The organism is Olivibacter sitiensis DSM 17696 (assembly GCF_000427965.1).
Classification (GTDB): domain Bacteria; phylum Bacteroidota; class Bacteroidia; order Sphingobacteriales; family Sphingobacteriaceae; genus Olivibacter; species Olivibacter sitiensis.
Genome location: NZ_ATZA01000011.1, coordinates 57,672 through 115,342 on the forward strand (window position 1 = coordinate 57,672; position 57,671 = coordinate 115,342).

The window sequence follows — 57,671 nt, forward strand, 5'->3', positions numbered from 1 at the left end:
GCATTATAGATTGTACGTCTATATCGTGATATAGTTCGTTATCTTTTTGATTCAAATAGGAATCAATCCAACTTTCGAGCAAGGCAATTTCATCCTTAGTACATTCTCCTTTTTTATACTTGTCAAGTAATTCTTGTGCTTTTTTGTAATGCATCGCCCTTTTTGCCTAATATCTCATCAACGTTCTTAAAATTAAGACAGTTAAATCATTCCTTTGTGTAATACGAATAAAAAAAATAAATAATATGAATATAACGAGCGGGAATCTGCAGCTTTTCTCTACAGTGCCTCTAGAAATTTCAAACACATAACTAACTTCAGTGATGGAAGGAAGCATGCCCTGTTTACCTAAAAAATCTTTCCTCATCTAATCAACAATTGCATTGACCAATTGAAGATACCTAGGGATGGAGAAAGTTCATCTATCAAAATTTGATCAAAAAAATGAGGCTTTATCATAAGCGAAGTAATTTTTTGGCCTTCAGACAAATGTATATTTTTATTGCTATTTTCTAGATGAGATTAATTCACATAATACCTGAGCGGTATCAATCGAGATGAAACATCAGACGAAGCGGGATCGTAACAGGAGAGCCATCTACATTCGTTTCCATAATATCAGCCATATAGGCCCACCATTTCTTTACAATTGGACTCTCTCCTAAATCCTGGGATGATTTGCCTAAATTTTGTTCCTGTACAGCGAATAAAGTACCGCTTTCTTCATCCAAGAAAATAGAATAGTCACTTATTCCGCTATCTTTAAGAAGCCTACATAGTTCTGGCCAGATTTCATTGTGCCTTTTTTTGTATTCCGCCTCAAATCCTGAAACTAATTTCATTTTAAATGCGATTCTTGCCATAATTGCTTACAGTATAATTTTAATTCCCTCAGGTGCACGAAATTCAGTTTTTACTTTTCCATTCTGCTTGCTGTGTTTTACCCACAGTACACCAAGTGGCGTAGGAAAAGTACCTTCTACATATTGAAGATCCCCTAAATGTGGTTGCAATCGAATTTCTTTACAGCCAGCCGCTGTAACCTGTATTCCCAAGACATGCTCCGTCAACCAGGCAGTTGGTCCAGAAGCCCATCCGTGACAGAGGCTATGTCTATACCCTTCATAACAATAGGCACCATAATCCCTATGAATATCTTTTTTTCCTACAGGAACCAATTCGTCTATCCTCGAAGCATTAGCTACCCAATCGAGATTAAAATCTTCCCAAAACGTAGTCGCCCCTAGGTCAAGCATGGCTCCCCAATAGCTACGAATATTATCCAAGGCCTGCTGGTAATCACCAGACTTTGCCATAGCCTGTAACATATAATATCCGTAAAATGTCGAAAAACCATTTACACCACCAATATCTAACACCTGGTTCGTTGCCATTTTTGCAGGAATCAAGTCGGCCAATGCCATTAATGCCGCAGCTTGCTTTGAACCATTGGGATCTGGAACATATTGCTTGAGTCGATTTACAGCTTCTTCACATAACTTCGCCGTTTCCGAATCTTCTAATATTTTGGATAATTCAATCCCAGTGTTTAAGGATAGAATCATCATAGCATGTAAACCAGCGTGTACTCCCTGTTCATTTTCACTTGATGGCCAATCCAGAAATCTTGTGCCGTCGAGATGCTCCTTGTTTCCATCCACTTTAGAAACGATTAACCTAAGTAGATGTGATAGATAATGATGTTGTTCTTTGAGATAACCAAAATCTCCATGATGCATATACCAATCTCTTTGAGAGATAATCCACCACATAGAATAGGTGCTTATACCGTTCATCCAATTCGGCAAAGGCGTATTTTTTCGAGAGAAGTCCAAACTTTTAGGAACTACTTCATTGAAACCAAACACACTGTTTATAGTAGCAATCTCGGGATGCATGTCACCCACCCATACTAGTCTATCTCGCTTTATACCATCCCAGAGATACTCCTGCATATTCAAATGCACTGTATACGCCCCTGTCTCCCAAATTCTGTTAAGCCTGTCGTCGTTACTTTTAAAGGAGCCTAAGTACGGAAGATCTCTATATGTAAAGATAGCACTGATTTCCTTTAAATGAAGTTCGGCACCTTCCTCTAAATCAATTCTAACAAACCGAAAACCTGTCTCTCCGATTTGGATCTTCCCCAACCAAGGCAACAATACGTTGAAATCTCTAATGGCATGGTCATTGGTCGCCCCTTTCTGTCCTATTTCACTCATAGCTTCATTTGCAGACTCTCCGAAGCGTATTCTTACTTGTATGGGCTTATTTCCAGGAAACATACCTGTCACAATTTCAATTCCACCATGCAGTTCTTTACCGAAATCAAGTAATATTGCGGCCTTTTCTCCAGCACTTTCATTTTTCAGAACACAAACCTCCGTCTGATGTAATACTGCTTGGCCGTTGCCAGGTAGAAGCAATGCATCTTCATTTTTCACTTGTCCGACCTTAAATAATATTCGGGATGGGGTGACGAACTTTCGAGTTAAGACATCGGAGCGATTGCTGGCTTCGATTCTGAGGCCATTTCGATCCCCTTGTGCAAAAACAACGAAGATGCTTAATAACAATAGTACGCAGTTGGCAAGAATTGGTTTCATACATTTATAGCAATTGGTTATTATACTACTTGAATATTGAGATGTAATACACTCAGCACCAACCAAACATATTATAATTTCATTTCAAAACCGTCATGTTCTTTCATGGACAGCATTAGATAAGGGATATGATTGCATATCATAACAGTCAAAAAGACCAACAAACAATCCATAATTGGAACCAAATTCAAAACACCAAGGCAGGCAGAGGCTAAATTAAAGCTTAGTTAGTCTTCAACATTCAGTAACAAGAAATGGGTTAACGTTGTAGTGTACTTATCGCTTTCATCATTGAACACTGCAACTCGAAATACTTATTTCAAATTCTCAACTTCAATCTAGCATCCAATAAATTATAATGTGGCTAATCTTGAAATATCTCGGGATATTTTCTTATAAAATAGACTGGAGTACAGCTCCAGGCATGGCAATAACTGTTTATTGGATAAAAGTTGTATGGGGACCTATATTCATCCGCTGGGTCATAAACCTCCCAAAAAGTGTCAGCACCTTTTTCCACCATAGCTCCCCAGTAATTTAGCATTGTTTCCTTAGCTTCATCTTTCATACCGCAATCGATCATTGCCTGCAAAAGGTAATGATATAGATAAGGTCCCCCTGGCTTTAGCGCTTCTTTATGGGCTATAAGTGTATTTACTATTTTTGCTCCCTCTTGTTTACTAACCACACCGCCCAAAATCATCCAAATTTGCGAGGCGTAAGAAATCTGCTTGTCCACACCGCTTAGAAATAGCTTGGTCTTCTTATCAAACAAGTGTTGTTTTGCTGCGGCTGACATCTTTCTTATCATCTCGGGCACTTCTGCAAGTTCATGTTCTTTTCCCAATGACTTTGCCAATTCGTAAGTTTGCTTTAATGCATAGATAGCGAGTCCTTGTATGGCTACATCTTTATGTAAACCGTCTTTCCAATCAATAAATATCCAAATTTCTTTTGCTGCTCGATCATAATCTATCAGACCTGAATGCATCAAGTATGATTTCACCAGTTCCAATTGCCTCTTGGCAACGGGCCATAGATCCAAAGCTGTTTCACGATCATTCGTATTTTTATAATAATTTCTTAAAGCCACGTTATACAGTAAGGCGTAATCAAACAGCAGCTGCCCTTCCTGGGGGTGCGGTTCTGGTCTTTCAAAGACGGTACCATGCAGGTAGCCTTCCTTATTGCTTAATGCAGCAAGTAGGTACAAACAGCGTTTTGTCAGGTTATGGTTCTTAAAAGAAAGGTCATTGGCCAAGGCTTCCAGGTATAGATCACCTATCCACAATCGCCTGTCTCGTTTGGGCCCGTCTTCATAAACTGTTTGCATGCATTCCCTCAGGGTACGCAGACCTACACGGTCTATCTCCTTGACCAAAGGAGATGTGTTTGGGAGTAAAGAGGCCACATTTTCCGTCGCCGATGTCGTGGCCTTTATTTGCAAATCCGTTAACTTAAAGTCATAGCCAATGGATGGACTCAAAAGTTCTACTTTTACATAGCGAAAGGCTAAGCGGCGCGGGATAGTCAACGTAGAGGGAACCTCGCTGACCGTTACAATTTCGTCCTGTAGCCAGGCCCTACTTAGGCTGCCTGAATAAGGTTCAAAAGGAACTGCTAACTCCGAGGGCACTTCTCCGAAAGTAAATTTTAGCCGCAAGGGGGCATCCGGAGTGCGGCCCCATGCGGCTAAAGAAAAAGACACATACCCTGTAAAATGCTCGCCAAAATCTACAATTACGCCCGACTGACTCTTAAATCCTCGTTGATATAGGCTGTCTACGGCTACTGATGTTTCTACCTTCCACCCTTGAAAAGCATTTGTATCTTTTTTTAATATACCCAGTCTCACAGGCTTTATAAGGCGCTCATGGAGAACTGGCTTATTGACCCTTGCCTGATCCAACCACTTTTTTCTGGCAACAGCACCATAATCTTGTGCCAGATTAAATAACGGCAGGAAAGACAGTATTAACGAAATTGTCGTGACAACCGATATAGAAGATCCATGGTTCATGAGGTCACTCCTTTACTTTGAACGTAAACTGATATTTGCCGGAGCCAACCCAAAGAGCCTTATCTGTTATGGACTGCCCTCCTTCGTTTTTTACCGTGCCGGTTAGCAAATCCGGAAAGACAATCTGTGCGCGGGTATTGGGGGGCACTTCCACATCCATTTGCATATTATCTCCTGTTATTTCCCATGAAGAGACTATTTTGCCATAGACAGTCTCCAAACTGGCACTTGCCTTTGTCAATCCCCCTCCAGGTTTAGGAGCGATGATAAAGTTTTTATAGGCAGGAGCACTTTCTATACCGCGAATACCGGCAATATTCTTGTACATCCAATCACCTATGGCACCATAGGCATAATGGTTAAAGGAGTTCATTTCCTTGCTCTGAAAAGAACCGTCAGGTTTGAGGCCGTCCCAACGTTCCCAGATTGTGGTTGCCCCCATTTTTACGGGATAAAGCCAAGATGGATACGTTTCCTGCAACAGTAAGGTATAAGCGACGTCATCATACCCAAATCTGCTGAGTACATGACAAAGATAGGGTGTGCCAAGAAAACCCGTAGTAAGGTGATTGTCATAGCTTTTGATGTTTTCGACCAAGCGTTCCGCCGCCTGTGCCCGCTTATTTTCCGGCAGCATGTCAAAATGTAGTGCCAATACATACGCCGTTTGAGAACTTGACACCAGTCGTCCAGAATTTGTGACAAATTCATTCACGAATGCCGCTTTTACGTTTTTAAGTAAGGTTTCGTATTTTGCTACGTCCTCCTGTTTATCCAGCACCTTTGCCGCATTGATCATAAGCTGCACAGAATGGGCATAGAAAGCTTGGGCTATCAAATACTTATCGGTAATAGCAGCCCTTCCATCTCGATCATCGTTAGGAATATAAAAAAGCCAATCGCCAAAATGCCAACCTTTGCTCCAGAGATAATCGGTGCTGTTGTCTGTCATAAATTGCACCCACTTCACCATTGATCCGTATTGATCTTCAAGAATTTTTCTATCGCCAAAAGCTTGATAAAAGTCCCAGGGGATAATGGTTGCCGCATCCGCCCATCCCGCGGAACCTCCTTGTTCTCTTTCCCAGAAATAGGGAATTACGTGAGGTACGGAACCGCTCGCAAATTGATCGGCTTTCAAGTCCTTTAACCATTTTATAAAAAACCCGGCGACATCCATATTGTAGGCTGCCGTATTGAAGAAGGCCTGTGCATCGCCTGTCCATCCAAGACGTTCGTCACGCTGCGGGCAATCTGTCGGTACATCCAGAAAATTGCCTTTCTGTCCCCATTGTATATTGTGCTGAAGCTGGTTTATCAGTGCATTAGATGTTTCAAAAGTACCTGTTGGTCTCATGTTCGAATGTAGAACAACGGCTTCTATATTGTCTTCGGTGATTTTTTCTTTTGCACCTTCAATCTTTACGTAACGGAAACCCTGAAAAGAGAAGTGGGGGTGATAAGTTTCTTCCCCAGTTCCTTTTAGCGTATAGGAGATTTTCTGTTTGGCCGCACGCAGGTTTTCGGTGTAAAAGTTTCCTTCTTTATCCAAGACCTCGGCATGGCTTATTTGAATGTTTTCGCCTCCCTTACCATTAACGGTGAATTGCACCCATCCCACCAGGTTTTGTCCAAAATCGATCACCTTTTCGCCTTTGGGGGTGGTGATCATACGGATGGGCTGAATTCGCTCATGACTGGTAACCGGTGGTGCGGCAGAGATGACCAGATTACTATAAGGAATCTGGTTGTTCACCTCCACTTTCACCCATTGTGCATCATTATAGTTGGGGCTTGTCCAGCCACTCAATTCCTTCCTTGCGTCATAGCTTTCACCGTTGTAAATATCCGACATGCTGATCGGCCCATCCATCGTCGTTTTCCAATTCCCGTCACTGACGATTACGTCCTTTTCACCATTACTATATTCCACCTCCAACTGCGCCAACAGAGCAGGCTCATTTCCATATAAATTTCGGGCACCGGATATATTCCCTTTATACCAGCCATCACCCAACATCACACCAATGGAATTATACCCCCTTTTCAATTCCGAAAAAATATCGTACACCTGATACTGCAACTGCTTATGAAAGCTTGTCCAGCCTGGGGTAAAATAAGCTTCCCCTATTCGTTCCCCATTAATATAGGCTTCGTATAGCCCCAAAGAAGTAATGTATAATCTTGCCTTTTTTATGTCTCCCTTGAGTTGAAAATCCTTTCTGAACATGGGGACGGGCCCTGGCTCATTCTGGGCACTGGCCTTGTTCTGAATCCATTTGGCCTTCCAATCTTCCGCCTTCAAAAAACCTGTTTCCCAGAAATTAGGCTCGCTCCAAGCGGAGACATTGCCTTTATTGTCCCATATCCTTACTTGCCAGTAATACCTGCTCGCAGACGCCAAAGGGCCTCCATCGTAAATCACATGAATAGATTGATCAGTTGCCACTTTGCCCGAATTCCAGATCAGTTTCTTAGCATCGGTCAGTTCTTTACTAGTGTTTGCTACTCTAATTTCATAAGCTGTCTGAACGACATCTTTTAATGCAGTTCGGATCTTCCAACTTAGACGGGGATGCTGATTATCTATTCCCAGTGGATTCTGTTTATACTCACTGGTAAGGTCATACAGTGTCAGTTTTTGAGCTTTGGAGACGGATACTTCGGCTACCATAAAAAAGCATAATAGGCAAATACCTGCTTTTACGCGGTTAAAGGACATCATATTTTAAGTTTTTGATGGACTGATACCAATCCATGGGGTTCACAATCTTTAGTAAAGATAGAAAATTCCAGTTTTTGCATCAGGAATTTTCTATCAAATAAGGTTTTCTTCCTGTCTATAAAGGATTTTGTTCTAACTTATCCAGGTTTACTTCTCTCTGAGGAATGGGCAAAAGCAATCTGTTTTCCGTCACATTATAGGCATTTCCTGGTATAATGGTAGATCCTTGTTTTTCGCGGATACCATGTGCGTTCATCACTTCGACGGCCTTTCCAGAGCGCACCAAGTCATACCATCGATGGTTTTCAAATGCCAACTCCACACGACGTTCATGGAAAAGTGCTTCTCGAAATTCTTCCTGACTGTTTATACTGAGCGCAGGCACTGCATTTCCTACCGTCTTGGCAGCAAGCCCCGCCCTAACCCGTACTCTATTCAACAGGTCAAAAGCTTCTCCTCCACCAACAAAGCCTTGCTCATTCAAACATTCTGCGAGCATTAGCAAGACATCTGAATACCTAAGATAAGGGAAATTATCATCCGTCTGACCACGCTCTACAAAACCATTATTGTACTTGGTGATATAAGGAATTGCCACATAGGCTCCCGATGCATTAATGAAGCCTTCTGAGAGAGAAGCATCTTTCCTTAAATCCCCATCTTCATAAGCTTCGATCATGTCCTTGGTGGGAATATTCCAGCCAGACGCACCACCCAATGGTGTTTGCGGATCTCCTGTAACGGCACTTCCAGATGTATATGGAGCAAACTGATACATAAAGTTGCTGGAAAGTGCCTGTTGACTACCCAAATATTGTATCTCAAAAATTGATTCGACACCGTTCTTCAGTTCGGGAACAAAATTGTCCCTATAGTTTGGCAACAGGCTATATCCCAGGGAAACGACCCTTCGCAATTCGGGAATTGCGTTTTCGTATTGGCCCAACGTTATATATACTTTGGCCAGTAGGGCCCTTGCCGCTCCCTCCGAAGCCCGACCTTTGTCACTCTGGCCATACGTGATGTTTGCCAGGCTCCCTGCCGCTTCGGAAAGATCCAGAATTATTTGCTGGTACACTTCCGCAACGGGAGTTCTTCCTTGTGACGTTGCTCCCTCTGGAGAATTTGTAGCGTCCAATCTCAATGGCACAGCCCCGTATTGCCTTACCAGGTTAAAATAATGTAGGCCGCGGAGAAACTTCACCTCTCCTAGATATTGCGATCGACTTTGATCTGTCATCTCAATTGCATCGATCCTATCAATGACCTCGTTACTTCGCAAAATACCTTGATAACTTTGTTGCCAAAACTGCCAAATAGGTTCAAAGGTAGCATTAACTAAAAACTGATCGATAAACTCCCTTGACTCAAGCCCTCTGTCTGCTGTATTATATTGAAAGGTGGTGTTATCAGAGCGCATTTCTCCATATAACCAAAAATGAAGGCGCCCCAAACCCTGCAAGATATTATATGCCCCATTTACCGCTTGTCTGAGCTCCTCCTCGTTTTTGTAAAAATTATCCGAATTGGCCGTAGCTTCAGGATTCAGATCGAGAAAATCTGAACTACAGGATACCTGAAAGATAAGTAACAAAGATGCTAATCTGTAAATTATTATATTGCTGATACGTTTCATTTTTTGACACTTAAAAGTTCACATTTAATCCAAAAATTATTGTTCTGGCTAGAGGATAGCTTGTCCAATCTAGGCCCGGAACCAGAGAAACACTTTGCCCCCCCTCATTTGCCCTAGGCACCACGTCGGGATTACCACCTGAATAGCTGGTAAACGTCGCCAGATTTTGTGCGCTGGCATAGATTCGGGCATTTTGCAATACCTTGAGCTTACTTATTGCGTTTTTTGGCAAAGAATAACCCAATGTCAGGTTCTGTATCCTTAAGAAAGAACCGTCCTCTACCCAATTGGAATTGACATCTCGGTAGATTACCCGCGCCCCGTTAGTAGTAGGCGTCATTCCATCACCTGGATTTTCTGGTGAACGCCATCGATTTAGTACCTTGCGGTCAACATTGAAAATCCCATCGATATTATTCAAGTATTGATTTGCCTGTCTCAAGATTTGCCCTCCTTGAGAGCCAGTCAGCACCAGGTTTAGATCAAAGTTCTTATAGTTAAAGTTATTGGTCACTCCAAAAATGAAGTTTGGTTGCGGGTTGCCGATAATAGCAAAATCATTTACAGGTTCGATAACGCCATTTCCGTCCACATCCCGGTATTTAATCGACCCTAAAACGGAAGTGACGTGTTTTGGTGAATTGTCAAAATCTGCTTGGGTCATGTAAACCCCTTCGGTGACATATCCAAAAAACTGTCCAATAGGCAAGCCGACTTGGGTAATATGGGTGTAATTACCTTCCCCACTTCTCCCCGTATAAATGGGATCATTATTCTCGTTGAGCGCAAGTACTATATTTCGGTTAAAAGCTATATTCAAATTGGTCGTCCACCGAAAATCACCAGTCAGATTTTCGGTATTTACAGCAAATTCGATCCCGCGATTCCTGATTTTTCCAGAATTGATAATCACATTGCTAAATCCAGAAGACAAGGGAATTTCAGAATCGTAGAGCATCCCCTGTGTAATGCGATTATAAGCATCTACCGTTAGATTTACACGGTTGTTGAACAATCCCAGATCGATTCCGATATCCAATTGTGCCGATTCTTCCCAAGTAAGGTTTGGATTTCTCAGCGATGTAGGTACTCTACCCCCAACAAGCTGGCCTCCAAATGCATAGTTTGCCGTCGAAATGTTTGAGAGATATGTATAATTACCAATATTAAAATTACCCGACAGACCATAGCTTGTTCTCAACTTCAAATCGCTCAACCAGCTCTTGTCTTTCAGAAATTCCTCCTCGCCTAAACGGTAGGCTATGGCCGCAGATGGAAAGGTACCATATTTGTTTTCGGAACCAAACCTGGAAGAGCCATCTCGCCGGATAGTACCTGTAAAAACCCATTTGTCTTTCAATGAATAATTGACTCTAGCAAAATAAGACAATAGGGCCCATTCTTGTATATCTTGACCCCATGAAGGCAGTAGAGCTGCGGCATTAATGGTTTCAATAAGATCATCGGGGTAATTTGTCGCATTGACCTGAATATTCTCGCTGCGTTCTTTCTGTGCTGCATACCCCACAATGGCATCTATACGGTGACCTGGAGCTATCTCCTTTTCATATGTAACCAAAACTTCGGATAACCAGTTGAAGTTGGAAGATCTATTGGTACCTGAATTGGCAACGTAACTTTGCGGAGGAGCATTGATACCCCCTACAAAACTTGGGTTAAACACAAATCCTGAACCAGAGCTATAATCTACATTAAAATTGTAACGTGCTTTTAGCCCATCTATAATTTCTACTTCTGTAAAAGCCCCACCCAAGCCCCGAAACAGCTTTTGTGTTGTACCGCCAAACTCCAGTTTATTTAATGGATTAGGTCCGCTATACATGCCTGTAGACGTGATGTAAGGAGTCCTATTCCCAGATTCGTCGTATACCGGTACAATTGGACTCAACCATAAACTACTCGTTAGCACATCTGTAAAACTGGATTCAAAATTATTTACAAGCTGTGTAGAATAGGTTGGGGCTAGATTTAAACCCACTTTAACGCGTTTACTTATATCACTATCTATATTTGCCCTGACTGAAATGCGATCGAAACCCGTATAGCGCAAGGTACCTTCCTGATTCATGTAGCCCAATGAAAATGCGTAACGTGAGTTCTCTGAGCCTCCATTCACGCTAGCATTGATATTACTTTGAGGAGCTGTGCGGAGAATCACATCGTACCAATTAGTACCTTCGCCGTACTGACTTGGGTTTCTGTATTCTGACGGTATGTCCTCTTCGCCTGCCACCAGCCCTCTTGAAGCAAAATCATCCTCGATAATTTCTCTCCTGAAACGAGCAAATTCTTCCCCATTCAACATGGTTGGCCTTCCCTTTTGGGGCACCTGTTGAAAACCAGAATAAGCCGTGACATCTACACGTGGTTTGCCTGAGCTGCCCCGTTTGGTTGTAATAACAACGACACCGTTGGAGCCTCGTGAGCCATATATTGCGGTAGAGGAAGCATCTTTCAATACGGTAATAGATGCTATGTCATCAGGATTTAACAGATTGAGCGGGTTTGTCACCCGGCCACCAGATGATGTTAAGGGAAATCCATCTACTACAAAAAGGGGATCGTCTCCTGCTCCAATAGATCCGGATCCTCTTATTTTTATCTGAGATCCACCTCCTGGAGTACCTGTGGCAGTTCTGATCTGTACCCCAGCAACCTGCCCTGTAAGTTTTTGATCCACACCTACAACCGGCATGTCTTTTATAACTTGCTGGGACACCGTGCCTATCGACCCTGTAAGATCTTTCCGCTGCTGGTTGCCATAACCTATGACCACCACTTCATCCAGCCCCTCGGCAGCGACATCTAAGATTACATCAATCTTTTGGACATTGCCAACCGTAATTTCCTTCTCTTGATAACCGATTGTTTTAAAAACGAGTATTTTCCCCTTTTCGGCAGTGATTGAATAAATTCCATTTGCATCTGTACTCGTTCCTTGCTTAGTGCCCTTAACGAATACGGAGACTCCTGGGATCGGGCCTTGACTATCCGAGACGGAACCCGTGATTGTGGTCAATTCTTGACCATTCGCATTTAAGGCTACTATAAGAAAAAACAAAAACAGCCCTAAACTTCTACATTTTCTGCTGATATAACGCATCATAATTTGGTTTAATTTTAAGTTTTACAGTTAACTCTTGGTTTAGATAAAGGTAACTCCATCTATATCATTATAGCATCCTGCGCTATCCTGAAATCCATCCTGCGCTGTCCTGTAACCGCGAAGGTTTTATGTTCACAAAAACAACCCTTCCATTTCACATTCCAGAAAAAAAGGAGGGAGCGGCAATATTACTTGGGGGTAGGTAATGTTGCCACCACAATATGGAATTTAATAGTTCACCCAAAGGTCAACTGATAAAAACGAAATTGTTTAATTTTCTTAGCTCCGAAGTTGGCTGAAGATATTGCGTAAAACCATTGGCCAAAGCCGTGCGCATCTCTAAATTTCGCGCTAGTTATAAATTCAAAATCCAAGCGTTCTCTCCGCTTGGATTTCTATAGACAGATTTTGTTCTGAAGTTTTTTAGCATTTCTGAACAAAGAGATCACCTCCATTCAAACTCGTACGTACCAGCAACAAGCTGCTGGTTATCTACTCCAAGCGACCTTTTACCTTCGTAAAGCTTTCGCCCGTCGTTCTCCGGCAACTTCAAGGTTGCCCGGCTATTGGCAGGTACCTTAATTTGTAGCAAGACCTTCTTGCCCTTTCTCGCCCAAGCGGTTTTTATCTCCCCTTGTGGTCCTACGTGGGATGCCTCAAAAGTGTCCAATCCTGTCACGAAATTGGGTTCCAGCAATATATGTTCAAACCCGGGATGGTCGGGGTCTGGCTTGATTCCACCTATGCCCTTATATAGCCAAGCACCTATCTCGCCAAACATGATATGGTTCATGGAAATATCACTTGCCGAACCGATATCCCAATTCTCATAGAGCGTTGTAGCCCCGTTTCTGATCCACCAACCCCATGAAGGATAGTCGTCCCTTGAAGCCAATTTATAGGCAATATCGGCATAGCCATTTTCGCTTAAGGCATTTAGTACCGACTTGGTGCCCAATAAGCCAACATCTAAACGGAAATCATCTGCAGCAACGCGGTCGGCCAAGTTCTTTGCCACTTTAGCTTTGAGTTCTTCCGGTACCACGCCCCAATACAGGGGCATACTCAATTCCGTCTGCAAGCCCTGTCCATATATACCTGTTTCGGTATTCAGATATTTTCGATTGATCGCTTCTTTTATCTTGTTGGCCAGTTGGCTATAGGTATCATAGTCTCCCTCCTTTCCAAATAGCTTAGCAGCCTTGGCTAAGATGAGGGCATCCACATAGTAGTAAATGGATGATGACAGCTCAACGGGAGACTTTGATTTTACCGGCACCCAGTCGCCCAGTCCCCAAGTAGTCAGCCCATCTGGATATAGGCGGTCAATATAATCTACATATTGCTTGAGCGGTAAATACGAATGACGCAATAGCGTGCTGTCACCATAAAACAAATAAATATTCCATGGTATAAGGGCAATGGTACTAGTCCAATCGGGGCCATTTCCCCACTCATATCCCCAACCGCTAGTGGGAATAATAGAAGGCAATACACCATTCGGTTGTTGCTCGTCCCGATGATCAGCCAACCACTTTTCGTAGATGGTAATGCCATCAAAGTTGTACAGTCCTGTTTCGATGGCTATATGGGCGTCGCCCGTCCAACCGTTCTTCTCCCGTTGCGGACAGTCTGTGGGATAGCCGAATAGGTTGGACAGGTAAGCGCTGTTGGTCGCTTCCCAAATTTTGTTGATCAATGGATTGGAAGAATGGATATTGCCCTTTACCGGCACATCGCTATGCATAAAGTAGCCCGACAAACTTTCCTTGTTTAAAGATATGGGCGCACTACTGGTCACCTCCACGTACTGAAAACCTTTATAATTAAATTTGGGCATAAAATGGTCTTCTCCCTTGCCACTGAGGATAACGATATCTGTCTGAAAAGGATCCTTATCGTCCTTAGGCCTATAGTGTTGATCGATGTTGGAAATATCGACATGCCCATTTTCATAGAGGCGTTCTCCATGCTTCAATCGCAATACCGTACCCTCCTTTCCCTTAACTTTTATTTCACTCACACCGGATATGTTTCTTCCCAAGTCGAACACGTAGGTGGTATCATTGATCTTATGGATGCTCTTGGCTATAATCTGTTCTACATTGCGTATAGGATGCATCATTTGGGATACGATATGTTGTGACGGTGCAGCCCTGTGCACGATATCTTTCCATTTACTGGCATCAAAATCGGGCCTATTCCATCCCGGCTGCTCCAAACGGGCATCGTAGTGCTCGGCCGTGTAAATGCTGTTAAAGACGATTGGACTCAGGTTTGTCTTCCAACTTTTATCGGTAACGATGGTCTCTATGGTACCATCTTCATAGGTAATCCTTAGATCCAGACAGAATGTTGGCCTTGCTCGCCAAGGAGCTTTATCAAAAAACCACACAGCCGTAGATTGATGGTTATACCACCCATTGCCCAATAATACGCCGATGGCATTTTCACCTTGCTTCAGCTGCTTGGTTACATCATAAGAAACATATAAGTTTCTTCGATCAAAACGGGTATAGGCTGGATCAAGGCGATGATTTCCCACTTTCTCGCCATTGAGATATAACTCGTATAAACCTCCCACGGCAATATAGGCACGGGCAGATTTGATCTTTTTATTCGATGTAAATTGCTTTCGAAAATAGGCAGCGGGTTTCACTTCAATACCTTGATTGTCGGAGATCCATGCCCCTTTCCAGTTGCGTTCGTTCATCATCCCCGTTTCGAAAGAGGAAATGATAGTTGAAGAGGTCTTTTCCCCATCCCTGTCCCAGACATCCAGTCGCCAATAATATTTAGTAAAAGGTTTTAGCAATTTTCCTGCATACGATGCCCTATTTTGTGATGACAGCCATTTACCTGTATCCCAGAGTTCCCCAATTCCTTTGGCCAGACCCAACGAATCCGTGCTCACTTTGATCTGATAGGCCGACTGCATGGCATCACTCCTATCATCAGAAAGTACCCAACTAAACCGTGGGTGTTCTACGTCTATTCCTATGGGATTTTGCAAATGCTCCACCTTGAATGCCGTAATAGCTATTCGTGTTTGCGCAACAGACAGATGGTCTAAAGGCACAAGCAAAAAGAGGAAAATAACTCTAATAAGTGACTTTAACATAAAACAAAAATATGATAAGGTGACATCTTCAAAGATAACGTTTTTATTGCAGCCTATTTTGCTTGTAAAAGCACATCTGCCTATGCTCTTCTCAGGAGGGCACTGTATTGGCCGTGTAGTACTTCAGTTCAATAATATCCTGGGGCAGGTCATGGCTATTCCAAGCCTCATGTATGGCCAGTGCCGCTCCCATGGCTGTACCTTGAGCCATGGATGCCGCATAGACCTCCATCGCGGGGAAGGCATCTGCCAATAAGGCCATATAAATGGCATTTTTCCCAAACCCTCCGTCTACGAACAAACGGGTAGCTTTTCCCGCGTCGTTGATCACGAGTTTCGTCGCCTCGTACTGCGCTGCCACCAAATCCATCATCAATTGGTGATAGGCTTCCTCGCTGGACGTAAAATCGTTCAAGTCCCTTTTGGAAAATCGCTCTAGCCCTACCTTGTCCACGACCATTTCCCCATCGTACCTTTTCAGGAGTTGTTGGTGCAGCACCCTGTTGTAGGGCATGGAACGAAAGCGCGCCGTAGACACGCCAAAATGGGCCGCTATACGTTTGGACTGCAGTTCGTGCTCGTGCCCCGCAAACAAACGCGACGCCTTCACTGGACTGCCCATATATTGCAAGTAGCACAAGCAATCTTGCTTGAGTTCTTCCACGGTAAGTGGAGCATCATTGAAAGGATTAAGGCTAATGCACCAGGTGCCCGTAGACAAAAGAACAAATGGCTGGTGAAAACTCATGAGGTAGGGTATCAAGGCTGCCGAACTGTCGTGAAAACCTGCTCCCACCACGTAACCACTACCCGGGAATGAGGGAGTATAGATCTGATTGTATGCGACTATTGGGGCCAGTTTTTCGTTCAATCGCTCCTTACAGACCCAGCTGTGGTAGTCTTTCTTGACAAAATCCCACAACTGCGTATGGCAGCCTATGCTCGTCATATCAGAATACAACTGTCCAGAAATGAGGAAACTCATATATTGTGGCAAGTGCAGCGCGCAGTGCATGCGTTCGAATATTTCGGGCTGCTGATATTTCAACCGATAGAGTTGCATGCCCGAATTGAGACTGCCCAATGTAGGTGAGGCCGTCTGCAAGGCAATTATTTCTTCTTCACCATATTCCGCATAGAATTTATCATGTATTTCTTCCGGCAAGGGCTTCAAGTAATTATATAGGGGGGTTAAAGGATTTCCTCGTTCGTCTATATATACCAAGCTAGCGCCATAAGTAGAAAAATTAATCGCCTTGACCTCGTACTTGGGCTGGCGAAAAACCTCCCGTAGCGAGTCGAACACCGATAAGCGCAAGCTATCCAAATTATCGCAAGGAAAACCATCTTCGTCTACGGTTTCAATAAATCGGGCGGTGCGTTCAAATACCAACTCATACTGTTCGTTGAACAGGAAGAGTTTCTTATTGGTCTTTCCAACGTCAAAAATGGCTATTACCGGAATGGACATTTTTTCTTAAATTTTTAGATTGACGACTGACGATTGAAAGGAAATCTGTAATCGTCAATCGTACACCATAAATCCTACAATCCCGTAGCAACCGTTTTCAAGCCTCTTTCCTTGATCAGCTCATCCCTCACGCCCAATGCCCGATATAGTCCCAAAGGAGACAATGCCCCTCCGCTGCGCAAGCGAGCCTCGGCAACCAAAGGACGTACGTCCGTTCTGAACGCCTGTTGCAAGATTTCCTGCGCGCCAGCCACGTCGTTTTTCTCCTGTGCTGCTGCCAACGCCGCTCTATCTACCAAGAGTGCTTGAGCATAGGCAATCATGATAGCCTCTACCGACTGCAATAAATCTTCCAACGGATCTTTCACGTTATGCGAGGCATCTATCATCCACCCCAAGTCAGAAGCATGATTCATTCTCCTATCATCCATCCCGTCCACTAGCTCACTGAAAATCAAGAACAACTGATAGGGCTTGAGGCTCCCTGCCGTCAGGTCATCGTCGCCGTACTTGGAATCGTTGAAATGAAAGCCACCCAATTTACCTTCCATCAACAGCAAGGAAACGATCTGCTCGATATTGGCATTGGGCAAATGATGTCCCAAATCGACCAATGTATAGGCCTGTGGCCCCAACTTACTGGCATATAAGTAAGACTGCCCCCAATCACCTACCGTTGTAGAATAGAAGTTGGGTTCAAAAGCCTTATATTCCACAAACATTTTCCAATCGGACGGAAGGGCAGCATATACCTCTTCCAAGCTTTCTAAAGTACGCTGAAAGGCATTCCTGAAATTCAACTGCCCTGGAAAGCAGGAACCATCAGATAGCCATACTGTCAAAGATTTGGAGCCTAGCTCCACCCCATGTCTGATGACGTCAATGTTGTGGTCTACAGCCTGCTTGCGTACGGCTTTGTCCACATGCTGCATCGATCCAAATTTGTAGCTCAAAGCCTGATCAGGCTGATCCTGGAAAGTATTGGAATTCATAGCATCAAAGGTCAATCCATATTGTGCGGCCAACTGGCGAATGGCGGCATAGTCTTCCGGAATGTCCCATGGAATATGCAGTGAAATGGCTCCCGAAGATTGATTGAGTTTGTGAAGCAGGCCTATATCGGCCATCTTTTCTTCCAGATTTCTTGGCTCTCCCCCACCGGAAAAACGGGCGAACCGTGTGCCCCCTGTGCCCAGTGCCCAGCTCGGTATGGCAATCTGAAAAGCAATCAGCTTCTGTACCAACTCATCAAAATTCGCTATCTCCGAACGCAAAAACTCGGCTTTGCGTTGATGCTCTTTGTTGTTTATATGGTTATATTCATCTATCCTATACTGCTCGATGATCATAATTTTGTTGTTTTTGGTTACCGTAAAATTAGTTATTTTTCATCAATTTCATTCGTTATCTCACAAAGGCCATGGCCACGCCGCCATCCACATTGAGCACATTGCCGGTCGACTTGTTGAGCAAGCCCCCGATGAATACAAAGCAAGCATTGGCAATATCCTCTGGCAAGATGATCTCGTTCAACAAGGTACGCTTGGCGTAATAGGCAGGCAACTCGGCCACGGTGATGCCGTAGGCTTTTGCGCGCCCCTCGGCCCATGCCCCTTCCCAGATCTTGCTGTCCGATATGACCGCATCGGGATTGACCACGTTCACACGGATATGATCCTTGCCCAGCTCGGCCGCATTGAGGCGACTTAGGTGCAGCTGTGCCGCCTTTGCCGACCCGTATCCCGCATTGTTTGGTCCAGACACCAAGGCATTCTTGCTGACGATGTTCAATACGTCACCGCCCAAGTCTTGCTTGCGCATGATGGCTACGCCATGCTGGGTTACTTTAAATTGCCCTTTCACCAATACATCATATAGTAAATCCCAATCCTTGTCAGTATGTTCTTCCAAAGGCTTGGAAATGGAAAGTCCCGCACAGTTGACCACCACATCCACACCGCCAAAGGCCAAACTACCGATCGCATAAGCAGCAACGATATCTATATCACTGGTTACGTCCAGCTTTGCCGCCACGGCAGCGTCCTTGCCATAAACAGATAGAAATTCCTCCTTGGCTTTTTCCAAACGATCTGCATCGTTGTCATTGAGCACCACGACCGCACCTTCCTCCACAAATTTTTTGGCGATGGCCTTGCCTATACCTCCTGCACTGCCCGTTACCAGCGCTATTTTACCAGAGAGCGCCTTGGGTTTGGGCATACGCTGCAACTTCGCTTCTTCCAACAGCCAGTATTCAATATCAAACGCCTCCTGCCTGGGCAGGGACGTATATTCCGAAATAGCCTCTGCCCCCTTCATCACATTGATGGCATTGGTATAAAATTCGGCTGCTACCCTTGCCGTCTGCTTGTCCTTGGAAAAAGAGAAAAGCCCGACACCCGGATACAGGATGATAACCGGATTCTTATCGCGAATGGCAGGGCTATTGGGATGTTTACAGGTCTCGTAGTACTGCGCGTACATGGCACGGTAGGCCTCAAAGGCCGGCACCAGCTGCTGCTTCAGCTGCTCGGCATCGGATAGATCTGCATCGGGCGCCAGTTCGAGTACCAAAGGACTGATCTTGGTACGTAAAAAATGATCCGGACAACTCGTGCCCATAGGAGCAAGTCTATCCAAATCATTGGAATTGATATATTCCAGCACCCGCTCGTCATCAGTAAAGTGGCCTATCATATGGCGTTCTGACGAGCACAAGCCCCGCAGAACAGGCGCTAGTGCTGCTGCTTGTTCCTGCCGTTTTTCCGCAGGCAAGCTCTCTATCCGTTGTCCACCAAAGACAGGTCCTTTCTTTCCGTAATTTTCTTCCAAAAATGCAGCACATTGCTCTATGACGTCCAAAGTATTGACATAACTTTCATAAGCGGTATCGCCCCATGTAAAGAGTCCATGGGATCCCAACATGATACCGCGTATCCCGGGGTTTTCATCCAGGCATTGCTTCAGTTGAAGCCCCAGATCGAAACCGGGCCTCTGCCAATCTACCCAACCGATAGTTCCCTTAAAAAGTTCTTTCGTGATTTGTTTGCCGTCCTTGGCAGCGGCAATGGCAATGGCCGCATCGGGATGCAGATGGTCTATGTGCTTGAAAGGCAAAAAGCCATGTAAGGGTGTGTCGATAGACGGTGCCTTGGATGAAAGGTCAAAGATACAATGGTCAAACAAAGCGACCATTTCGTCTTCTCCGTCCTTCCCTGGATATATCTTCTCCAAATTGCGCAATTTATCCACATAAAGCGCCGCCAGCCCACTCTTTTTTAGCGTACCGAGGTCGCCGCCCGATCCTTTGATCCACATCACTTCCACCTCTTCGCCCGTCAATGGGTCAATGGACCGTACCTTGCAACTCGTATTGCCTCCCCCATAGTTGGTAAGCCTAAGATCGGCCCCCAATAAATTGGAACGGTAAATTAATAGTGCTACTTCATCGCCAGCCAGGCTAGTGGCATACTGTTCGTCCCACAGATAGCTTACGTGCTTATAGCCTTCCTTATTTTTAATATTCAACATAGTATTTACGATATATCCATTTACTTTTTATCCCTATTATAAAGATTTAGCTTCGCTCAAGCTTTATATTATATTTCCTTGGCAAAACCCACCAAAAGCACGGAAACAATGATAACTGCTATTCCAGCGACAATGGTGGCATAGGTTTTTCTGGAAACCCCTTTCCATTCCTTCAATATTACCCCCCAGGCATTGGCCAGCAGTATGATAAAGGCCATGTGCAATATCCAGGAACTGGCGCCATTGCCCAGCTTGCTTTCGCCCATACCGTAAAAGAAGAACTGCAGATACCACATGGTGCCTCCCAAGGCACATAGCAAAAAGTTACGCCCCCTTGGCGTCTGTCTGTCAAAGTAATCTTTATAGCTTTTATTTCGCCAGAGTAATGCAGCGCAATAGATGAGATTGGTAGTGATACCTCCCCACAAGACTACGATATAAGTCACATTGTTCTGGAACAAAAATTCGCCCTGATTAGGATGAACCGCCTTCCAAAGCTCATTGGCTACATTGGCCATAGGCTTGCCGGCTTCCAGGCCAAAATTGAAGCAGGCACTCAGTGCCCCCGAAATCACGGCGACCAAAAGTCCCAATCCCAAATTGAATTCCTTATTGCCACTGGCATCGCTATGGCCGCCCAGCTCCTTCTCTTTACGCACACCAGCTCTACCGCAGAGGTACACGCCCAAAATGCACAGGGCCAAGCCTAGCAAGGTGATGACTCCCCAATTGGTAGTAAAGTACAACGCGATTCCCTCTTTTCCCATAGTAGGATAGAATTCGTAATAAATAGAAGGGAGCAAGGCCCCAATGACCATACTGAGTCCCAGAATGATGCTGCTACCCAACGAAACGCCCAAATAGCGCACGCCTAGCCCATAGGTGAGGCCACCTATGCCCCACAGCACACCATATAGATAGGTATATCCTAGGGTACTACTGTCGGTATTCCTGATGATTTCCCCAAATTGTGGTATGGTGAGCCATGCGGCCACAAAGGGCGCTATAAGCCAGGAGAAAAAACCACCCAATATCCAAAAGCTTTCCCACGACCAGCCCTTGACCTTTTTGTACGGCACATAGAAGCTGCTGGAAGCGCCCCCCCCGATGAAATGAAATATAACCCCCAATAATGCTTGCATAATCTACGTTTACGGTTTCTGTAAGCCAATATCAGGGGTTTGACCTATTAAACTGTCATGGACTATCATGCGGCTCCGCCTATTCATGAAGGTTTATTACTAACGGGAAGGGTTATCACTTTGCTTTATTAACAGCCGTAATGGATCAACGTGATCAATAGCAAAAATTGATAAAAAGATTATTCCATGCTTCTCTTACAAAGGGAAAATAAAGATCGGGAGTTGCTCGCTGCAGGCCACTTAGTGAGAAATATGGCGAAGCGACAGAAAGGGTTCAGCGATAGTAGGAAAAGCAGCAGATATTCTTATCTTCGATAAACAAACCAATGTGTATAATGGGGAGTACCATCACTAGTTATTTCCGTCATTATTCCAAAATGATATCAAATTGACACAGGACTTCCTTAAACAAGATTTGGGCCTATACAACATTGATTGTATTTAGAACCAAAATAAAAAATGGACAATGACAGTAACGAAAAAGAATAAACCAATTCGGGTGCTTGTAGTCGGCTGCGGCAATATGGGGACTTCACATGCACAAGTTTACCATGAATCGATAGATTTCGAGATCTGCGGACTGGTATCAAGGGGTACAAGCAAGGAAAAACTCAACCTGTTGCTGGGTGGGGAATACCCGCTGTTCTCGGACTATGCCGAAGCATTGAAATCTACGGCCCCCGATGCCGTGTGTATTTCCACCTATCCGGACACACATGAGGTCTATGCCATCATGGCGATGGAAAACGGCAGCCATGTGTTTATAGAAAAACCCCTAGCTGATACCATAGAAGGTGCTGAACGCGTAGCAGCTGCGTCCAAAAGGACCGGAAAAAAACTAGTGATAGGCTATATCCTACGTTACCATCCCTCCTGGCAGCAATTCATTGCGCTAAGCGGACAGCTGGGCAAGCCATTGGTGATGCGCATGAACCTCAACCAACAGAGCCATGGCTATATGTGGAACGTGCACCGCAATCTCATGAAAAGCATGAGCCCCATAGTTGATTGTGGTGTTCACTACATCGACGTCATGTGCCAAATGGTAAATAGCAATCCAGTACAGGTGCACGCCATAGGGGCTAGACTCACCGATGATATCCCTGCCGATAACTATAACTATGGCCAATTGCAGATCCGTTTTGCAGATGGTTCCGTAGGCTGGTACGAGGCGGGATGGGGACCAATGATCAGCGAAACCGCATTCTTTATCAAGGACGTTATCGGCCCTAAAGGCTCTGTATCTATCGTGGCTAAGGAAGCCACCAAAAGTGGTAAGTCTGATTCGGTAGCCTCGCACACCAAAACCGAGTCGCTACGCTTCCATCATGCCCAGACGGATGAAGACAATGAATTTGTAAAAGAAGACACTTGGATAGACCTGACAGATGAACCTGACCATCAAGAACTTTGCAAACGCGAGCAGCTTTTTTTTCTGAAAGCGATACTGGAGGATATCGACTTAACCAGCCTTACGGAAGATGCCTTGAATAGCCTCCGCATTGCCTTTGCCTGCGACGAATCGGTAAAAACCGGAAAAATTGTTACTTTAGTGAAGTAAAATCTCATGGAAGAATTTACAAAACTAATTCCAATTAGACCCAAATTTAGCGCTATATATATTGCAAGTAGATCTCAATAATAAATTAGACAACAGCAAACATGAAAGAAAAACCCACCTCAAGACGTGATTTCATAAAAAAATCCGCCTTGGCCGCAGCAGCCTTCACCATCGTTCCCCGGTTCGTACTTGGCGGAACGGGCTACTTGGCTCCTAGCGATCATTTGACAAAGGGCATTATCGGGGTAGGTTCAATGGGACGGGGGCATTTCAACTATGCCGGCACCAGGACCGTAGCCATCTGCGATGTGGACAAACGCCACTTGGCCATCGCCATGCAACAACTGAACGACAGTGGTGTGAAGCAATTGGCAGATTTTCGAGACCTCATTCAGCTACCAGAGGTAGACATCGTACATATTGCCACGCCACCCCATTGGCACGGCATCATGGCAGCAGAGGCTGCCCGCGCGGGAAAGGACATCTGGTGCGAAAAACCCATGACTCGCACCATCGGCGAAGGAAAGCGCGTCAAAGAGGCGATACAACAACATGGACGTATCTTCAGGCTCAATACCTGGTTCAGGTTCAAGGACAATTTTTACGGCATGGGCGTGCCGGTAAAGAAGATCAAAAAATTGGTAGACTCGGACCTGCTGGGCTGGCCACTGAAGGTGACGGTAAGTCGGCATACGGGTTTTGATTGGAAATTTTACTGGGTAGGGAAGGAAAATCTCGCGCCCGAACAAGTGCCTGCCGAGTTGGATTATGACATGTGGCTGGGTCCGGCACAATACAAACCCTATAATACGCACCGCGTACACCAGACTTTCCGTGGCTATTGGGATTACGATGGCGGCGGACTGGGAGACATGGGCCAGCATTACATAGATCCTCTACAATATTTCCTGGGGAAGGATAACGAAAGCCCCATCTCGGTGGAGATAGATGCACCTCAACAACATAGCGACGCAGTAGGTACTTGGAGACGTATTGAGTACACCTATGCCGACGGCTGCAAGATCATACTAGATGGAGAGGGCAAGGACGAGAACATTCCTTATATCGATGGCCCAAATGGCAAATTGTATCCCGGTTTTCTGTCTAATATTCCAGATCTGGAGAACAAGCTTGCTGCTTTTCCCGAGCCAGAGGAACAAGTGGTAGACTTTGTAGAAGCGGTAAAGACAAGGCAGAAATTTGCCCTTAATGAAGATAATGGACACCGCTCCTGCACCTTGGTCAATATGGGCCTAGTAGCACTCCGGTTGGGAAGGCCCTTAAAGTTCGACCCAGAAAAGCAGCTGTTCGTTGATGATGAAGCGGCCAACCGCCTCGTTAACCCACCATTGCGCGGTCCATGGACCATTTAAACCGAGACATAAACTAAATCAGTGCACTTAATGAAAAATCACCTATATACTTCTTTGCTGTTTTTTATGCTCGCCCCTAGTTGGACGATGGCACAGCAAGACGACAAGCGTACCTCTACCACCAAAATTGCAGATCTATTGGCTACCCAACCATCGGAGAACGCCAGTAAATTGAATGCGGCATTCGGTCAGCTCGATGGTTTCACGAGCTCAGATATTAGTGCTTTGCTCTTGCAACTAAAACCGCAAGGTGGCGACAATGCCAAGATAGAATATGCTACCAACAGCTATTCCTACTATGTGATGCAGCCCGGAAACGAAGCCCTTCGTGCCAAGTTTGTACAAGGAGCATTGGATGCTCTGAACAAATTGTCAGACAAGGACAACAAAGGTTTTGTTCTTAACCTATTAGCAAATGCGGCGAAAGATGACGCGATTTCTGTCATTTCGGTTTACCTGCAAGATAGGTACCTAGCCGACCGAGCTGCACGTGCCTTAGCCAATATAGGCACCTCGGAAGCAGATGTGGCATTGACTACTGCATTGCCAAAAGCAGAGGGAAGGAACATTTGCTATCTATTGCAAGCAATTGGCGATGCAGGTTATACCCAAGCAGCGGGCACGGTAGCTTCTTATGCTCAGGCAGATGACCGGGACGTGAGAAAAACTGCTCTTTACACCTTGGCAAAATTGGCCGATCCGGCGTCAGAAGCCATCTTACGCACCAAAGCTAGTGAAGCCAATCTTGGTTACGATGAATCTAATGCCACTGCCTCTTACATTAATTATGCCTATAACGCATTTGCAAAAGGCAATCTCGAATTGGCAGAAAAAGTGGCCAAGACCTTATCATCGGCAGACAAGGAGCAAATATCAACACGTATTGCGGCAATGGACCTTTATACCCAAATACAAGGCAAACAGTACCTGCCCAGCTTGTTGAACGCGGCCAGGGACAAGAACATTGCCTATAGCATTGCTGCCGTAGAGTTGGCACGGCCATATATCAAGGAACGTGAAGTGGTAGCTTGGGGCAAAACATTGAAAAAGACAAGCCTAGAAACGCAGTCCGCAATCCTTAAAACCTTGGCAAATACAAAAGAACCAGCAGCCCTTCCTTATATCGAGAAAGCTTTAAAAAGCAAGGACAGCTTGGTAAAGGTCACAGCCATCAAAGCATACGGCAAATTGCAGGGAGAAGAAGCAGTACCTGTCCTGCTCCAATTACTTTCACGGGCCAACGGCGGTGAAAGGCGAGCCATTGAAGAAACCTTACTGGCGCTAAAAGGAGATGGCGTATCAAATAGGCTAACGGCCGCACTCGGCAACTCCGCCCCTTCAGATCAAGTTGTACTATTATCTGTATTGACGAACAGAAGGGCCAACGAAAGCTTCCCCCATGTGCTCGATTTACTAAAAAGCGGGGACATAGCGGTAAAGCAAGCTGCCTTTTCCGCCTTACCTGCTGTTGCAAGAGCCGAAAACCTACCCACTTTGCTCTCTCTTCTTTCTACTGCCGAGGCAGGTGAAAAGATCGGTCTGGTACAAAAGGCTATAGTGACTGTCGTGGCAGGCAGCCAACAGAAGGAACAGCACATTCAAGCACTGCTTACGGCCTATGAGCAGGCAAATCCCACACAAAAAGCACCTTACCTAAACGTATTTTCAGGCATCGGTGGTGAAGAAAGCCTAACCTCAGTGGTACATGCACTTGAAGACAATGACAGAACATTGAAATCGATTGCCGTAGAGGCCCTTTCCAATTGGAATGACAGAGCGGCTCTGCCCGAACTGATCAAGCTTAGCCGAACCACAACGGACACAACACAATTGGAGCTTGTGGTCGATGGCATCATAAGACTTATCGCAAAAAGCGAATTTCCTGCTGAGCAGAACGTCCTCCTATTGCGCGATGTGATGGAAAGGGCGCAAAATATAAGGCAGAAAAAACAGATACTAAGTACCTTGAGTCAAAACAAAACTTACAATTCACTGATTTTTGCTGGTAAATTTCTGGACGACCCGGAATTGAGTTCAGCAGCGGCAATGGCTGTGCTCAATATAGCGCTTGACAACCCTTCCCTATACGGCACTGAGGTAAAGCAACTATTGGATAAAACAGTAGATGTGCTGAGTGGTCAAGACAGCGATTACCTAAAACAGGCGCTATTGAAACATATTGCCGAACTACCGCGCGATCAAGGCTTTGTTACCCTATTTAACGGGGAAGACCTTAAGGGATGGAAAGGGCTAGTGGAAAATCCCATTAAAAGAGCTGAGATGAGTTCCGCAGAACTGGAGACCGCGCAGGCTAAGGCCGATGAAGCAATGCGCAGCGGTTGGTATGCGAAAGATGGCGTACTTTACTTTAACGGTAAGGGAGACAATATCGCCACCGTAAAACAATATGGCGATTTTGAAATGCTGGTCGACTGGAAGTTGAGCACCGTAGGCAAAGAAGGTGATGCGGGCATCTACCTAAGAGGTACACCACAGGTACAAATATGGGACACTTCACGTGTAAACGTGGGAGCGCAAGTGGGATCGGGAGGACTGTACAACAATCAGAAAAACGAAAGCAAACCATTGAAAGTGGCAGATAATGCGTTGGGCGAGTGGAATACCTTCCGTATCATCATGAAAGACGACAAAGTCACCGTTTATCTGAATGGAGAACTCGTAACCGACAACGTAACCTTAGAAAATTATTGGGACAGAAGCCAAGCCATATTCCCGATAGAACAGATCGAGTTGCAGGCGCACGGCACGGAAGTGGCCTATCGAGATATCTACATTAAAGAAATATCGAGAAAAGAAGTTTTCAAGCTAAGCGACAAGGAAAAAGCGGAAGGCTACCAAGTCTTGTTCGATGGTACAAACCTGGATGCTTGGATGGGTAATACAGATGCTTACGTCATCAGTAACGAAGGTACGCTGGCCTGTTATCCGCAAAAAGGATCGGGCGGAAATCTTTATTCCAAAGAAGAGTACGGCGATTTCGTCTACCGTTTCAGTTTTCGGCTCACTCCTGGAGCAAACAACGGCATCGGTATAAGAGCTCCCTTGGAAGGTGATGCCGCCTATGTGGGTATGGAGATACAGGTACTCGATAACGAGGCCGAGATATACAAAAATTTAAAGGAATACCAATATCACGGTTCCGTCTATGGCGTGATTCCCGCAAAAAGGGGCTATCTCAACCCTATAGGTGAATGGAACGAACAGGAAATCTATGTAAAAGGCAACAAGATAAAGGTGACATTGAATGGCACGGTAATACTCGATGGAGATATTGCCAGTTCATCCAAGAACGGTACGTTGGACGGTCGTGACCATCCAGGACTCCACCGAAAAAATGGTCACTTGGGTTTCCTGGGGCATGGATCCGAAGTACATTTTAAGGATATCAGGATAAAAAGATTATAGACTTCTTTACAAAATGGCGAACAGTATAAGTCGTCCAAAGAAAGAGTCGACTCTACAACACCAAAAATAAATTAAGCATTATGAACAATAGGATGAAAATTTACTCCCTGGCCCTAGTAGCAGCTAGCCTGGCTTCTTGTCAATCAAACTCAACCCGTCAGGAAAACAACGCAGACAGCACGGAAAACCTTGTGCAGTCAGATACGATCCAAGGCCAATGGATCGACCTCTTTGATGGGCAATCCCTTGCTGGATGGCACGGCTTCAATAAGACAGAGCCTGTCAAGAACTGGGAAGTGCAAGACGGCGTGCTGGCCTGTACAGGAAAAGGAAACAAAGAGGATTTTGGGGGCGATATCGTGAGCGATCAGGAGTTCGGCAATTTCGAGCTGGAATGGGAATGGAAAATAGCCAAAGGCGGCAACTCGGGCGTGATGTACCATGTCATTGAAGATCCCAAATATAAAGCACCTTATGAGACTGGCCCTGAATACCAGATGATTGACGATATTGGATTCCCACAAAAGCTGGAAGAATGGCAGATGACGGGAGCAAATTATGCGATGAACCTAGCTGATAGCAGTCAAAAAGTGCTGAAACCCGTGGGCGAGTGGAATTCGAGCAAGATCATCTACAACAATGGGCACGTGGAACATTGGCTGAATGGGAAAAAGATCGTCGATTTTCAGGAAGGAACCGAAGAGTGGAAGAAGGAAAAATCCGAAGGAAAATGGAAAGATTATCCCGATTATAAGATCACAAATCGTGGCAAGATTGCATTGCAGGATCATGGCGATAGCGCTTGGTTTAGAAACATTCGGATACGTAATTTGTAAACGAACAAGAAACAAGACTGATGCAGGCTTTGTCTAAACCTGCATCATGTCTATTCAATAGAATTCACTTAGATTTAGTTCCCTTTTTCGCCTAGGCGCGCTATTCGGGCATTTTTCAGATTCTGCAATCAAATTATAGCAAGGAAAAATCTTTTTCCTTAACATCCTGCGAGCTCGACCCTACAAAGAGCTTAAAGGCTCCTGGCTCTGCCACATATTGCAACTCGTTGTTATAAAACTTGAGATGCTCGGCGGTGATGTTAAAAGTTATCGTTTTGCTTTCACCAGGCTTCAGGCTTATCTTCTCGAAATGCTTCAGTTCCTTAACCGGCCTTGTAACGCTGCCTACCAGATCACGGGTATAGAACTGAACGATCTCCTTTCCTTCCTTGCTCCCTGTATTGGTGACGGTGATACTTGCAGTGATGGAATCTCCTGCTGCAAAACTATCTTTACTAAGCTGGATATCGCCATAGGAAAAGTTCGTATAACTCAGGCCATAGCCAAATGGATAAAGCGGTTCATTGGAAACATCGAGGTAATTGGAACGGAATTTCTGAAACCACTGCCCTTCACCAAGAGGTCTTCCCGTATTTTTATGACTATAGTAGATAGGCACTTGTCCTACATTTTGCGGAAATGTAGCCGTCAGCTTGCCAGAAGGATTCACATCTCCAAAAAGCACATCGGTAATGGCCTTGGCAGCCTCCGTCCCCCCAAACCAAACATTGAGTATAGCAGGAACGTGCTCCTGTTCCCAAGTCAGCACCAGTGGCCTTCCCGTGAATAGCACCAGCACAACCGGTTTGCCGGTCTTCAATAAGGCTTCAAGCAAATTACGTTGGTTTTCGGGTATGCTAATGTCGGTACGGCTGGAACTTTCGCCACTCATTTCAGAGGCCTCGCCCAAAGCGGCGACTATCACGTCGGCATTGCTAGCGATATTTACTGCCTCTCCAATGATCTCCTCCTCTGGCCTGTTGTCGCGAGGTATCTCCCTGCCAAACATGGTGGCCCGCTCCTGGTACTTGGCATCCGACAGGAGATTGGTACCTAGGCTATGCACAACGTTTACGCTGGTTCCCAGTACCTCTTTCATGCCGGCCAACAGCGATTGCGTGTTTTCCAGATCGGCGTTGACACTCCACGTCCCCGGCATATTGCTTCCCGTATTAGCTAATGGCCCTATAAGAGCTACCGTGCCCGCTTTTTTCAGGGGAAGTGTGTTATTTTCATTTTTTAAAAGGACGAAAGATTCTGCCGCAGCCTGCCTGGCCAAAGCCAAATGTTCCTTAGATAGTATTTCTTTCTTTGCTCTTCCTTCGTCACAGTATTTGTAGGGATCTTGGAATAAGCCCAACTTGTACTTGGCCTCCAAGACCTTTCGACAGGCCCTATCAATATCGGCCTGTGTCACCTTGCCTTCATCCAGTGATTTTTTCAGCGTGGTAAGAAAACCTTCGCCCACCATATCCATATCTATTCCGGCTTCCAGCGCACGAGCCGACACCTCCTGCAAATTTCCCAAACCGTGATCTACCAATTCATTGATTCCCGTATAGTCGGTCACGATAAGGCCATCAAAACCCCATTGCCCGCGCAATACATCTTGCATAAGCCACTTATTGGCAGTAGCCGGCGTACCATTGATATCGTTGAACGACATCATCACACTTCCAGCACCAGCATCTACCGCAGCCTTATAGGGAGGCAGGTATTCGTTGTACATCCTGTGCAAGCTCATATCCGTGGTGTTGTAGTCCCTGCCGGATTCTGCAGCACCATAGAGCGCAAAATGCTTGAAACAGGCCATCAGGGTATTGTTTGCCGCCAGATCATGGCCTTGCAGTCCCCTCACCATGGCAGCAGAAATCAAGCTCCCCAAATAGGTATCTTCACCACTACCTTCAGATATGCGTCCCCAGCGCGGATCCCTAGATATGTCCACCATAGGCGAAAAGGCCCAATTGAGGCCATCCGCACTGGCTTCTGTGGCAGCAATTCGGGCAGTCTTTTCTATCAACTCCATATCCCAGGTTGCCGACAGCCCAAGAGGAATGGGAAAAAGCGTCTTATATCCATGAATAACATCTTGCCCAAATATAAGTGGAATCTTGAGCCGACTGTGGTTTACCGCAAGTTCCTGAGTCTTGCGTACCCTCTCTGGTGTGGTGAGACTAAACACACCGCCCACTTGCCCTGCCTTAATCTTGGCTTCCAGATCGCTGTTAACGGCAGAGCCAGTCGTAGCTTCGCCCCCAGTAGGTAAGTTGAGTTGTCCAATTTTTTCCTCTACGGTCATCTTACCCATCAAATCATCGATAAAAGCATTCATATCAACCGCCTTTTCAGTCTTTTGAAGAGCAAGGTTCTTGTTTTTATTGCGTTGCGCAAGCGCCATAGGAGCAGCCTGTACAATAGCCGCTATGGTCAGTATAAGTAGTTTATTCATGTTCATTATCTTATATTATAAAGTATCAAGATGCAATAGCCATGTAAAGCTTAAAGCGGAAAGTCCAAAGCTATTTTAACTACTTTAGTCTTTGAGCTTTGGCCTTTAGTCTCACTTCGCTTGTCTCACATTTACCATCCTATTTGCTCTTCTTCACCTCAGATCTTTCCGATATACCGTTTTCGTTAAAGGCCTCTATTGCAAAATAATAGTCTTGTCCTTTACTGAGGCTTTTGAGTTCCAAAGAATCATTATCATATATCATCCACGAGTTATAAAGCTTATCTGGCGCAATGCCCCATAGGATATTATAACCCTGTGCGTTCTTTTGTTTCTGCCAGGAAATTTTTGCATCCCTACTGTCCGTCTGGCGCTCCACCAGAAATTGGCTAACCTTTGCCGGGGCCTTACCTGTGCCTTTCCCGAAAATACGCAGGCCGGAAAGAGCCAGATGCGGCGTAGGCACATGGATATTGCGGAAACGGATATAGCGCGCTCTGGCCTCCTTTTCCAGCATGACATAATCATTGGGCACATCCGTTCTGTTTTGCTGCTTGTCTACCAGCGTTTGCCAGCTCTTGCCATCCACAGAGCCTTCTATAAGGTATTGGTGATAAAGATTGGGCACCCTGCCGTAAAGCCCAGACTGATAGTCATGGAAATTGACCTGTATGGCCTTTATAGAAGAAGTATGCAAGAGATCGATCTGTACCCATTGCTGCGCATCGCCCTGTTCAGCAAGCCAAAATGTCTTGATATTTTCATCCACTATGTTCGGTGCGGGAAAGCTATCTACCTGCGAAGATACCGTGACGGGTTTATTATACGACAGCAACATCCATCCGGTGAAAGCCCCTTTCTGGTTAACTGCTGCGGGTGCATAATGCGGATAGTCACCAAAATAGGTATCGCTATACATCAATCCATCCGCGTCGAAAAAAGAGGGGAACAGACAAATGCGTCGCTCCCAATTGACATTGACAGAGAGTGCCATGGAACCAAAGTGCCAATACTGCCCTTCTGGCCCTAACACGGTACTACCGTGCCCTGCGCCATTGGCAAAGCCCCCCGGCTTGTAGGCGATGGGATTGTTAGGAGCATACTGATATGGGCCTAAGGGGTGGTCGGCAACGTAGACACCGTCTCCATACACATTAAATTCCGTTCCCGGAGCCGCATACTGCAGGTAATATTTACCATTGTGCTTCGTCATCCAAGGACCTTCTATGTAACCACCTAGGACAGTATCTGTATGATTTTCTCCGAAGCGCTCCCAGCCATGTTGCCGCGCATCTAAATTAAAAAGCTCAAAAGTCTTTTTTGAAGGTCGGAAGCGTTGGTTCTTATCCAATGTTTTGGCCCGTATGGGGTATTGATTGGAGGATCCCCAAAACATATAAGCCTGATCATCGTCGTCGATAAAAATGGCAGGATCTTGCAGGTCATTGAGGATGGCTGGAACGGCTTTCCAATCACCTTTCTTGGGGTTGTCTGTGTACAAGATACTCATAGATCCCGATGGGTCGCCTGCAACATAGAGTACGGAATCCTTATAGTTGTGTGCAGCAGGGGCATTGGAACCTTGAAAATACCATTTTTCTGGCGTAATGAAGGTCCAATTTGTCAAATCTTTGGAATGCCAATAGCCCATAGAGCGGGTGACAAACATATAATATTCCCCGCGGAAGGAAACTACTGCGGGATCGGCTCCCGAACGATAGGATATATCATCGTGCGCATTATAGATCATGTATGTGTAATCCAGATTGAGGGGATTGCAATAGGTACGCTCCTGCTGCGCTTTTGAGCTCAAAGCCGCACCTGTAATAAAAAATAGCAATAAAAAGAAACGTTTCCAATTGTAGGCCATATATCACAAATCTAATAGCTAAAATCGTACATCATCCAATCGGGTGCACGACAAATTTCCGCCTATAGTATGCCGTCACTGCGAGTTGGAACGGCGAAGCAGTCTGGGCGAACAAAAAAGCAGATTGCTTCTTCATTACATTCATCGCAATGACGCTTTTTTGTTCAAATAGGATTTTTGTCGTACAGCCAATCTTAAATCTAAAATCGTAAATCCTACAAAGGATGCTTCGTACTCTTGAATCCCAATTTTTTCAATCCGTCTTTGATCTCCGGTGCCCCCATGAACAATTTCCATAGCAAACCTGTTCGTTCGTTTTCTATCATCACGGGAATGGGGCCCTGATCTATAGCTAGATAACGTTGCGGAAACCAATTGTCCGTTTCACTATAGGCATCGTAAAAGCCATATTTTCCCCATACCTTGCTGCCCAGGCTGTCATATAGATGACGTATCACGTCCATGCTGTACTCAGGCGTATAAGGGTATGACGATAGTGCCGCCGTGGGTGTAATAACACCGTGGTCCTCCTTCGGACTATGGGCGGCATAACCGTTAACGGAATAACTAGCAGTGAGTCCCCAGGCGTTTTTGCCGTATCCCTTAAAGCCTTTGGGGTTCTCGATGCAATACTCCCGCTGTATAAGCGTATGGTTGCGGTTGAGTTCCCAATAGTCGGCATATTGATCGCTCAAGCCTTCCGGATCCAGACCAAGATAGGAGTACTGCGCCCAAAAAAGTGGCCCTACACTACCTTCATGGTAGTTATGGTTGAGCACCACCTTATAGCCGTATTGTTCGGCATTGGATACGATCTTTCCATTTCTGGCCCATCCCTTGTGATACGTGCTTGCCGGTACACCATGTGTGGGCGAGGATGCGGCCAGCACATAGGTAATGAGGCATTCATTATAACCTTCCAAAGGAAAGTTCATTTCCCATCCGTAATTGGGGCTCCAGTGCCAATACAGCACATCTTGGTTACCTTTCCTGTACCAATTCCAATCAATGTCTTTCCAGAGTTTGTCTACCTTCTTTGCAAGTAGTTGCTCTTGCTCGCTGCCTTGGGCAAAGTACTCCCGCACACAGATGAGTCCTTGTGCCATGAACGCGGTTTCTACCAGATCTCCACCATTATCCTTGGTACCAAAAGGCTTTACCTTACCCGTTGGCCCATGCAACCAATGGGGCCAAGCACCATGAAAACGGTCGGCCTTTTCGAGGTAATTGACAATCTTAATCAGGCGCTCCACACCTTCCTGGCGAGTGACGAAACCCCGATCGATGCCCACCAGAATGGCCATGACACCAAAACCCCCGCCCCCAGTGGTTACCACATTATAATCATCTTGCGGATAATCGCCATCGATGTGGATTCGTTCCCGAGCCAGGCCAGAGGTTTCCTCTGCCCCATCCCAAAAGTACTGAAAGGTCTGTTGCTGCACCAGGGTGAGGAGAGAGTCGTTGGAGAGGGGGTCTTGCCCTTGTTCAGTTTGTTCAACTTCCTGCCGCTTTTCACTATTACAGGATGTCACCGAGCCAAACAAAGTGATCAACAATAAGGATATAAGCAGATAGGGATGTTTTTCCATAAGTATTTCTATAGGTCAGGTAAAGCCTATAAAGCATGCAATTGATGCTTTATAGGCCGCATAACATATCGTTAGATTTTAATAATCTGGATTTTGCGTAAGCACACCTCCAGATCTGTCAATTTCTGGTTGGGGAATAGGCAAGAACCTATTTCGGATTTGGTAACCTGTTTTTCCAGCAGCATGAAATGTTTCCACATCTATCCCCCAGCGAACCAGGTCAAAGAAGCGTTCGTTTTCCATGCCTAGCTCCACTTGGCGTTCATGTCTAATGGCTTGGCGCAGCTCTTCTTGATCTCGAGTTGTATACTCAGGCAACACTTCGTTATTGTTTCCCCTAGCCCTTGCCCGCACTTGTTCCAAATACTCCAAAGCAAGATCTGTACTTCCAATTTCATTAGCAGCTTCTGCTGCCATAAGAACCACATCTGCATAGCGGATAACCCTGAAATTGAACCAGGGCCCCTGCCTATTACCTGTTGATCGGCGTATGGATGGATTTGTATAAACTTTCTTGTTCCAGTAAGCTCGGTCCAATCCCCCAGGGATACGTTCGCCATAAGGCGTGTTCACACTATCGGAGTACAAAACAGTTACATCTTTCCGTGGATCATCTTCCTCAAAGGCATTTAATAGAACTTGGTTTGGCACGTTCCAGCCCCAGCCCAGGTCAAATTCTCCAGCCCCCCGAACGCCTTGTCTGCTGGCTAAAGTAATGCCCAAATTGGTGATATTCTGCGTATAATGGGCTTGAATCTCAAAAACAGACTCAGCGCTGTTCTCACTTTCCTCCCTGAAAATCATATCATAGGGTACATTCAAGTTATATTCACCGGACGACATGACAGCTTGTGCCGAGGCTAATGCCGAATTCCAGTTACCTCTTGCTAAATAGGTCTTTGCTTGCAAAGCCAATGCCGCCCCGCGCGTTATACGACCAACAAACCGGTCCTCCCACGACAGGGGAAGAAGGCCAACAGCTTCATTTAGGTCGGCATCTATCAATGCGTAAATTTCAGCGATAGTAGATTTGGGTACGATTGCCTGATCTTGCGTATAGATACGAAAATCGACTTTGGGTACTTCTCCAAACGCACGAACCAGATTGAAGTAGGCGAAAGCGCGTACAAACTTGGCCTCAGCGACATTAATGGCCGTGAGATCGGTGGGAGTTTCAATACTGTCTGCATCACTAATAAGGTTATTCGTCAAAGCAATTAAACTATAATGATCTGACCAGTAATTGTTGATTAACCAGTAATCCAAAGGATATTGAAAATCATCAAATATAGGACCAGCCCCCGCCTCGTCTCCAGGGCCACCACCTATATCGGCATCATCTGCCCTTATATTATGAATAGAAACGTAAGGCAGTCCACTAGTTCCTTCGCTACGCAAACCAGCGTATATACCAAATACTTGTCCCTCCAAAGACCCTGCGGGGATATCTTCTTCAGTCAGTCTGCCCAAAGGATCTCCACCGAGCCAACCTTCTCCGCAAGATGCAAGCAGCAGCACAAGGATGAACAAGCTTGTGAAACCTGATCTTCCTATTTTATATTTATCATTATTCATTTTCATAACAAAAATTTACAGGTTTTAAAAATTCAGGTTAACGCCAAAAGTATAAATTGCAGGAACTGGATAGGTTCCGTTATCAACACCAAACTGGATAGCCGACCCACCAATTTCAGGCGTGTATCCAGTATTTTTGGCAAACGTAAATGGGTTTTGTGCATTCAGGAACAAGCGTAGACTTTTCAAGTGCAAACGTTGAATTACGTCGCTGCTGAAATTGTACCCCAGCTGAAGATTACGAATCCGCACAAAACTACCATCTTCAATATAGTAGCTGGAAATTTGTCGGTTGTTACCTCTGGAAGTATTCATTATTGGTTCCCAGTCGGAAGTTCCCTCTCCATGCCATCTGTTCAATCGGTCTTCCAGAAAGTTGAACTGTGCAAATTCATTTCGGTTCCAGTCCCGGAAAATCTCATTTCCATGCACGCCCATTATTTCAACTCCAAAATCCAATTGCTTATAAGTGATCCCTATATTGGCGCCATAAGTAAAATCAGGAGTTGGATTACCTATCATAGTACGGTCGTTGGCATCGATTATTCCATCGCCATTTAGGTCCCGATATCGAATATCGCCAGGCTGGAAATTGCCACCGGTTCCCAAGCCGTTCTCTGGAGCGGCTTCTGCTTCGGCGGCATTTTGATAAATACCGTCGTGTACATATCCAAAGAAATAGCCTATCGGATATCCCACGGTGGTACGAGAAGCATCACGGAGAATCTGATATCCATCATTTACCAAAAATTCAACATTGTTGGACAAGGTGGTCAGGTTACCCCCTACAGTAAACGACCAGTCGTCGCTGAGCCGTTGGCTCCAGTTAGCCGCCAGTTCTATACCATTGTTTTTAATAGTTCCTTGATTGGATAATCCCGGTTTCGTACCCAATAATCCCGGAACTTCGACCATGATATGCCTAGTTAGCTTATTGTAGTAATTAGCTTCCAACGTCAGCTTATTTGCAAAGCCTGTAAATTCAAAGCCTGCTTCCCATGCAGTTACCGTTTCCCATTGCAGATTGGGATCTGCTATGTACTGTGGTTCATAACCCGGAAAGATGTTTCCATCAAATACTGCCGAACTATTGGCCACCAACAAGGGGAACATAGGATAACGATAATCGTCGCCCGTGTTTTGGTTGCCGAGCACTCCCCAAGATCCCTTCAACTTTAAGTTGTCCATGAACGATACATCACTCATGAAGCTCTCTTCACTCAGTACCCATGCTGCACCTATTGATCCAAAATTCTGCCATGGATTACTCCTTATAAACGCAGAACTACCGTCCCTTCTAAAAGACGCATTCAGCAGGTATTTTCCTTGGTAATTGTACAATACACGCCCTAGGTAAGAAATAGTACGTCGCTCCCAAGCCGTACCATCACTCTCTTGCGTATCACTAGAGCCTATACCCACAAACCATTTATTTGGATCATCCGGAATCGGATCGCCTGTGCCTTGTCCTCGTGAAGCTGTCAGTCCTTCATAGCGGGTACTATAGGTAGTATATCCCACCATGGCCGTTAATGAATGTTCACCAAAGGTGTTCTTGTAAGTCAAAAGCCAATCCGATTGCAGTTTTGCGAGCGTACTTTGTCCTTGAGAAACAGAAGTAAGCAACCCGGTCCTATCCGTTTTGTCATCTCCTGTCAGATCTGGATTATAGAAATTGATTAATGGTGTATAGGATCTGTCTTTATTAAAGCCATAATCTGCCAAAAATGATGCTCTGAAGGTAAAGTGCTCCAAGAAGTCAAGTTCGCCAAATACACTACCCACCCCACGATATTCGTGATTGATGAAATGTCCTCTCCGCAATTCCACATTCGTCATAGGATTGTTGATCTGCGCACGCTGGAAATTGGGTAATGTATGGTAAAGACCGTAAGCTTCATTAAACACAGGCGCTATAGGAGCTGCCCTTAATGCACTTGCTACAGCTCCCTCCATTTGTGCTTCAGGAGGAGGTAATTTAGATTGATAACCGTTGAAGTTCATGCCCACCCTAAAATTATCCGTGATACTCAATTGGTCATTGATGCTAATCGTCACCTTGTCCAACTGCTCATGCTTGATAATACCTTGGTCTATTGTGTAGCCGAGCCCCATGTAGAATTTATTTTTCTCCGAAGCGCCACTGACACTGATATTGTTGTAATTCAACACCCCTTTCTGAAATATCTCATCTTGCCAATCGGTGTTTCCTGTCCAATTGTCATAATTGAAAGGCACGGACCCCTGATTGGTTAGCTGTTCGTCATACAAGGTACGGAAACCAGCAGCATCCGTCATTTTCATCTTATCAGAGACCTCCTTAAAGCCGACTGTAGAGTTGAAATTGAAGTTAAGTTGACCTTCCTTGGCTTGTTTGGTTGTGATGGCGATAACGCCATTTGCACCCCGTACACCAAATATAGCCAAAGATGACGGATCCTTGAGCACTTCCATTGACTCTATATCCGCTGGATTTAAGTAATTGATATTGTCGTTCAATATTCCATCTACTACGTACAAAGGACTTACATTATTAATAGAGTTGGTACCCCTTATTCTGACGTCGGGATTTTGTCCCGGCCGGCCGGAATTGACAACCTGCACGCCAGCTACTTTCCCTTGGATGGATGCAATTGGATTAGTTGCCGGTTTATCTGCTAGTTCTTCACCACTTACACGAGTTATACTTCCCGTCAAATCCCGCTTCTGAGCAGTACCATAGCCTATCACCACCACCTGATCCAATTGTGTGCTCTCACTCTCCAATGCAACATTGATGTTTGTACGTCCAGCTACAGGCAGCTCGACTTTTCGATAACTGATGAAACTGAACACCAAAATGCCATTCTTGGGAACCTCTATCCGATAATTTCCATTGGCATCTGTTTGCGCACCTTGGCTAGTTCCCTTTACCAAAACACTGACTCCGGGTATACCAGATCCATCCAATGAGTCGGTGACCTTGCCTACTACGGTAATGTTTTCTTGAGCTACTGCCGCCCCAAAAGAAAACAAGCATAGTACCAGTAAGCAACAAGTAATTAATTTCCTCATGCGTTGTTTAAATCGTTAAATTGGTTAAAAATTATAATACAGTTAGCTGTCCTCTATACCTTATAGCCATTAAATTGAGTACTCACTCACCTACTGCACTTTCTGGTTAGATAACAATGCAAAAATCTGCTAAAAGTTTCTTGAGAAAGGCATTTTTCACCTCAACATTTATACATCAGAATATAAATTTACTGCTCAAAACATAACAAGAATTAACACAAAACACTTAAAAACAAATAGTTACAATGAAATCAAAATACATCAAAAACCATTCTTGTGTGTACACAATACACAAAGTCATTGTAGTAGTAATGATGTAGTATTTTAAGCGGTTTACACTTGCATGAGATAGTCGCTCAGGTTTTGGTCTGTATGTAAATTGAGCTTTTTACGCAATCTGTAGCGGCGTATTTCCACGCCGCGGGTAGTAATGTTGAGCAGAGATGCTACTTCCTTACTGGACATATTCATGCGCAGATAGGCGCATAACTTGAGGTCATTTGGTAGGAGTTGCGGAAAATCCGTTTTAAGTTTTTTGAAAAAATTGCCGTGCGCCTCATTGAAACTTTCTTCAAACATGATCCAATCACGCTCATCACTTCGGGCATCTTCAATAATCTTGTTTATTTTCCTAAGATGCTCATTGGAAAGCTTCCTACCCTCCTCATCTTTAAGGTGCATCAGCTCTTCATGAATATTGTTCAGCAATTCATTTTTATAGACAATGTTCATGGAAGAATTGGCCAGTTCCCTATTTTTGATGGCTAGCTCCCTTTCGAGCTGCTCGTTTCGGAACTTCGCCTCCCTTTTCTCGGCTTCGACCTGCTTTTGCAACATCACCTGCCTTTGCTCTTCTTCCAGTTTTTGCTTTAGGGCCAATTGATGTTTATCGAGCTTGTGCATATACCATTTTCTAATAAATAGGCCGAGCAAAATGAGCAGCAGACAGTAAATACAATAAGCCAAACCTGTACGGTACCAAGGGGGTAAAATCTCTAAATGCAGCGTGCTTTCCTTGGAAAGCAGCCCATTTGCATTCTTTGCCCGAATTACTAGTTGATATACACCTACCGGTAGATTAGCCAATTCCCGTTGTGCTTGTCCCTGCCATGTAGACCAGGTGTCATTGTAACCAATCACCTTGTACTGATATACCATAGGAGATTGAGCATAAAAGGGTATAGCATAGCTTATCAAGATATTGTTGTGCCTATTGCTTATCTTTACAATACTATCGGTCAAAAAAGCGTAGGCTTTCGGTATACTGTCACCAATATACTCTACCCTATTGATCTGAGGCTTCAGAGATGAAAAATAGTTTCTATCTGCATTGCCTGCCTCTCTGTAAATCGCAAAACCATCGTCCAGGCTAATGATGGAAAAATCGTGGCCGTAGGTATTTATATTCTCATAATAAGCCATGATTCTACTTTCAAGTGGCCTAAGAGAGGTCGAGTCTATGGCGATCCTGCCACCACTGGCAAAAGAAACCTTGGCAATTTTTCCTTTTCTTACAAACCAATAATTCCCTCCCCCTGCGGGAATCACCTTGTTACTGCTAGCAAAAGTTCCCAGAATCTTATTCAGTGAAGTATAGTCCGAAAAGCGATTACTAATATCGTCATACAGGTAAAAACCCTTTTCGGTAGCAAAAATCGGCCTACCCTCCAGCCCGAATACATTGATGTACAAACTCTTTGGCAACCCACTGCCTTCGTCATACTTCTCCTTGTGCAATACCTGACTAAAAGCGCTATCTACCTGTAATTTATACAATCCTTTGAAACTACTTGCCCAAATGGTAGTCCCGGACAATTGAATAAATTGGGCTGGGGCTTGATACCCTTCCAGTACATGTGCAAATTGCCAACCCCTGGCATTTTTTCTATACGTGGTCAAATTTGTGTATGTCCCTTGTATCAGGAGTGAATCATTGAAAGTAGTTTTGGCCATCATATAGCCACCCGTCTCCTTCGAAATCAAAACGGCCTTATTTCCCTCGATTCGGAAAGTACCCGAATTATGCCCGCAAAGTAGCTCACCATCCACGACCGAAAGATCCCACACCTGTCCTTGTGTATGGGGAATAAGTTGAAAGTCAAAATCGCTTCCTGCCATACTGCTCTCCCATGCACTTACATATAGCCCTTGGTTAGTGCCTACATAGATGGCACCATTGTACAAACAGGTTGTATATACCGTGCCCAGGTTATTGTTGTTGTTGGCATAATATGATAGCGGAGACTGCACCTCGATGCGGTCTATTCCATTGTCTAGCCCCAGCCACACGCTCCCCTGCATGTCCGTGCCCAGGCTAAGCACGGAATTGTTCTGTAAACCATTGTTCTTATTGATGTGTTGAATGAGCTTGCCGCCATCGTCAATTATAAACACCCCGTCTAGTATAGTACCAAACACAAAATATCCTGCATCAAGCTTCAATCCATTGTTGAGCTGCGCCATCTGCAACTTTTCGTTTGCCTCATTATGCCACGGAAATAACCCCTTGTCTGTCAAGAGGTAAAGCCCCCTCCTTGAAGTCCCTACGAGGTAATTCTCCCCAAAGGGAAGGATGGACATGATATGGGAGTCCCCTATCAATTCCTTTCCTTTCACAGGCAACAGTTTATTGTCTCCATTCAATCGATGCAGCCCTTCTCCTATCACCTCGATGAAATAATCCCCATTGGTCTTTAACAAAAAGAGGAAAGGTCTGTGGGCCGAAAGAACACGTATTTTTCCATCCTCATAGACATATATGGTGGAAAAAGACTGAAAGAAAACGCGATCGCCATCCACATAGATTTTCCAGACCTCATCGTCCACGGCATGTTGACCTTTCAGGTGTCTGCTCAAAGAGGTATAGCTATATTTGCCGAAGCTATTTTTCTCCCAAAAACCAAACTCGGCATGGGCTCCTGCATATACCCTACCATCGGGAGCGATGGCAATGCTACGCACGATCTTATTGCCCGGCATATAGTAGGTATGCCAAAAAGCACCGTCATAATGCAGAAGTCCCGCGTTGTTGCCAAAGAACATCTCGCCGTTCGGGGCACATGCAGTGGACCAATTCTGGTTTTCGGCTTTGTAAACCGCCTTAGTGTAATTCTGCAATAATGGGGTGCCCTGCTGAGGCAAAGCGTACGAACACATTCCCATATGTGTACATAGCCAAGAAAGAAAAAGCGAGAAAAAATGTGTCTTAGCAAAGCGCATCATAAAAAAAGTCCTATACTTTGGGTTTTCAAAGATAGGACTTTTTTATATGTGGAGGCTTACAGCTAGGCCTCGCTATTTGAAGTAAATTTTTTATGCTTACGCTTGCTCAGGTTTACTGCCTGGGGCACTTTTACGTAATACCCCGTTCCATCGTATGGGCGTTTGCGTGGATGTCCCTTGCATGCCTCGGAACAGCAACCTTCCATTTCCCAGCCGCATTCATCGCACTGCGTAAAATGTTCGTTGCATTCTGGATTAGCGCAATTGATCATCTTTGCCGTCACCTTACCACAGTTGAAGCATCTGGAAACCACCGTCGGGTTTACATGGTTTACTTCCACAGCTACACGATTATCAAAAACATAGCATTTGCCTTCGAAGTCCTTCCCCCCTACTTCTTTACCATATTTGATGATGCCTCCATGTAACTGATAAACATTATTGAACCCTTCTTTCAACAACAAGGCAGATGCCTTTTCGCATTTGATGCCTCCAGTACAGTAGGTCAATATCTTCTTGTCTTTATACTTGGCCAGCTCATTGATCTTTTTTGGGAAATCACGAAAATTTTCGATGTCCAAAGTCACGGCATTCTTAAAATGCCCCAATTTATGCTCATAATCTGAGCGGACGTCCAACACCACTACGTCGTCTTGGTCTTTCATCTCCAAAAACTCCTTGGCCTCCAAGTGCTTTCCCGTTTCCTTATTGGGGTCTATCACCTTTGGGTCGCGAAGACCGGAATGCACGATCTCAGGCTTATAACGACAGTGCATCTTGATAAAGGAAGGCTCGTCTACCTCATCGATCTTGAAGTCGGTTTTCGCAAATCGATGGTCGGCATGAATGGCATCCATATAAGCCTTGCAAGCCTCCTTGGTGCCCGATACCGTTCCATTCAGCCCTTCATCGGCCACAATGATACGACCTACTAAGCCCAGTGATTTACAAAATTCCAAATGTTGGTTGGCAAATTCTTCCGCGTCGTCGATAGGGCTGTAACAATAGTACAGCAATGTCTGATATGTCTTCATATGTCATTGATACCGCTGCAAACGGCGTTTAATGTTAAAATTTTGCGGCAAAGATACGACTTATGGGACAATTAAGTAAATGATCCTCGTCACAATAGAGGTTGGGTTGTTTGACATTGATCATTTCAGTCCGTAACTTCTTTATCCTTGCTTTGCTTGCGAAAGAGCGGAGGTTTGAGATAAATTCGTTTTTTAATTTTTAATTTTGTCTTTTTACTTTTTCACATGATCGATCTCTTTAGGAAGTTTACACCAGCCAATTTGTTTTTCTTGACAGGAATAGGATTTATCCTCTGTTTGGCTGCCTTGCTCAAGCTTCCTGAATATTACCATCCAACCCTTTTCGAACCAGCAATAACAGATTTCGTAGGCATCTTGACCCACGTGCAGCTGACTCCACTTACCAACGTGCTCATCACGCTCGCCATTACTATTATACAAGCGCTATTACTCAACGCTGTAGTAAATAAGTATAATATACTGGGCAACAGCACTTTTCTTCCTGCACTAATGTACGTTACCAATGCGAGTCTACTTCTCCCTTTTTTGGCTTTGACACCCACCTTAATATGTAACTTTCTGTTAATATGGATGCTAGACAAAGCTTTGAATATTTATCATTCTGGAAGCGCGCTGGCAGCAATATTCGACATGGGCATGATCGTCGCCGTGGGCAGCCTAATCTATTTCCCTTTCCTGGCGATGTTTCCCTCATTATGGATCGCATTAATCCTATTCAGACCTTTCAATTGGCGAGAATGGGTCGCCAGCATCATTGGCTTTCTCACCATCTATTTTCTTCTGGGTATTATATACTTTTGGCACGACAAGATGGCAGATTTCTATACTATTTGGTCTCCGTTGAAGCAGCCATTCCCCATAGAACTAAAATTCAATATCGATCATTACGACTACCTCGTTTTGATTCCACTCGTATTGATATTACTCCTGTTTCTCAATTCATTGCGGGAGAATTTCTTTAAAAGCATCGTGCACGTAAGGAAAGCATTCCAATTACTTTTTTTTATGCTATTATTGTCAATACTATCAATCGCATTAAAGGATGATTATCCAGACTATCATTTCATACTCAGCTTAATACCTATCTCCATATACATGGCCTATTATTTCGATCATGCAAAAATAAAGTGGTTATATGAAAGTATGTACCTCTTGTTACTTATAAGTATACTTTATTTTCAGTTCTTTTAAACTTTATAACCCATGTGTTTAACCTTTTTTAACAAAATGAGATACCAAAGCCCACAAAAAATAAATAGCTTTGCTGACTAATTTATTATTGCATAATTAATTGGCATAGCGTTCTCGTAAGAACATTTTTCTTTGCCTTGTATTTTACGTCCCAAGTCTCAAAACTGAGCAATAGATATTGACATATATATAGAAATGGATTATCCGTTAAAAAAATACTTATTATCCTTCATATTAATAGGTTGGTGCATCAATGCAATCTCACAAACGAATAGCAGCTCCCCTTACTCTCAATACGGCTTGGGCCTTTATCGGGGCGATGTTTTACCTCAATATCGTGCTTTGGGAGGGGTTACGACGGGCATACGCGGACTAAATACCTACTCTAGCAATATTAACTTGGCAAATCCCGCCTCCTACTCTTCCGTTGGCATAACGGTCATGGATGCTGGCATCTACATGAATAGGACTATTCTTAATAGGGATGGTGTAAGTGAAAGCAGTGGAAATTTTGCTTTAAGCCATTTGGCTTTTGCTATTCCTGTCGTAAAAAGATCGGCACTTAGTTTTGGTTTATTGCCCTATACAGACATGGGGTACGCCTATGCTCAACGGGAGACCATTGCTGGTGATACCACGTTGATGAACAAAGTCTATTCTGGAGAGGGTGGTCTCAACAAAGCCTACTTTGGCTACGGCATTCAGATAGGCAAGTATTTTAGCGTCGGCGCTAATGTGTCTTACATCTTTGGCCAGCTTAGCAATATCCAAGGAATAGAGCTCCCCAATACGATAGGCGCCCTGAACACGCGTCTTGAAAATAAGCGTGAGGTACACGGCTTGAGTTATGATTTGGGAGCGCAATTCCACATCAATCTCAACGAAAAAACCGAATTTACACTGGGCTATACCAACAACCTCGGCCAGAATCTTAGGGCTACACCAACGTATGCAGAGGTAAGGATAGAACAAAGTAGTAATAGCGTAGTAGACACTATTAGTTATTCTGAAGGGAATCGCTACGACATTAAGATGCCACAAAGGCATAGTTTAGGTTTCAGTGTCAATAAGTTCAACAAATTGATCATTGCAGGCGATGTGAGGTATGCCAACTGGTCAGCATACAGAGAAGGGAATACAAATCCAAACTTCCAAAATGCCTATGGAGCCTCGCTTGGCTTTCAGATCACTCCGAACTTCAACTCTACCCGCTACCTTCAAGTTGTGGATTACCGCATAGGCTTGCGCTACGACAAAACCTACATGAAGATACGCGATCAAGACATAAACGACATGGCTGTCTCCGCAGGTTTAGGATTGCCCATCGTCTCCAGCAACCCGAGTGCCATTTACCGCATCAATCTCTCGGCAGAGTACGGCCAACGGGGCAAAGCAAGTGGAGGCCTCGTGAAAGACAATTATTTCAATTTCAACATTGCCTTTATGCTCAATGACCGCTGGTTCCAAAGGTACAGATATGACTAAGGCATTTAAACATATTGATTTTTTCAAAAAAAGCATCCTTATCAACAAAAGGATGCTTTTGCCATTAGTAGCCATGGCAGCCTTGCTGCTATCAGCCTGCGAAAATGACCTAAAGGAAATCCAAAGAGTCTCTTCTCTCAGTGAAACCCCTCAGGATATCTCTTTAGGGGTGGAGCTTATTTATAGCGATTCCGCTATGGTAAAAGCAAAATTAATATCGTCAAAAATGATACAGCATGGAGATACGAGCAAATTTTACGAGTTTCCAGACGACATTTTAGTTATTTTCTACAATGAGAAACAGCAAGAAGACCGCAGGGTAACATCAAAATATGGCATATATAGAGAGAAAGAACAGCTTGTGGAATTACGCAACAATGTAGTGGCAACCATGGCCGATGGGACGGTTTTCAAATCAGAGGAATTGTACTGGGACGATGGTCGTAGGATATTTTACAACACATTACCGCTCACCATTACCTCTCCAAATGGGGATATAGTAGAGGGCACTTCCTTCGAATCTGACGAAAACTTCAAAAACCGGAAGATCATGAACATGACCTCTACCTATCAGCTTAAGGATAATGAAGGCATATAAAGGTCTTCAGAAACACGAAGCTTGCATTTGCTTAAGAGAAAAGTAAATAAGTTTATATTTTTTTTCCAAAAGTTGTATCTTGCGCCCTCATTTAAAATAGGCGCTTTACGCACATTGCGCTCTTTAAATTTTTTACTTTTAAATTTTTACTTATCAAGTAGTATAGGACATGGGATTGATGACCTTTTTGCGCAACAAGGCTGGAATAATAATTGTAGCCGTCATAGGCATAGCGCTTGTTGCATTTCTGTTGGGAGAAGTTTTTCGCTCGGGGGCTCCCTTATGGGCCTCTAGGCAAAACGAAGTGGGTAGAATTGACGGCGAACCCATTTCATATGCCGAGTTTAACGGCCAAGTGGAAATGGCCACCAACAATATGCGCCAACAAATGGGGGGGCAATTGAACCCTCAAATGGCATCATATGCCGTTGAACAAGCTTGGCAACAAAACCTACAACGCGTTTTGTACAATCAAGAAATAGAACGAGTAGGTCTCAACGTGGGGAAAAACGAACTGAACGACATGGTTTCGGGGAAAAACCCCGATCCAATGATAGTGCAAAACTTTGCCAATCCGCAAACTGGCGAGTTGGACAGGGCGCAATTAACACAGTTTCTTGCCAATGTAAGCAATGAACCCGCAAACAGCGCACTTAGCGACCAATGGGGCAACTTTCTCCTAATGCTAAAGGAAAACAGGCTCATTCAAAAATACAATGGCCTAGTTCAAAATTGCCTATACGTCACCTCACTTGAAGCGGGTGAGGATTATAGCCAAAGAAATAAGATTGCCAATTTCAGTTATGTATTGCTCGACTATGCTTCTATCCCAGATAAGGATATCAAATTGAGCGATGGCGATTTCAAGGAATACTTCAATGAACACAAAAAAGCCTTCTATAACAATTCAGAATTGCGTTCATTTGATTTTGTAGTGCTCAATGCCGCCCCAACAGCGCAGGATACCGCTGCTACACTCGAAATAGTCACCAAATTGGGTGAAGAACTAGCACAATCTACAAACGATTCTTTGTTTGCTTCTAGCAATTCACAGACTAAATATCCTTTTAATTATATCAAAAAAGGCACACTGAATCCGGCATTGGACTCACTGGTGTTTTCGGCGCCCAAAGGAACTATCGTAGGACCGGTATATAGCAATGGCCTTTACGAAGTGGCGAAAGTAGTCGATGTACGTAATTCGCCAGACTCCGTTACTGCCCGCCATATCCTACTCAATGCGGCTGCCGAAGGCGGTACCGACAAAGCTAAAGCCAAGGCAGACTCCATAGCCAATCTAGTAAGAGGCGGAGCCAATTTTGCTGCTCTTGCTGTAGAGTTTAGCACAGATGGTTCAAAAAATAATGGAGGAGAACTGGGTACTTTTCCAAGAGGAAGAATGGTACCTGAATTTGAGAATGCCGTATTTGACGCGAAGCCAGGTGATGTCTTGGTGGTGACCTCTCAATTTGGCGTACACGTCATCAAAGTGGATGCCCAAAGCGGGATGTCAAAAGTGGTCAAGGCAGCCATTGTAGATAAAGCAGTGCAAAGCAGCAAAGCCACTACTGATGCAGCCTATAAAAAAGCTTCCAATTTCTTTGGGTCCATTTCGTCGAAAACATTTGGAGAAGAGGCTAAAAAGAATGGGCTTGAAGTATTGCATGCTACCAACATCAGTCCTATGCAAGCTTACATACCTGGACTAGAATCCTCTCCAAGAGAATTGATACGCTGGGCATACAAAGCAGATAAGGGCGATCTTTCCGACAAAATCTATGAATTGGACAACCAGTATGTTGTAGCTATTTTGACAGATATTAAACCAAAGGGCCAGTTGACTTGGCAACAGGTGAGAAACGAGATACAGCCAGATGTATTGAAGTTCGTAAAAGCAAAACAGTTGAAACAGAAAGCCGAAGACGCACTCAAAGGTTCTCAGAATATCAACCAAGTAGCACAAAAGTTGAAATCCGATGCAGTGCCAGTAAACAATATCGTAATGGCCAACCCCGTAATTCCTGGTCTGGCGCAAGAGAACGCTGTGGTGGGTACAGTATTCGGCCTACAACCAAAGAAATTGTCCAAAGCGGTGGAAGGGAACCAAGGAGTATACGTAGTAGAACTAACGTCCTTTGAAAATCCAGCTGCCCCTGGCAATTTAGATCGCCAGAAAGCACAAGCTGCACAAGGACTTGCACAAAGAGCCAGTAACTTGGTTTTCCGCGCCCTAATGGAGAAAACGGAAATTGAAGACAATAGGGTGAAATTCTATTAAGATAGTTTGCATACCTTTGTATCCGGATGTGGGATTAAACCTTCATCCGGATTTTTTGTTTTATAGACTATGGAGATTCAGGAAAACATTATAAACAAGGTCGCAAATAGTGGCTTGGTTACGTTTGATCTGGCAAGCTTGAAAAATAAACTTCCTATAGTAACTTATGATATAAAGGAAAATTTGTTTCAAGGGCTCATTTTGAGAGAGAAAGACTTTAGGGAATTCCTGAAGAACAATGATTGGTCGGCATATGAAGGAAAAATAGTGCTACTGCATTGCTCTGTCGATGCCATTGTACCCACTTGGGCCTATATGCTTCTAGCAAATAAACTGCAGCCCTTTGCGGCCGACGTTATCTTTGGCGATAGTGTATATGTGGACAACTTACTTTTTGACAGGGCATTAGATGGCATGGACTATGAACAATTTAGAGATCAACGCGTGGTAGTAAAAGGTTGCGGGGACATCAAGATTCCAGAATCTGCCTTTGTTCGTTTTACTATGGAGCTAAGCAAGGTGGCCAAAAGCATCATGTACGGGGAGCCCTGCTCCACAGTACCTATTTTTAAAAGGAAAACCTAACGGTTTTAACGGAGGCAAAACATGCTGAAAAAGATAAATATCCTGATTGCGCTATTGCTAACAACAACGTTGAACGGGTTTGCACAAAATCTTGCTCACTTGGAAGAAGCGGTATTTACACCAGGAGAAGAGCTCGACTATAAATTGAAATACGGTTTTTTAGCGGCTGCAGATGGAAAGCTAAGCGTAGAAAAAACAGACAAGACATTCAACGGTCAACCCAGCTATCATCTTGTAGCAAAGGGAAAAACGACAAGTGGATTCAGTATTTTCTATAAAGTGGACGACCGCTATGACTCCTATATAGACAAACGCTCTTTTCTCCCCTACTACTTCAAAGAAACCATTCGAGAAGGAAAGTACCGACGCAATAGCACCATTTGGTTTGATCAAAACACAAAAAAAATAGTTGCAGATAGGGATGGTGACACAAAACACCATGCGGCCAAAGGCACGCAGACTTTCGATCTACTATCCTGCTATTACTTCTCCAGAATGATCGACACGAACAACCTCAAAGTTGGTCAAACCTTTTCCATGATTTATTTCCTAAAAGACGAATCCAAAGAACTTAAGGTCACCTATGCAGGTAAAGAGGTAATCAAAACAAAACTTGGGAAAATAAGGTGTTTGAAATTTAATCCTGAAATTGACCCTGGACGCATTTTTAAGAAAGACAGCAAATTATATCTTTGGGTTACCGATGATGGAAATCGTATCCCTGTTAAAGCAGAGGTAGACATCCTCATCGGAAGCATTAGCATGGAGCTCTATAGCGCCAAGGGATTGAAATATGCTTTACAAACGGAATAATCAAAAACATGTCTTTTTGTCCGAACATGGACAAAAAGACACAAACAATAATCTATCATGATGTTGGAAATAGGGACCGTTTTGGTTCAAGAAGAGTTGATTAAGGAAAATTTCGTCTGCAATCTTCATCATTGCAAAGGAGCCTGTTGCGTAGAAGGTGACTCCGGCGCCCCTTTGAATGCTGATGAAATTCAGGTTTTAAAGGAAATATATCCAAAAGTAAAGCCTTTTATGACAGAAAAGGGTATCCAAGCCATTGAGGAACAAGGAACCCACGTAGTAGACATGGACGGTGACCTCACCACCCCCTGTGTAGATGGGAACAAAGAATGTGCTTACGTGACCTGGGAAGGAGACATTACAAAATGTGCCATTGAAAAAGCCTATGAGCAAGGCGCCATTCATTGGAAAAAACCGATTTCCTGCCACCTTTATCCTATCCGCATCACAGCCTATCCAGAGTTTGACGTTTTGCATTACGACCGTTGGCACATCTGCCATGCTGCTTGCACCCTAGGCAATGAGTTAAAAGTTCCGGTTTATAGCTTTTTAAAGGACCCTTTGATACGGAAATACGGCGAGAACTGGTACAATGAGCTAGAAGAAGCGGCAGCGCAAGAAAACGTTTAACATTATTTAACAAGAAAGCAAGCTTATTGGCTTGACTTGATAGTAGTTTTGGTATTACTTTTGAATTGTTACGAAATACGAAACTATTGCCTGGCCATGGACGTCAACCAATTAATGATAATAAGCTGGTCCAGCATGAGATTTCTACAAGGATTAACAATTAAAAAGAATAATAGATAATGAGAAAACTAGGATTGACCGTATTTGCCGCTGCTTTAATAGGCGGGGGCGTGGCTATCGGTGGCTACAAGTTGCTTGAAGACAAGCAAAAAAATCAACTTACTTTTGAAGAACGCCAACAAATGCATTTGGCAAGCAACCCATCTGGACTGGTGTCATCTGCTGGTGAGGTAGACTTCACACAAGCAGCGGCAGCTGTTGCACCTGCCGTAGTGCACATTAAAACTACATACGAAGGAAAAGGCAGCAGTGGTAGGGATCCCTTCCAAGACATGTTTGAAGAATTCTTCGGTGCTCCAAGAAGCCAAAGACAACGGAGAGCCCAGCCTGCTACCGCATCTGGTTCCGGTGTCATTATTTCCGCAGACGGCTATATCATCACCAACAACCACGTGGTAGAAGATGCCGACAAGATTTCGGTGGAAATGACCAATAAGAAAGTTTTTGATGCTAAAGTAATTGGCCGCGACCCCAACACCGATTTAGCATTGATCAAAATCAACGCCACTGGCTTACCCATCGTTAAATTGGGCGATTCAGACAATGTACAAATCGGCGAGTGGGTTCTGGCGGTGGGATATCCACTTGGCTTGCAATCTACCGTAACAGCTGGTATCGTTAGTGCCAAAGGACAGAATTTGGGTATTCTAAGCCAACAACAACAGCAACAACAGGGTTTTGGACAATCAGATGAAATCCCAGTGAGCTCGGCTATTGAATCCTATATCCAAACGGATGCTGCTATCAATAAAGGGAATAGTGGGGGTGCTCTGGTAAACGCCAAGGGTGAACTGATAGGCATCAATGCCGCCTTGGCTTCGCCTACAGGCTATTACACGGGATATGGATACGCTATTCCAGTCAACTTAGCCAAGAAGATTGCCGATGACTTCGTGAAATTCGGCACCGTGAAACGTGGATTTGTTGGGGTTACATTTACCGAACTAGACGCAGCAAAAGCGAAGGAACTGAATGTCTCCGAAATAAATGGTTTGTACGTTCAGGATATAGTTCCCAAAGGAGGTGCTGCCGATGCTGGAATCCAAAAGGGAGATGTCATTACAAAAGTAGATGGCAAGGATATCTATTCTAGCTCGGATCTGCAGGAAACGGTGGGTAGGATGCGCCCAGGCGATAAGGTAAAACTCACTTATAGCCGCGCTGGTAAAGAAAAGGATGTCACTGTTACCTTGAAAGAAAACGAAAGCGCTAGCAGTTCATCAAAAGAAGAAAGTGCCGCTAAACGTTCCGGTACGGAAATATACAACAAGCTAGGAGCGGGGTTTGTTCCAGTGACAGATGCACAAAAGAAAAAACTAGGAATAGAGTCTGGTGTGGTCGTGTCCGAAGTACGCAGGGGCGGCTGGTTTGAATATTATGGTGTATCGCGTGGTCTAGTCATCACGCACGTAAATGGAAAAGCCGTTAATAATGTAGACCAAGTAGAATCTGCCCTTGGGGAAAGTAAAAACAACATCGTCAAGCTTCAGGGAATAGACCCAGAAGGTGGACGATTCTCAACAAGCTTCCCAGTGCAATAAGGAGCGAAGTCCGATTTAAATAAAAAATTGGCGCAAAAAATCCTTTCGATTAATTTCGAAAGGCTTTTTTCGTTTACATACCCACCCCAAACCTTAGAATAGTTCTAAATTGTTTAAAGCCTTTGATTTTATATGTCATTTCTAAATCAAATAAATAGATTTGTTTACCAATAAAAAATAATTAACAAAGAGAGATGAGTAGTTTTAAAGAAGCATTTAGCTCCACATTGGGGAAGAAGCTGGTCATGAGCCTAACAGGACTTTTCCTGTGTACGTTTCTGATAGTTCACCTGATTGGTAATTTGCAACTGTTTAAGAATGATGAGGGATTTGCGTTCAACCAGTATGCCTATTTTATGACGCATTTTGGCCCGATTAAAATTGTTTCGTACTTACTGTATGCTTCCATTATTATCCACGCGCTTTATGCATTGATTTTGACTTTACACAACAAAAAAGCCAGGCCCATCCCATACGACCAAAAACCGGGCAACAAGAATGCTGCCTGGAACTCGAGGAACATGGGAATACTAGGCACCGTGCTGTTGGTCTTTATTGCTACCCATATGGCCAATTTTTGGTGGAAGTTTCATAACGATCAGGTGCCGTACATCCAATACGAGACCAATATCGAAACAGGGCAAATAAGCGCCATTGAAATGCCTGCCGAAGAATTTACAGATTATAAGGAATTTTCGCAAGACGGTGTAGAGTATGTGCAAGCAAGAGACCTGTACAAACAGGTTGAATTTGCCTTTGAGAATCCGATTCTGGTAGCTTTCTACGTATTGGCTATGGTAGCGCTATCCTTTCACCTGATACACGGATTTAAGAGCGCTTTTCAGTCCCTAGGATTTGACAATAAGAAATGGATACCGCTCGTCAAGTTTCTGGGCATATATGTATTTGGCGTCATCATACCGATTGGCTTTGCCGCTATGCCGCTCTATTTCTTTTTTAAATAGCAATCAATTTCATGGTGAACTCACTTGGAAAAGAAAAATAATTTTAAGATGATCTTAGATTCAAAAATACCAGAAGGGCCATTGGCCGAAAAATGGTCCAGACATAAATTCAATTTGAAGCTGGTAAACCCAGCAAACAAACGCAAGTTTACCATCATTGTAGTAGGCACTGGCCTCGCAGGAGCATCAGCTGCTGCATCATTGGCAGAGCTAGGCTATAATGTAAAGACATTCTGCTATCAAGATAGTCCAAGAAGGGCACACTCCATAGCAGCACAAGGGGGTATCAATGCGGCCAAGAATTACCAAAATGATGGTGACAGCGTTTTTCGTCTTTTTTATGACACCATAAAAGGCGGTGACTACCGTGCCCGTGAGGCCAACGTATATCGTCTTGCTGAAGTATCGGTAAACATTATCGACCAATGTGTGGCACAAGGCGTGCCTTTTGCACGTGAATACGGTGGATTATTGGACAATCGCTCCTTTGGTGGAGCCCAAGTATCGCGTACATTTTATGCCCGTGGACAAACGGGACAACAATTGCTCCTAGGCGCATATTCTGCCTTAAACAGACAGATTCATGCCGGCAAAGTCACTTCCTATACCAGGCACGAAATGCTCGACGTGGTGATGATAGATGGCCATGCCAAGGGTATCATTACTCGCGACTTGAAAACAGGAGCCATTGAATCGCATGAGGGCCATGCTGTACTATTGTGTACCGGAGGATATGGAAATGTATTTTTCTTGTCCACCAATGCCATGGGATGCAACGTAACCGCTGCATGGCGTGCGCACAAACGCGGCGCTTACTTCGCCAATCCCTGCTATACGCAAATCCACCCTACATGTATTCCCGTTACCGGCGATCATCAATCGAAATTGACATTGATGTCCGAGTCGCTGCGTAACGATGGCCGCGTATGGGTTCCCAAAACCAAGGAAATAGCCGAAAAGCTCCGCAAGGGACAAATCAAGATCAGTGACATCAAAGAGGAAGATAGAGACTACTTCCTAGAGAGAAAATATCCTTCGTTCGGCAACCTGGTTCCTCGTGATGTGGCTTCGCGTAATGCTAAGCAAATGGCAGATGAGGGTCGTGGTGTCGGAGCAACTGGACTTGCCGTGTTCCTCGATTTCGCAGATGCGATAAAACGTTTGGGCGAAGACACCGTAAGAGCAAAATATGGCAACCTCTTCGACATGTACTATCAGATTACGGACGAGAATCCTTATAAGCAGCCGATGCGTATTTACCCCGCCGTCCACTATACAATGGGCGGTCTTTGGGTTGATTATAACCTAATGACCAGCATTCCAGGCCTATATGCCTTGGGCGAGTGTAATTTCTCAGATCACGGAGCTAACCGCTTGGGTGCTTCGGCTCTGATGCAAGGATTGGCAGACGGTTATTTTGTGATTCCCTATACTGTAGGTGACTACTTAACAAGCTTAGGCTTTAAGCCAGTGGACAAGAGCAATCCTGCCTTTGAACAAACTCGCCTAGAAGTGGAAGAAAACGTCAACAAACTGCTCAGCCTAAAGGGATCAAAAACGGTAGACGACATACACAAGAAATTGGGACACATCATGTGGGAATATTGCGGTATGGCACGTAATGAAGAGGGACTAATGAAAGCAAAAGGTCTCATACAGGAGCTCAAAAAGGAATTTTGGAACGACGTGACCGTTCTTGGAGAAAACGAAGAGCTCAACCTTTCACTAGAAAAAGCTGGTCGAGTAGCTGATTTCATAGAGCTAGGTGAACTAATGGTAGATGACGCCTTAAATCGTCGCGAATCATGTGGTGGCCATTTCCGTGAGGAAAGTGCTACAGCAGACGGCGAAGCAAAACGTGATGACGAGCACTATGCCTATGTGGCCGCTTGGGAATACACTGGCGACAATCAGCCAGAAGTACTGCATAAAGAGCCATTGGTATTTGAGAATGTTAAATTGACACAAAGGAGTTACAAATAATTATAAAGCCTTCATTTTTTTTCGATCAATGAAGGCCTGTATAAACAATATACTGAAAAATCATGAGTGAAACCACTATGAATCTGACGCTAAAGATATGGCGTCAGAAAAATCAGAACGAAAAAGGCCGCTTTGTTACCATAGAAGCTAAAGGTATTTCTACGGATATGTCTTTCTTAGAGATGCTCGATGTAGTGAATGAAGACTTGACCCGCAAAGGAGAAGATCCTATCTATTTCGATCACGACTGTCGCGAAGGCATCTGTGGCATGTGCTCCTTATACATCAATGGCCAGCCACATGGTCCTAAACATGGCACCACCACTTGCCAATTGCACATGCGTTCATTCCACGATGGACAGACCATCGTAATAGAACCATGGAGAGCTGCTGCATTTCCAGTATTGAAAGACTTAGCGGTAGATCGTACCGCTTTTGACAGAATTCAACAAGCCGGAGGCTATGTTTCTGTCAATACCGGTGGTGTTCCCGATGCCAACTGCTTGCCTATCCCCAAAGTGAAAGCCGATGAGGCGTTCGAATCGGCAACGTGTATCGGTTGTGGCGCCTGCGTGGCTGCCTGTAAAAATGCTTCTGCCATGCTATTCGTGTCTGCCAAGATTTCACAATATGCGTTATTGCCACAAGGACAAGCAGAACGCTGGTCGCGAGCACAAGCAATGGTGGAACAAATGGATGCCGAAGGTTTTGGTGCCTGTACGGTAACAAAAGCCTGCGAGGCTGAATGCCCTGTAGGCATTAAGCTAACAAATATCGCACGTATGAATCGCGATTATTTCAATGCTAAATTCTTCAAGGAAGAAACCGTACATCACTAGTAGCAAAACAACTAGCTAAACTAAACTAAAAAGGGGGACTAACATGCACATGTATAGTCCCCCTTTAGCTTAATGGTTTTCCCAAACCTACTTTCCAATAACAGCTGTTTCGAGCTTGTTTTCCTCCTTTGCTTTTTCGAGGTTGAGACGGATAGGTAAGGAATAGGAGACCCTTACTGGCTTACCTTTATGAAGTCCCGGTTTCCATTCCCCTCCAAGCTGTAGTACCCGCAGCGCTTCTTGGCCTGTGCCATATTTTAAATCTCTTAACACCTTTAAATTAGACAGCGTCCCGTCTTTTTCTATCACGAATTGTACAATAACACTTCCTTTTACCCCAGCTTTCTTTGCTTCTTCAGGATACTTGTAGTTTGCGCCTATGAACTGAAAAAAAGACCTAAGGCTACCACCGGGAGGCATGGGCTGTATCTCTATATCCTTATAGTCCACCTCCCCTTGGCTATTACTTCCAGTAGATGCTGGAATGGTATCCCTTCTATGCGCAGCCACCGAATTCGTCGCACTAGCATAACCGACCACAGTCACTTCATTTAAAACTTTGTATCCCGATAAATTTGGGACCGGAATAGCGAAAGCGTCTTTACTCGTCGCCCTCTTCGGATCGGGTACCAACGTTACTTTTATACGTAGCAGATGCTTGCCTTCTGGAGCAGAAGAAGCTACTTCCTTTTTACTCAACAACCTCATCCCCACTTCACCAAGTCCATCTCCGGGATCATTCAAAAGCCGGAGTTCGGTGATCGTGCTAGCCGATTTCGTGAAGGCAATGTCCACATAGCCCATGGTTTCTCTCGCCCGGGCTTGCTGGGCGTAATTGAAATTACTCCCCACAAGTTTCAGGAAATCCTTTTCATCCGAACCCCCATTTTCTTCGATACCGGCATCCAGTATTTGCTCGATGCGACTAGGCATTCTTGCCGAGGTAAACAATGCCAAGCAAAGGGTAATAGGCAATACTAGGGCGTATTTATAAGCCGAATGCTTGGTTGACCTGTGCTGAAACAGCATTTTGATTCTGCTTTTCATAAGATTCTTTTGTTTAAAGTGATTGATCAGGTTATTATTCATCCCCATAAACGACTGATGTAGTAACATCTCGGCATAGTGCACTTTTTGTTTATGATTATGGCATACGATTTCATCGGCTATGTATTCATGGTTTAATTT

The 57,671-nt window shown here is 44.5% G+C and carries 35 protein-coding genes (2 of these 35 cut by a window edge); 15 read left to right on the forward strand and 20 right to left on the reverse strand.

What is annotated here, in order from left to right; translation table 11 throughout:
• The 12 genes from A37S_RS23955 to rhaT all read right to left on the reverse strand — a co-directional run.
• Window positions 1-154 carry the 5' portion of a FecR family protein gene (locus tag A37S_RS23955; protein ID WP_051292840.1) on the reverse strand. The gene continues 1,034 nt to the left of window position 1, outside the view, so 154 of the gene's 1,188 nt are visible here — the first part of the coding sequence; its start codon is at window positions 152-154; its stop codon lies off the left edge, out of view.
• A gap of 394 nt (window positions 155-548) precedes the next feature.
• Window positions 549-863 (reverse strand): L-rhamnose mutarotase, encoded by a 315-nt coding sequence (gene rhaM / locus A37S_RS0107925; protein WP_028296528.1) that lies wholly within the window; start codon window positions 861-863, stop codon window positions 549-551.
• 6 nt (window positions 864-869) lie between these two features.
• Window positions 870-2,606, reverse strand: a complete 1,737-nt coding sequence (locus A37S_RS23960) for an alpha-L-rhamnosidase-related protein (protein ID WP_084163804.1) — start codon at window positions 2,604-2,606, stop codon at window positions 870-872.
• A 364-nt stretch (window positions 2,607-2,970) separates the two neighbouring features.
• Window positions 2,971-4,626 (reverse strand): alpha-L-rhamnosidase-related protein, encoded by a 1,656-nt coding sequence (locus A37S_RS0107935; protein ID WP_036601740.1) that lies wholly within the window; start codon window positions 4,624-4,626, stop codon window positions 2,971-2,973.
• Window positions 4,627-4,630: 4 nt separating this feature from the next.
• Window positions 4,631-7,351 carry a glycoside hydrolase family 78 protein gene (locus tag A37S_RS0107940; RefSeq protein ID WP_084163805.1) on the reverse strand — a complete coding sequence of 907 codons (2,721 nt, stop codon included), beginning with the start codon at window positions 7,349-7,351 and terminating at the stop codon, window positions 4,631-4,633.
• A 115-nt stretch (window positions 7,352-7,466) separates the two neighbouring features.
• Window positions 7,467-8,987, reverse strand: a complete 1,521-nt coding sequence (locus A37S_RS0107945; RefSeq protein ID WP_028296531.1) for a RagB/SusD family nutrient uptake outer membrane protein — start codon at window positions 8,985-8,987, stop codon at window positions 7,467-7,469.
• Window positions 8,988-8,997: 10 nt separating this feature from the next.
• Complete coding sequence (locus A37S_RS0107950) at window positions 8,998-12,114, reverse strand: SusC/RagA family TonB-linked outer membrane protein (RefSeq protein WP_028296532.1); 3,117 nt, start codon at window positions 12,112-12,114, stop codon at window positions 8,998-9,000.
• 445 nt (window positions 12,115-12,559) lie between these two features.
• On the reverse strand, window positions 12,560-15,235 hold the full coding sequence (locus A37S_RS23965) for an alpha-L-rhamnosidase (protein ID WP_051292842.1): 2,676 nt from the start codon (window positions 15,233-15,235) through the stop codon (window positions 12,560-12,562).
• A 91-nt stretch (window positions 15,236-15,326) separates the two neighbouring features.
• Window positions 15,327-16,706, reverse strand: coding sequence for an FGGY-family carbohydrate kinase (locus A37S_RS0107960; protein WP_028296533.1), 1,380 nt, complete (start codon window positions 16,704-16,706; stop codon window positions 15,327-15,329).
• A 74-nt stretch (window positions 16,707-16,780) separates the two neighbouring features.
• Window positions 16,781-18,055: a sugar isomerase gene (locus A37S_RS0107965; protein ID WP_028296534.1), complete on the reverse strand. Its 1,275-nt coding sequence runs from the start codon at window positions 18,053-18,055 to the stop codon at window positions 16,781-16,783.
• A 55-nt stretch (window positions 18,056-18,110) separates the two neighbouring features.
• The gene (locus A37S_RS0107970) at window positions 18,111-20,237 is read right to left on the reverse strand and encodes a bifunctional rhamnulose-1-phosphate aldolase/short-chain dehydrogenase (RefSeq protein ID WP_036601742.1); all 2,127 of its coding nucleotides are present in this window, start codon (window positions 20,235-20,237) and stop codon (window positions 18,111-18,113) included.
• Between the two features lie 68 nt (window positions 20,238-20,305).
• Window positions 20,306-21,379 (reverse strand): L-rhamnose/proton symporter RhaT, encoded by a 1,074-nt coding sequence (gene rhaT / locus A37S_RS0107975; protein WP_028296536.1) that lies wholly within the window; start codon window positions 21,377-21,379, stop codon window positions 20,306-20,308.
• Between the two features lie 466 nt (window positions 21,380-21,845).
• On the opposite strand from rhaT, the gene A37S_RS0107980 reads away from it, so the two are divergent.
• The 4 genes from A37S_RS0107980 to A37S_RS23970 all read left to right on the forward strand — a co-directional run bounded on the left by A37S_RS0107980 (window position 21,846) and on the right by A37S_RS23970 (window position 28,575).
• Window positions 21,846-22,940 carry a Gfo/Idh/MocA family protein gene (locus A37S_RS0107980; protein WP_028296537.1) on the forward strand — a complete coding sequence of 365 codons (1,095 nt, stop codon included), beginning with the start codon at window positions 21,846-21,848 and terminating at the stop codon, window positions 22,938-22,940.
• A 101-nt stretch (window positions 22,941-23,041) separates the two neighbouring features.
• Window positions 23,042-24,313: a Gfo/Idh/MocA family oxidoreductase gene (locus tag A37S_RS0107985; RefSeq protein WP_028296538.1), complete on the forward strand. Its 1,272-nt coding sequence runs from the start codon at window positions 23,042-23,044 to the stop codon at window positions 24,311-24,313.
• A gap of 30 nt (window positions 24,314-24,343) precedes the next feature.
• Complete coding sequence (locus A37S_RS0107990; protein ID WP_028296539.1) at window positions 24,344-27,739, forward strand: DUF1080 domain-containing protein; 3,396 nt, start codon at window positions 24,344-24,346, stop codon at window positions 27,737-27,739.
• 80 nt (window positions 27,740-27,819) lie between these two features.
• Window positions 27,820-28,575 carry a 3-keto-disaccharide hydrolase gene (locus A37S_RS23970; protein WP_036601796.1) on the forward strand — a complete coding sequence of 252 codons (756 nt, stop codon included), beginning with the start codon at window positions 27,820-27,822 and terminating at the stop codon, window positions 28,573-28,575.
• A gap of 133 nt (window positions 28,576-28,708) precedes the next feature.
• Here the strand turns inward: A37S_RS23970 and bglX are convergent, their stop codons facing one another.
• From bglX to trhO, 7 genes are all read right to left on the reverse strand, one after another.
• The gene (gene bglX, locus A37S_RS0108000) at window positions 28,709-31,033 is read right to left on the reverse strand and encodes a beta-glucosidase BglX (RefSeq protein WP_211229741.1); all 2,325 of its coding nucleotides are present in this window, start codon (window positions 31,031-31,033) and stop codon (window positions 28,709-28,711) included.
• A 133-nt stretch (window positions 31,034-31,166) separates the two neighbouring features.
• On the reverse strand, window positions 31,167-32,897 hold the full coding sequence (locus A37S_RS0108005; RefSeq protein ID WP_036601745.1) for a family 43 glycosylhydrolase: 1,731 nt from the start codon (window positions 32,895-32,897) through the stop codon (window positions 31,167-31,169).
• Between the two features lie 215 nt (window positions 32,898-33,112).
• Window positions 33,113-34,489 carry a glucoamylase family protein gene (locus tag A37S_RS0108010; protein ID WP_028296542.1) on the reverse strand — a complete coding sequence of 459 codons (1,377 nt, stop codon included), beginning with the start codon at window positions 34,487-34,489 and terminating at the stop codon, window positions 33,113-33,115.
• Window positions 34,490-34,567: 78 nt separating this feature from the next.
• Window positions 34,568-36,070, reverse strand: coding sequence for a RagB/SusD family nutrient uptake outer membrane protein (locus A37S_RS0108015; protein ID WP_028296543.1), 1,503 nt, complete (start codon window positions 36,068-36,070; stop codon window positions 34,568-34,570).
• 18 nt (window positions 36,071-36,088) lie between these two features.
• Window positions 36,089-39,118, reverse strand: coding sequence for a SusC/RagA family TonB-linked outer membrane protein (locus A37S_RS0108020; RefSeq protein WP_028296544.1), 3,030 nt, complete (start codon window positions 39,116-39,118; stop codon window positions 36,089-36,091).
• Window positions 39,119-39,451: 333 nt separating this feature from the next.
• Window positions 39,452-42,280 (reverse strand): helix-turn-helix and ligand-binding sensor domain-containing protein, encoded by a 2,829-nt coding sequence (locus A37S_RS0108025; protein WP_169719461.1) that lies wholly within the window; start codon window positions 42,278-42,280, stop codon window positions 39,452-39,454.
• A 122-nt stretch (window positions 42,281-42,402) separates the two neighbouring features.
• Entirely contained in the window at window positions 42,403-43,374 is a 972-nt protein-coding gene (gene trhO / locus A37S_RS0108030) for an oxygen-dependent tRNA uridine(34) hydroxylase TrhO (protein ID WP_028296546.1), read from the reverse strand.
• Window positions 43,375-43,599: 225 nt separating this feature from the next.
• On the opposite strand from trhO, the gene A37S_RS0108035 reads away from it, so the two are divergent.
• The 11 genes from A37S_RS0108035 to A37S_RS0108085 all read left to right on the forward strand — a co-directional run bounded on the left by A37S_RS0108035 (window position 43,600) and on the right by A37S_RS0108085 (window position 56,483).
• Window positions 43,600-44,586 (forward strand): DUF6427 family protein, encoded by a 987-nt coding sequence (locus tag A37S_RS0108035; RefSeq protein ID WP_028296547.1) that lies wholly within the window; start codon window positions 43,600-43,602, stop codon window positions 44,584-44,586.
• Between the two features lie 195 nt (window positions 44,587-44,781).
• Window positions 44,782-46,071, forward strand: coding sequence for a BamG family beta-barrel-assembly machinery protein (gene bamG / locus A37S_RS0108040; RefSeq protein WP_028296548.1), 1,290 nt, complete (start codon window positions 44,782-44,784; stop codon window positions 46,069-46,071).
• On the forward strand, window positions 46,064-46,669 hold the full coding sequence (gene lptC / locus A37S_RS0108045) for an LPS export ABC transporter periplasmic protein LptC (RefSeq protein WP_169719462.1): 606 nt from the start codon (window positions 46,064-46,066) through the stop codon (window positions 46,667-46,669). The genes bamG and lptC overlap by 8 nt, the downstream gene beginning before the upstream one ends.
• A gap of 169 nt (window positions 46,670-46,838) precedes the next feature.
• The gene (locus tag A37S_RS0108050) at window positions 46,839-48,947 is read left to right on the forward strand and encodes a peptidylprolyl isomerase (protein WP_028296550.1); all 2,109 of its coding nucleotides are present in this window, start codon (window positions 46,839-46,841) and stop codon (window positions 48,945-48,947) included.
• A 69-nt stretch (window positions 48,948-49,016) separates the two neighbouring features.
• Window positions 49,017-49,532 carry a DUF2480 family protein gene (locus A37S_RS0108055; protein WP_028296551.1) on the forward strand — a complete coding sequence of 172 codons (516 nt, stop codon included), beginning with the start codon at window positions 49,017-49,019 and terminating at the stop codon, window positions 49,530-49,532.
• Window positions 49,533-49,553: 21 nt separating this feature from the next.
• Complete coding sequence (locus A37S_RS0108060) at window positions 49,554-50,345, forward strand: DUF3108 domain-containing protein (protein ID WP_157278503.1); 792 nt, start codon at window positions 49,554-49,556, stop codon at window positions 50,343-50,345.
• A 60-nt stretch (window positions 50,346-50,405) separates the two neighbouring features.
• Window positions 50,406-50,975, forward strand: a complete 570-nt coding sequence (locus tag A37S_RS0108065) for a DUF3109 family protein (protein WP_028296553.1) — start codon at window positions 50,406-50,408, stop codon at window positions 50,973-50,975.
• Window positions 50,976-51,154: 179 nt separating this feature from the next.
• Window positions 51,155-52,696 carry a Do family serine endopeptidase gene (locus A37S_RS0108070; protein WP_028296554.1) on the forward strand — a complete coding sequence of 514 codons (1,542 nt, stop codon included), beginning with the start codon at window positions 51,155-51,157 and terminating at the stop codon, window positions 52,694-52,696.
• Window positions 52,697-52,890: 194 nt separating this feature from the next.
• A complete protein-coding gene (locus tag A37S_RS0108075) occupies window positions 52,891-53,661 on the forward strand; it encodes a succinate dehydrogenase cytochrome b subunit (RefSeq protein WP_028296555.1) in 771 nt (256 codons plus the stop codon).
• A gap of 48 nt (window positions 53,662-53,709) precedes the next feature.
• Window positions 53,710-55,644, forward strand: coding sequence for a fumarate reductase/succinate dehydrogenase flavoprotein subunit (locus A37S_RS0108080; protein WP_028296556.1), 1,935 nt, complete (start codon window positions 53,710-53,712; stop codon window positions 55,642-55,644).
• Between the two features lie 62 nt (window positions 55,645-55,706).
• Window positions 55,707-56,483, forward strand: a complete 777-nt coding sequence (locus tag A37S_RS0108085) for a succinate dehydrogenase/fumarate reductase iron-sulfur subunit (RefSeq protein ID WP_211229742.1) — start codon at window positions 55,707-55,709, stop codon at window positions 56,481-56,483.
• 87 nt (window positions 56,484-56,570) lie between these two features.
• Here the strand turns inward: A37S_RS0108085 and A37S_RS26165 are convergent, their stop codons facing one another.
• Window positions 56,571-57,671 carry the 3' portion of a M56 family metallopeptidase gene (locus tag A37S_RS26165; protein ID WP_028296558.1) on the reverse strand. 561 nt of this gene lie beyond the right edge of the window, so only the last 1,101 of its 1,662 coding nucleotides appear in the window; its start codon lies beyond the right edge, outside the window; the stop codon is at window positions 56,571-56,573.

Bases quoted from the DNA above. Each gene is read 5' to 3' on its own strand.
- A37S_RS23960 (WP_084163804.1), bottom strand. From the start codon at position 2,606: ATGAAACCAATTCTTGCCAACTGCGTACTATTGTTATTAAGCATCTTC.
- A37S_RS0108005 (WP_036601745.1), bottom strand. From the start codon at position 32,897: ATGGCCTACAATTGGAAACGTTTCTTTTTATTGCTATTTTTTATTACA.
- A37S_RS0107940 (WP_084163805.1), bottom strand. From the start codon at position 7,351: ATGATGTCCTTTAACCGCGTAAAAGCAGGTATTTGCCTATTATGCTTT.
- A37S_RS0108010 (WP_028296542.1), bottom strand. From the start codon at position 34,489: ATGGAAAAACATCCCTATCTGCTTATATCCTTATTGTTGATCACTTTG.
- trhO (WP_028296546.1), bottom strand. From the start codon at position 43,374: ATGAAGACATATCAGACATTGCTGTACTATTGTTACAGCCCTATCGAC.
- rhaM (WP_028296528.1), bottom strand. From the start codon at position 863: ATGGCAAGAATCGCATTTAAAATGAAATTAGTTTCAGGATTTGAGGCG.
- A37S_RS0108050 (WP_028296550.1), top strand. From the start codon at position 46,839: ATGGGATTGATGACCTTTTTGCGCAACAAGGCTGGAATAATAATTGTA.
- A37S_RS0107985 (WP_028296538.1), top strand. From the start codon at position 23,042: ATGAAAGAAAAACCCACCTCAAGACGTGATTTCATAAAAAAATCCGCC.
- A37S_RS0108070 (WP_028296554.1), top strand. From the start codon at position 51,155: ATGAGAAAACTAGGATTGACCGTATTTGCCGCTGCTTTAATAGGCGGG.
- A37S_RS0107990 (WP_028296539.1), top strand. From the start codon at position 24,344: ATGAAAAATCACCTATATACTTCTTTGCTGTTTTTTATGCTCGCCCCT.
- bamG (WP_028296548.1), top strand. From the start codon at position 44,782: ATGGATTATCCGTTAAAAAAATACTTATTATCCTTCATATTAATAGGT.
- lptC (WP_169719462.1), top strand. From the start codon at position 46,064: ATGACTAAGGCATTTAAACATATTGATTTTTTCAAAAAAAGCATCCTT.
- bglX (WP_211229741.1), bottom strand. From the start codon at position 31,033: ATGAACATGAATAAACTACTTATACTGACCATAGCGGCTATTGTACAG.
- A37S_RS0107970 (WP_036601742.1), bottom strand. From the start codon at position 20,237: ATGTTGAATATTAAAAATAAGGAAGGCTATAAGCACGTAAGCTATCTG.
- A37S_RS0107980 (WP_028296537.1), top strand. From the start codon at position 21,846: ATGACAGTAACGAAAAAGAATAAACCAATTCGGGTGCTTGTAGTCGGC.
- A37S_RS0108025 (WP_169719461.1), bottom strand. From the start codon at position 42,280: ATGGGAATGTGTTCGTACGCTTTGCCTCAGCAGGGCACCCCATTATTG.
- A37S_RS0108035 (WP_028296547.1), top strand. From the start codon at position 43,600: ATGATCGATCTCTTTAGGAAGTTTACACCAGCCAATTTGTTTTTCTTG.
- A37S_RS0108065 (WP_028296553.1), top strand. From the start codon at position 50,406: ATGTTGGAAATAGGGACCGTTTTGGTTCAAGAAGAGTTGATTAAGGAA.
- A37S_RS0107965 (WP_028296534.1), bottom strand. From the start codon at position 18,055: ATGATCATCGAGCAGTATAGGATAGATGAATATAACCATATAAACAAC.
- A37S_RS23970 (WP_036601796.1), top strand. From the start codon at position 27,820: ATGAACAATAGGATGAAAATTTACTCCCTGGCCCTAGTAGCAGCTAGC.
- A37S_RS0108080 (WP_028296556.1), top strand. From the start codon at position 53,710: ATGATCTTAGATTCAAAAATACCAGAAGGGCCATTGGCCGAAAAATGG.
- A37S_RS23965 (WP_051292842.1), bottom strand. From the start codon at position 15,235: ATGTTAAAGTCACTTATTAGAGTTATTTTCCTCTTTTTGCTTGTGCCT.
- A37S_RS0108060 (WP_157278503.1), top strand. From the start codon at position 49,554: ATGCTGAAAAAGATAAATATCCTGATTGCGCTATTGCTAACAACAACG.
- A37S_RS0108055 (WP_028296551.1), top strand. From the start codon at position 49,017: ATGGAGATTCAGGAAAACATTATAAACAAGGTCGCAAATAGTGGCTTG.
- A37S_RS0108075 (WP_028296555.1), top strand. From the start codon at position 52,891: ATGAGTAGTTTTAAAGAAGCATTTAGCTCCACATTGGGGAAGAAGCTG.
- A37S_RS0108020 (WP_028296544.1), bottom strand. From the start codon at position 39,118: ATGAGGAAATTAATTACTTGTTGCTTACTGGTACTATGCTTGTTTTCT.
- rhaT (WP_028296536.1), bottom strand. From the start codon at position 21,379: ATGCAAGCATTATTGGGGGTTATATTTCATTTCATCGGGGGGGGCGCT.
- A37S_RS0108015 (WP_028296543.1), bottom strand. From the start codon at position 36,070: ATGAAAATGAATAATGATAAATATAAAATAGGAAGATCAGGTTTCACA.
- A37S_RS0107950 (WP_028296532.1), bottom strand. From the start codon at position 12,114: ATGATGCGTTATATCAGCAGAAAATGTAGAAGTTTAGGGCTGTTTTTG.
- A37S_RS0107945 (WP_028296531.1), bottom strand. From the start codon at position 8,987: ATGAAACGTATCAGCAATATAATAATTTACAGATTAGCATCTTTGTTA.
- A37S_RS0108085 (WP_211229742.1), top strand. From the start codon at position 55,707: ATGAGTGAAACCACTATGAATCTGACGCTAAAGATATGGCGTCAGAAA.
- A37S_RS0107935 (WP_036601740.1), bottom strand. From the start codon at position 4,626: ATGAACCATGGATCTTCTATATCGGTTGTCACGACAATTTCGTTAATA.
- A37S_RS0107960 (WP_028296533.1), bottom strand. From the start codon at position 16,706: ATGTCCATTCCGGTAATAGCCATTTTTGACGTTGGAAAGACCAATAAG.